This window comes from Clostridioides sp. ZZV15-6388 (assembly GCF_020657755.1).
Taxonomy (GTDB): domain Bacteria; phylum Bacillota; class Clostridia; order Peptostreptococcales; family Peptostreptococcaceae; genus Clostridioides.
Map to the genome: position 1 here is coordinate 1 of NZ_JAGWCU010000016.1, position 57,671 is coordinate 57,671.

General features: G+C 28.8%; 69 protein-coding genes (1 of these 69 running past the window's edge). 63 read left to right on the forward strand and 6 right to left on the reverse strand.

Annotated elements, in window-relative coordinates; genetic code table 11:
• Nucleotides 1-354: 354 nt before the first annotated feature.
• From flgB to KGF48_RS11315, 35 genes are all read left to right on the forward strand, one after another.
• A complete protein-coding gene (flgB, locus tag KGF48_RS11145; protein ID WP_227434666.1) occupies nt 355-672 on the forward strand; it encodes a flagellar basal body rod protein FlgB in 318 nt (105 codons plus the stop codon).
• A gap of 7 nt (nt 673-679) precedes the next feature.
• On the forward strand, nt 680-1,084 hold the full coding sequence (flgC, locus tag KGF48_RS11150) for a flagellar basal body rod protein FlgC (protein ID WP_227839298.1): 405 nt from the start codon (nt 680-682) through the stop codon (nt 1,082-1,084).
• A gap of 9 nt (nt 1,085-1,093) precedes the next feature.
• On the forward strand, nt 1,094-1,411 hold the full coding sequence (fliE, locus tag KGF48_RS11155; protein ID WP_227827776.1) for a flagellar hook-basal body complex protein FliE: 318 nt from the start codon (nt 1,094-1,096) through the stop codon (nt 1,409-1,411).
• A 24-nt stretch (nt 1,412-1,435) separates the two neighbouring features.
• Entirely contained in the window at nt 1,436-2,986 is a 1,551-nt protein-coding gene (fliF, locus tag KGF48_RS11160) for a flagellar basal-body MS-ring/collar protein FliF (protein ID WP_227839297.1), read from the forward strand.
• Nucleotides 2,987-2,998: 12 nt separating this feature from the next.
• Nucleotides 2,999-4,069 (forward strand): flagellar motor switch protein FliG, encoded by a 1,071-nt coding sequence (gene fliG / locus KGF48_RS11165; RefSeq protein WP_227839296.1) that lies wholly within the window; start codon nt 2,999-3,001, stop codon nt 4,067-4,069.
• Nucleotides 4,053-4,793, forward strand: coding sequence for a FliH/SctL family protein (locus KGF48_RS11170; RefSeq protein ID WP_227827773.1), 741 nt, complete (start codon nt 4,053-4,055; stop codon nt 4,791-4,793). The genes fliG and KGF48_RS11170 overlap by 17 nt, the downstream gene beginning before the upstream one ends.
• A 3-nt stretch (nt 4,794-4,796) precedes the next feature.
• Nucleotides 4,797-6,116 (forward strand): flagellar protein export ATPase FliI, encoded by a 1,320-nt coding sequence (gene fliI, locus KGF48_RS11175; RefSeq protein WP_227827772.1) that lies wholly within the window; start codon nt 4,797-4,799, stop codon nt 6,114-6,116.
• Nucleotides 6,117-6,147: 31 nt separating this feature from the next.
• On the forward strand, nt 6,148-6,594 hold the full coding sequence (gene fliJ, locus KGF48_RS11180) for a flagellar export protein FliJ (RefSeq protein ID WP_227839295.1): 447 nt from the start codon (nt 6,148-6,150) through the stop codon (nt 6,592-6,594).
• 28 nt (nt 6,595-6,622) lie between these two features.
• Nucleotides 6,623-7,828 (forward strand): flagellar hook-length control protein FliK, encoded by a 1,206-nt coding sequence (locus KGF48_RS11185; protein WP_227868054.1) that lies wholly within the window; start codon nt 6,623-6,625, stop codon nt 7,826-7,828.
• 17 nt (nt 7,829-7,845) lie between these two features.
• Entirely contained in the window at nt 7,846-8,454 is a 609-nt protein-coding gene (locus KGF48_RS11190; protein ID WP_227827769.1) for a flagellar hook assembly protein FlgD, read from the forward strand.
• A 26-nt stretch (nt 8,455-8,480) separates the two neighbouring features.
• Nucleotides 8,481-9,461 (forward strand): flagellar hook-basal body complex protein, encoded by a 981-nt coding sequence (locus KGF48_RS11195; RefSeq protein WP_227827768.1) that lies wholly within the window; start codon nt 8,481-8,483, stop codon nt 9,459-9,461.
• A 12-nt stretch (nt 9,462-9,473) separates the two neighbouring features.
• Complete coding sequence (locus KGF48_RS11200) at nt 9,474-9,677, forward strand: flagellar FlbD family protein (RefSeq protein ID WP_054268815.1); 204 nt, start codon at nt 9,474-9,476, stop codon at nt 9,675-9,677.
• A complete protein-coding gene (locus tag KGF48_RS11205; protein ID WP_227839293.1) occupies nt 9,677-10,495 on the forward strand; it encodes a MotA/TolQ/ExbB proton channel family protein in 819 nt (272 codons plus the stop codon). Before KGF48_RS11200 ends, KGF48_RS11205 begins: the two co-directional genes overlap by 1 nt.
• Nucleotides 10,485-11,180, forward strand: a complete 696-nt coding sequence (locus KGF48_RS11210) for an OmpA family protein (RefSeq protein WP_227839292.1) — start codon at nt 10,485-10,487, stop codon at nt 11,178-11,180. The genes KGF48_RS11205 and KGF48_RS11210 overlap by 11 nt, the downstream gene beginning before the upstream one ends.
• An 11-nt stretch (nt 11,181-11,191) precedes the next feature.
• Nucleotides 11,192-11,635: a flagellar basal body-associated FliL family protein gene (gene fliL / locus KGF48_RS11215; protein WP_227839291.1), complete on the forward strand. Its 444-nt coding sequence runs from the start codon at nt 11,192-11,194 to the stop codon at nt 11,633-11,635.
• A gap of 14 nt (nt 11,636-11,649) precedes the next feature.
• Nucleotides 11,650-12,024: a flagellar biosynthetic protein FliO gene (locus KGF48_RS11220; RefSeq protein WP_227839290.1), complete on the forward strand. Its 375-nt coding sequence runs from the start codon at nt 11,650-11,652 to the stop codon at nt 12,022-12,024.
• Nucleotides 12,025-12,690 (forward strand): flagellar type III secretion system pore protein FliP, encoded by a 666-nt coding sequence (fliP, locus tag KGF48_RS11225; RefSeq protein WP_227827763.1) that lies wholly within the window; start codon nt 12,025-12,027, stop codon nt 12,688-12,690.
• 12 nt (nt 12,691-12,702) lie between these two features.
• On the forward strand, nt 12,703-12,972 hold the full coding sequence (gene fliQ / locus KGF48_RS11230) for a flagellar biosynthesis protein FliQ (protein ID WP_227827762.1): 270 nt from the start codon (nt 12,703-12,705) through the stop codon (nt 12,970-12,972).
• An 11-nt stretch (nt 12,973-12,983) separates the two neighbouring features.
• Entirely contained in the window at nt 12,984-14,798 is a 1,815-nt protein-coding gene (locus tag KGF48_RS11235; protein WP_227839289.1) for a fused FliR family export protein/FlhB family type III secretion system protein, read from the forward strand.
• A gap of 8 nt (nt 14,799-14,806) precedes the next feature.
• Nucleotides 14,807-16,882: a flagellar biosynthesis protein FlhA gene (gene flhA / locus KGF48_RS11240; protein ID WP_227827760.1), complete on the forward strand. Its 2,076-nt coding sequence runs from the start codon at nt 14,807-14,809 to the stop codon at nt 16,880-16,882.
• On the forward strand, nt 16,860-17,873 hold the full coding sequence (gene flhF, locus KGF48_RS11245) for a flagellar biosynthesis protein FlhF (protein WP_227839288.1): 1,014 nt from the start codon (nt 16,860-16,862) through the stop codon (nt 17,871-17,873). Before flhA ends, flhF begins: the two co-directional genes overlap by 23 nt.
• Nucleotides 17,870-18,748 carry a MinD/ParA family protein gene (locus KGF48_RS11250; protein ID WP_227839287.1) on the forward strand — a complete coding sequence of 293 codons (879 nt, stop codon included), beginning with the start codon at nt 17,870-17,872 and terminating at the stop codon, nt 18,746-18,748. The genes flhF and KGF48_RS11250 overlap by 4 nt, the downstream gene beginning before the upstream one ends.
• A 13-nt stretch (nt 18,749-18,761) precedes the next feature.
• Nucleotides 18,762-19,463 carry a FliA/WhiG family RNA polymerase sigma factor gene (locus tag KGF48_RS11255; RefSeq protein WP_227868055.1) on the forward strand — a complete coding sequence of 234 codons (702 nt, stop codon included), beginning with the start codon at nt 18,762-18,764 and terminating at the stop codon, nt 19,461-19,463.
• A 15-nt stretch (nt 19,464-19,478) separates the two neighbouring features.
• Nucleotides 19,479-19,901: a DUF6115 domain-containing protein gene (locus KGF48_RS11260; protein ID WP_227839286.1), complete on the forward strand. Its 423-nt coding sequence runs from the start codon at nt 19,479-19,481 to the stop codon at nt 19,899-19,901.
• Nucleotides 19,886-20,071: a flagellar protein gene (locus KGF48_RS11265; protein ID WP_227839285.1), complete on the forward strand. Its 186-nt coding sequence runs from the start codon at nt 19,886-19,888 to the stop codon at nt 20,069-20,071. The genes KGF48_RS11260 and KGF48_RS11265 overlap by 16 nt, the downstream gene beginning before the upstream one ends.
• A gap of 40 nt (nt 20,072-20,111) precedes the next feature.
• Nucleotides 20,112-20,885, forward strand: coding sequence for a flagellar hook-basal body complex protein (locus KGF48_RS20670; RefSeq protein ID WP_227827754.1), 774 nt, complete (start codon nt 20,112-20,114; stop codon nt 20,883-20,885).
• Between the two features lie 20 nt (nt 20,886-20,905).
• Nucleotides 20,906-21,667 carry a flagellar hook-basal body complex protein gene (locus KGF48_RS11275; RefSeq protein ID WP_227827753.1) on the forward strand — a complete coding sequence of 254 codons (762 nt, stop codon included), beginning with the start codon at nt 20,906-20,908 and terminating at the stop codon, nt 21,665-21,667.
• A gap of 22 nt (nt 21,668-21,689) precedes the next feature.
• A complete protein-coding gene (locus tag KGF48_RS11280; RefSeq protein ID WP_227839283.1) occupies nt 21,690-22,571 on the forward strand; it encodes a FliM/FliN family flagellar motor switch protein in 882 nt (293 codons plus the stop codon).
• A gap of 2 nt (nt 22,572-22,573) precedes the next feature.
• Nucleotides 22,574-22,948 carry a FliM/FliN family flagellar motor switch protein gene (locus KGF48_RS11285; RefSeq protein ID WP_227827751.1) on the forward strand — a complete coding sequence of 125 codons (375 nt, stop codon included), beginning with the start codon at nt 22,574-22,576 and terminating at the stop codon, nt 22,946-22,948.
• Between the two features lie 31 nt (nt 22,949-22,979).
• Entirely contained in the window at nt 22,980-24,350 is a 1,371-nt protein-coding gene (locus KGF48_RS20675; protein WP_227868056.1) for a tetratricopeptide repeat protein, read from the forward strand.
• Between the two features lie 112 nt (nt 24,351-24,462).
• Nucleotides 24,463-26,403, forward strand: coding sequence for a molecular chaperone HtpG (gene htpG / locus KGF48_RS11295; protein WP_227840062.1), 1,941 nt, complete (start codon nt 24,463-24,465; stop codon nt 26,401-26,403).
• Nucleotides 26,404-26,710: 307 nt separating this feature from the next.
• Nucleotides 26,711-27,841: an iron-containing alcohol dehydrogenase gene (locus KGF48_RS11300; protein ID WP_227868057.1), complete on the forward strand. Its 1,131-nt coding sequence runs from the start codon at nt 26,711-26,713 to the stop codon at nt 27,839-27,841.
• Between the two features lie 211 nt (nt 27,842-28,052).
• Nucleotides 28,053-29,075, forward strand: a complete 1,023-nt coding sequence (gene splB / locus KGF48_RS11305; protein ID WP_227840033.1) for a spore photoproduct lyase — start codon at nt 28,053-28,055, stop codon at nt 29,073-29,075.
• Between the two features lie 181 nt (nt 29,076-29,256).
• Nucleotides 29,257-30,165: an AraC family transcriptional regulator gene (locus tag KGF48_RS11310; protein ID WP_227840034.1), complete on the forward strand. Its 909-nt coding sequence runs from the start codon at nt 29,257-29,259 to the stop codon at nt 30,163-30,165.
• 17 nt (nt 30,166-30,182) lie between these two features.
• Nucleotides 30,183-30,599, forward strand: coding sequence for a DUF3788 domain-containing protein (locus tag KGF48_RS11315; RefSeq protein ID WP_227827745.1), 417 nt, complete (start codon nt 30,183-30,185; stop codon nt 30,597-30,599).
• A gap of 128 nt (nt 30,600-30,727) precedes the next feature.
• Here the strand turns inward: KGF48_RS11315 and KGF48_RS11320 are convergent, their stop codons facing one another.
• Nucleotides 30,728-31,336, reverse strand: a complete 609-nt coding sequence (locus tag KGF48_RS11320) for a TetR/AcrR family transcriptional regulator (protein WP_227840035.1) — start codon at nt 31,334-31,336, stop codon at nt 30,728-30,730.
• A gap of 285 nt (nt 31,337-31,621) precedes the next feature.
• Between KGF48_RS11320 and KGF48_RS11325 the strand changes: the two genes are divergently transcribed.
• Nucleotides 31,622-32,590, forward strand: a complete 969-nt coding sequence (locus KGF48_RS11325) for an aldo/keto reductase (RefSeq protein ID WP_227840036.1) — start codon at nt 31,622-31,624, stop codon at nt 32,588-32,590.
• A gap of 96 nt (nt 32,591-32,686) precedes the next feature.
• Here KGF48_RS11325 and KGF48_RS11330 read toward each other — a convergent pair whose 3' ends face one another.
• A complete protein-coding gene (locus tag KGF48_RS11330; protein ID WP_227827742.1) occupies nt 32,687-33,079 on the reverse strand; it encodes a winged helix-turn-helix transcriptional regulator in 393 nt (130 codons plus the stop codon).
• 141 nt (nt 33,080-33,220) lie between these two features.
• Between KGF48_RS11330 and KGF48_RS11335 the strand changes: the two genes are divergently transcribed.
• Entirely contained in the window at nt 33,221-33,616 is a 396-nt protein-coding gene (locus KGF48_RS11335; RefSeq protein ID WP_227840037.1) for a pyridoxamine 5'-phosphate oxidase family protein, read from the forward strand.
• Nucleotides 33,617-34,029: 413 nt separating this feature from the next.
• Nucleotides 34,030-34,236, forward strand: coding sequence for a hypothetical protein (locus KGF48_RS11340; protein ID WP_227840038.1), 207 nt, complete (start codon nt 34,030-34,032; stop codon nt 34,234-34,236).
• 408 nt (nt 34,237-34,644) lie between these two features.
• Here the strand turns inward: KGF48_RS11340 and KGF48_RS11345 are convergent, their stop codons facing one another.
• Nucleotides 34,645-34,854, reverse strand: a complete 210-nt coding sequence (locus KGF48_RS11345; protein ID WP_227827739.1) for a helix-turn-helix transcriptional regulator — start codon at nt 34,852-34,854, stop codon at nt 34,645-34,647.
• A gap of 4 nt (nt 34,855-34,858) precedes the next feature.
• Nucleotides 34,859-35,170 carry a DUF6442 family protein gene (locus KGF48_RS11350; RefSeq protein ID WP_227840039.1) on the reverse strand — a complete coding sequence of 104 codons (312 nt, stop codon included), beginning with the start codon at nt 35,168-35,170 and terminating at the stop codon, nt 34,859-34,861.
• Between the two features lie 213 nt (nt 35,171-35,383).
• Here KGF48_RS11350 and KGF48_RS11355 point away from each other — a divergent pair, with 213 nt between their 5' ends.
• Together KGF48_RS11355 and KGF48_RS11360 are read left to right on the forward strand one after the other, a co-directional pair.
• Nucleotides 35,384-35,503 (forward strand): helix-turn-helix transcriptional regulator, encoded by a 120-nt coding sequence (locus KGF48_RS11355; RefSeq protein ID WP_227827737.1) that lies wholly within the window; start codon nt 35,384-35,386, stop codon nt 35,501-35,503.
• Nucleotides 35,504-35,524: 21 nt separating this feature from the next.
• Nucleotides 35,525-35,743, forward strand: coding sequence for a hypothetical protein (locus KGF48_RS11360; protein ID WP_227827736.1), 219 nt, complete (start codon nt 35,525-35,527; stop codon nt 35,741-35,743).
• Between the two features lie 524 nt (nt 35,744-36,267).
• On the opposite strand, the gene KGF48_RS11365 is transcribed toward KGF48_RS11360, so the two are convergent.
• Together KGF48_RS11365 and KGF48_RS11370 are read right to left on the reverse strand one after the other, a co-directional pair.
• Nucleotides 36,268-36,564, reverse strand: coding sequence for a hypothetical protein (locus tag KGF48_RS11365; protein WP_227868058.1), 297 nt, complete (start codon nt 36,562-36,564; stop codon nt 36,268-36,270).
• Nucleotides 36,565-36,639: 75 nt separating this feature from the next.
• Nucleotides 36,640-37,383, reverse strand: a complete 744-nt coding sequence (locus KGF48_RS11370; RefSeq protein WP_227840040.1) for a PHP domain-containing protein — start codon at nt 37,381-37,383, stop codon at nt 36,640-36,642.
• Between the two features lie 165 nt (nt 37,384-37,548).
• On the opposite strand from KGF48_RS11370, the gene KGF48_RS11375 reads away from it, so the two are divergent.
• The 23 genes from KGF48_RS11375 to KGF48_RS11485 form a co-directional block, all read left to right on the forward strand.
• Nucleotides 37,549-40,116 carry a sigma 54-interacting transcriptional regulator gene (locus tag KGF48_RS11375; protein ID WP_227868059.1) on the forward strand — a complete coding sequence of 856 codons (2,568 nt, stop codon included), beginning with the start codon at nt 37,549-37,551 and terminating at the stop codon, nt 40,114-40,116.
• Nucleotides 40,117-40,346: 230 nt separating this feature from the next.
• Complete coding sequence (locus KGF48_RS11380; RefSeq protein WP_227827732.1) at nt 40,347-40,751, forward strand: PTS sugar transporter subunit IIA; 405 nt, start codon at nt 40,347-40,349, stop codon at nt 40,749-40,751.
• A 23-nt stretch (nt 40,752-40,774) separates the two neighbouring features.
• Nucleotides 40,775-41,272, forward strand: coding sequence for a PTS sugar transporter subunit IIB (locus KGF48_RS11385; RefSeq protein WP_227842622.1), 498 nt, complete (start codon nt 40,775-40,777; stop codon nt 41,270-41,272).
• Between the two features lie 2 nt (nt 41,273-41,274).
• Nucleotides 41,275-41,676: a PTS sugar transporter subunit IIA gene (locus tag KGF48_RS11390; RefSeq protein ID WP_227827730.1), complete on the forward strand. Its 402-nt coding sequence runs from the start codon at nt 41,275-41,277 to the stop codon at nt 41,674-41,676.
• A gap of 17 nt (nt 41,677-41,693) precedes the next feature.
• Nucleotides 41,694-42,182, forward strand: coding sequence for a PTS system mannose/fructose/N-acetylgalactosamine-transporter subunit IIB (locus KGF48_RS11395; RefSeq protein WP_227827729.1), 489 nt, complete (start codon nt 41,694-41,696; stop codon nt 42,180-42,182).
• Nucleotides 42,183-42,208: 26 nt separating this feature from the next.
• Entirely contained in the window at nt 42,209-42,964 is a 756-nt protein-coding gene (locus KGF48_RS11400; RefSeq protein WP_227827728.1) for a PTS mannose/fructose/sorbose/N-acetylgalactosamine transporter subunit IIC, read from the forward strand.
• On the forward strand, nt 42,964-43,827 hold the full coding sequence (locus tag KGF48_RS11405) for a PTS system mannose/fructose/sorbose family transporter subunit IID (protein WP_227827727.1): 864 nt from the start codon (nt 42,964-42,966) through the stop codon (nt 43,825-43,827). Before KGF48_RS11400 ends, KGF48_RS11405 begins: the two co-directional genes overlap by 1 nt.
• Before the next feature lie 46 nt (nt 43,828-43,873).
• Entirely contained in the window at nt 43,874-44,353 is a 480-nt protein-coding gene (locus tag KGF48_RS11410; RefSeq protein ID WP_227868060.1) for an L-2-amino-thiazoline-4-carboxylic acid hydrolase, read from the forward strand.
• Between the two features lie 64 nt (nt 44,354-44,417).
• Nucleotides 44,418-45,725 carry a M20 family metallopeptidase gene (locus KGF48_RS11415; RefSeq protein ID WP_227868061.1) on the forward strand — a complete coding sequence of 436 codons (1,308 nt, stop codon included), beginning with the start codon at nt 44,418-44,420 and terminating at the stop codon, nt 45,723-45,725.
• A gap of 16 nt (nt 45,726-45,741) precedes the next feature.
• Nucleotides 45,742-46,197: an L-serine ammonia-lyase, iron-sulfur-dependent, subunit alpha gene (locus tag KGF48_RS11420; RefSeq protein WP_227840046.1), complete on the forward strand. Its 456-nt coding sequence runs from the start codon at nt 45,742-45,744 to the stop codon at nt 46,195-46,197.
• A gap of 185 nt (nt 46,198-46,382) precedes the next feature.
• Nucleotides 46,383-46,547, forward strand: a complete 165-nt coding sequence (locus KGF48_RS11425) for a DUF2185 domain-containing protein (protein ID WP_227840047.1) — start codon at nt 46,383-46,385, stop codon at nt 46,545-46,547.
• Nucleotides 46,548-46,690: 143 nt separating this feature from the next.
• Nucleotides 46,691-46,894: a hypothetical protein gene (locus KGF48_RS11430; protein ID WP_227827722.1), complete on the forward strand. Its 204-nt coding sequence runs from the start codon at nt 46,691-46,693 to the stop codon at nt 46,892-46,894.
• A gap of 240 nt (nt 46,895-47,134) precedes the next feature.
• A complete protein-coding gene (locus tag KGF48_RS11435; protein ID WP_227868062.1) occupies nt 47,135-48,229 on the forward strand; it encodes a helix-turn-helix domain-containing protein in 1,095 nt (364 codons plus the stop codon).
• Between the two features lie 4 nt (nt 48,230-48,233).
• Complete coding sequence (locus KGF48_RS11440) at nt 48,234-48,434, forward strand: PLD nuclease N-terminal domain-containing protein (RefSeq protein WP_227840049.1); 201 nt, start codon at nt 48,234-48,236, stop codon at nt 48,432-48,434.
• Nucleotides 48,431-49,351 carry an ATP-binding cassette domain-containing protein gene (locus KGF48_RS11445; protein ID WP_413894802.1) on the forward strand — a complete coding sequence of 307 codons (921 nt, stop codon included), beginning with the start codon at nt 48,431-48,433 and terminating at the stop codon, nt 49,349-49,351. The genes KGF48_RS11440 and KGF48_RS11445 overlap by 4 nt, the downstream gene beginning before the upstream one ends.
• On the forward strand, nt 49,348-50,106 hold the full coding sequence (locus KGF48_RS11450) for an ABC transporter permease (protein ID WP_227868064.1): 759 nt from the start codon (nt 49,348-49,350) through the stop codon (nt 50,104-50,106). The genes KGF48_RS11445 and KGF48_RS11450 overlap by 4 nt, the downstream gene beginning before the upstream one ends.
• A gap of 404 nt (nt 50,107-50,510) precedes the next feature.
• On the forward strand, nt 50,511-51,584 hold the full coding sequence (locus KGF48_RS11455) for a DUF362 domain-containing protein (RefSeq protein WP_227840052.1): 1,074 nt from the start codon (nt 50,511-50,513) through the stop codon (nt 51,582-51,584).
• A 68-nt stretch (nt 51,585-51,652) separates the two neighbouring features.
• A complete protein-coding gene (locus tag KGF48_RS11460; RefSeq protein ID WP_227827716.1) occupies nt 51,653-51,916 on the forward strand; it encodes a hypothetical protein in 264 nt (87 codons plus the stop codon).
• A gap of 196 nt (nt 51,917-52,112) precedes the next feature.
• Entirely contained in the window at nt 52,113-53,090 is a 978-nt protein-coding gene (gene bioB, locus KGF48_RS11465; protein WP_227868065.1) for a biotin synthase BioB, read from the forward strand.
• 220 nt (nt 53,091-53,310) lie between these two features.
• Nucleotides 53,311-54,333 carry a LacI family DNA-binding transcriptional regulator gene (locus tag KGF48_RS11470; protein WP_227840054.1) on the forward strand — a complete coding sequence of 341 codons (1,023 nt, stop codon included), beginning with the start codon at nt 53,311-53,313 and terminating at the stop codon, nt 54,331-54,333.
• 41 nt (nt 54,334-54,374) lie between these two features.
• Nucleotides 54,375-55,268: a ribokinase gene (rbsK, locus tag KGF48_RS11475; RefSeq protein ID WP_227840055.1), complete on the forward strand. Its 894-nt coding sequence runs from the start codon at nt 54,375-54,377 to the stop codon at nt 55,266-55,268.
• 47 nt (nt 55,269-55,315) lie between these two features.
• Entirely contained in the window at nt 55,316-56,272 is a 957-nt protein-coding gene (locus KGF48_RS11480; RefSeq protein ID WP_227868066.1) for a substrate-binding domain-containing protein, read from the forward strand.
• Between the two features lie 50 nt (nt 56,273-56,322).
• A protein-coding gene (locus KGF48_RS11485; RefSeq protein WP_227840056.1) for a sugar ABC transporter ATP-binding protein crosses the window boundary here: on the forward strand, nt 56,323-57,671 show its 5' portion. The gene runs 163 nt beyond the window's last position; 1,349 of the gene's 1,512 nt are visible here — the first part of the coding sequence; its start codon is at nt 56,323-56,325; the stop codon falls past the right edge of the window.

The window sequence follows — 57,671 nt, forward strand, 5'->3', positions numbered from 1 at the left end:
TTTTGGCAGTCATTTTGTTGCTAAAGTTCACTTTATTACAGTAGAAAATACAAATGATAACATATTTTACCAACTATAAGTAAAAATAAAGATAGACTATCTAGAAAAGTCGCTATTTTACAAAAAAGAGCAACTTTACGAAGAAATATTTAAATACATATTAAAATTTTTTTTTATTTTCATTGAGGTTAATTAAAAAAAGATTTGTTTTCTTACTAAAAAATAAATCGTTATATTAAATATAATAGAAATGTAATAAATTTAGATGGGTAAAGAAGTCATTTTTTGTAATATAGTAACTTCAATTTTAATCACTAAATATAGTAGATAAATATATTTTGAGGAGGAGTGAGTATGAATACATATGACATTATAAAAATGGGATTAGATGCAACTAATTTAAGAAGTCAGGCAATAGCAAATAATATAGCAAATATAAATACTGAAGGCTATAAGAAACACTATGTAACTTTTGAAGAAACATTAAATGATGCCATGCCTAAAATAGAAGAAAAAACAGACAATTCTAAAGGTTTAAGAGTGGATGGCAATAATGTGGATATAGAAGAAGAAAAAGTAAACCAAGCAATGACAACATTACAATATAATGCTTTGATAGGTTTTGCAAATGGTAAAATAGCAATGACCAAATCAATAATAAGTGGGAGGTAATTAGAAGATGAGTGTGTTCAGTGGGATGAGAATCTCTGCTAGTGGATTAACAGCAGAAAGTTTGAAAATGGATATCATATCATCAAATGTAGCTAATATAAATGCTACAAGAGGTCCAAATGGAGAAGCATATAGAAGAAAAATTGTATCATTTGAAGAAAATTATGATAATAAATTAGGTATGTTAGGAGTAAAAGTCACATCTGTTGAAGATGACAAATCACCTCTTAAAGAAGTATACGACCCATCTCACCCAGATGCAAAGCCAAATGGATATGTAGAATATCCAAACGTAAATATATTAGTTGAGATGACAGATTTAATAACTGCTTCACGAGCATATGAGTCTAATATAGATACATTAAATGCTCAGAAGTCTATGATAGCAAAAGCACTGGAAATAGGAAAGTAGGGATAAATTATGCCAATTACACAGATTAACAACCTAGTGCAAGGAGCACAGTTAGAGAACTTAATTGGAGAAACTAAACCATTAAATACTAATAATAAAGAAGAAAAAAAGAATTTTGAAGATGTAATAAAAGATACTATTGATAAAGTTAATTTTCAACAAGTGACAGCAGATGATATGAAAGAAAAATTTATAAAAGGCGAAGATGTTTCTATGCATGAAGTTATGTTAATAGGTCAAGAAGCACAACTATCTATGCAATATCTAATAGAAGTTAGAAATAAGATTCATGATGCATATCAAGAAATGAATAAAGTACAAATTTAGCCTTTTGAACAGGAGTAATAATCAATGATAGCCAGTTTTAAAAATAAGATTAAAGAGCAAGTTGCTAAATCTAGGACAAAAATAGGTTCTCTAAAAAAGGGTACTAAGATAGCATTAGGGATAGGGATTGTTGCTATATGTTTAGCACTAGTATTTACAGCAATATCTGCAAGCAAAAATAAGTATGCAGTCTTATTTTCAGAACTAGATGTTCAAGATGCTGCAGATATATCAGCAGAATTAGAGTCTAGAAAGATAGATACCAAGGTAAAAGGAAGTACAATTTATGTTCCTAGAACAGAAGTTGATAAGTTGAGATTAGAGTTAGCTCCAAGTTTGACAAGTGGTTCTAAAGGATTTGCACTTATGGATGATAGTTCATCAATAGGTCTTACCGATGAAGAGTTTCAAATTAAGAAGCAACGAATGATACAAGGAGAAATAGAAAAAACAATCAAGAGTTTTCCTCAGGTGGAAGATACTAGAGTACATATAACATTTGGTGAGTCTTCTGTATTTGAGAAGGAAGCTGTTCCAGGAAGCGCTGCAGTTTATTTGATGCTAAAGCCAGGAACTACTTTAGAGAAAAATCAAATAAAATCTGTTATGGCACTTGTATCAGGAAGTGTTACAAATATACCAGAGAAAAATGTTCAAGTTATTGATAACAAAATGAACTTATTATCTGAAGGCATCTTAGACGATGAAGAAGTTGATGAAAACAATCAACCGATAAATGGTGCTATTAGTATTGATAAAAATAAGGCATCTGAGCAAGCACTGAATAAACAATTAGAAAAATCTATTTTAGACATGTTAGAACCAATATTTGGTACAGGAAAAGTAAAAGCTACAGTAAATGCTGATTTGAGTTTTGATACAGCTGAAAAAACTGAAATAAAAATTGACCCTGACAAAGTTGCTATAAAGGAAACAAGGTCAAAAAATTCATCTAAATCTGCGACAAATAATGTCCAAGGTGTAGATGCTAATATGAATAACCAAGGGAATAAAAATGGTACTAATACAGAAGATAGTTTGGATGAGAGTTTTGAATATGAAACAGGTAAGATTGAAACTCATACTATAGTTGCGCCTGGAGAACTTAAAAGATTGACAGCTTCTGTTGCTATAGACGGGAAAATAGCTAAAGGTGTTCAAGCTGATGTGGAAGATATTGTTAATAATGCTATAGGTATGGATGGAGCGAGGGGAGATACACTTAGCGTTGTTTCAATGGTATTTGACCCTAAGGGTAAGGCAGAAGCTAAACAAGAAATGGAAGATATTAAAAAAGAAGGATTCAAGAACAATATAATAAAAGCGGTTGTTGGAGTAGTAGCAGTTGTTGCAGTAGGTGTTATTGGATACTTAATATATAAAAAGAGAAGTGAACAAGAAGATATGGATTATGAAGATGAAGTTTATAGTACTAATTCTAATTCTATTGATAAGAAAGACAATCCTCTGTTAGGGGATGACCCAGAATTGACATTAGAAGAAGCTGTTAAAATGTATGCAGAAGAAAAACCAGACCAAGTCACAGAGATAATAAAAACTTGGTTAAATGAGTAAGGGGGATAGAAAGTGTCCGCGGAAATTACAAATGTTAGTGCGTTTGATTTAAGTGATATAAGTGAAAATGATAAGAAAGAAAAGGTAGAAGGTGAAGGTTTAAAAAAAGCTGCTGTATTGTTAATGACATTAGGTCCAACTGTGGCTAGTGATATAATAAAAAGTCTACCAGATAAACAAGTTCAAAAAATAGGTCTGGAAATTGCAAATATTTCTTCAATAGCTTCAAAAGAAAGAAGAGAAATATTAAAAGAGTTTGTAGAAATAAATAAAGCGAAAGATTATGTTATAGAAGGCGGGCTTGAATATGCAAAAGAATTGTTAAGTAATGCCTTGGGAAATGCCAAAGCAAGTAAATTACTTGAGGGTATATCAATAGATACAAGTACAAAACCTTTTAAACATATTATAAAACTAGATGTAAAGAAGATATTAGAAGTACTTAGAAATGAAAGTGCACAGACTATAGCCATTTTACTTGCACATATGGAACCTGAAAATGGTGCAGAAGTTTTAGCTTATTTAGATTTTGATTTACAAAATGAGGTAGCTATGAGAATAAGTTCAATGGGTTCAATATCTCCAGAAGTTATAAGTGTAATTGAAAGCTCATTAGAGGATAAATTGCATTCAATAAGTGGTGAAGAGTTTAAAGATTATGGAGGAATAGCTACTCTAGTTCAAATATTACTTAATTCTGATAGAAAAACAGAAAAGAATATTTTGAATACTATTGAAGAAAAAGACCCAGCTTTAGCAGCTCAAATTAAATCTAATATATTTGTATTTGAAGATATTGTCAAGTTAGATGATATAAGCATACAGAAAGTACTGAAAGAAGTAACTATGAAGGATTTAGTATATGCTTTAAAAGGTGTGGATGATGAAATATCAGATGCTATATATAGAAATCAATCCTCTAGGGCAGCAGAAGCACTTAAAGAAGAGATGGAAATGGTTGGTGTCATAAAGGTTACTCAGGTTGAAGGTGCTCAACAAAAAATAGTAAGTATTGTAAGAAAACTTGAAAGAGAAGGTGCCATAACTATTGTAAGGAATTTTGGTGATGACTTTGTTGAATAATAAAATTATTAAAAGTGAGAAAGCATCATATAAAGGAGTACTGGACTTATCTATAATAGATAAAGCTAGAGTGGGAGAATCAAATATAAACGAAGATAATGATTGTAGATTTAGAGATGAAGTAATAAAAGAAGCTATAGAATCTGCTGAGATAAAAAAGAATGAGATATTGGAAGAAGCAAAAATAAATGCACAAAATATAGAAAAGCAAGCATATGAAAAAGGGTATAGTCAAGGTCAGAAAAATGGATATGAGGATGGATATAAAGAGTCATATAATGAGTATACCCAAAAAGCTAAAGATGAAGCAGATTCTATAAGAAATCAGGCAAATTTAATCTTATTACAAGCTAATGAGAAAATGACTGAGTACATAAAGGAAAAAAATAAAGAGATTATAAGACTTGCTATTAATATGGCTAGTTCTGTTCTAAAAAAGCACTTTGAAGATGAAGAATCTATGAGTGATTTGTTAAAGCAAATTATTCAAGATTATGAAGGAAGTAGTTCATTCATAGTAAGATGTAATTCTTTCTATAAAGATAATATAGAGAAAGAGTTTGAATTATTTAAAGAAGAAACATCATTAAAATCAAGTGTATTTGTTATTGCAGATGATAGCATAGATAAAGGAAATGCTATTATACAAAAGGAAAATGGAAGAATAATAGTTGGTATTGATTGTGCTATGGAAAAACTAAAAGAAGAATTGCTTGGTGAATAAAGTATGTATAAAACTGATATATCTATAGATTTTGACAAAATAAATAAGAAAATAGAAAATTTAGAACTTACTATATCAGAAGGTAGAGTTAAGAAGATAATAGGGCTTACTGTAGAAGTTGAAGGGATAAAAGCTTTTGTTGGAGAGCTATGTGTTATATACAATCAAGTCAACAAAACAGTGAATTGTGAAGTAGTAGGTTTTAAAGATAAAGAAGTAATATTAATGGCATTAGGAGAGTTAACATTAATAGCACCTGGTTGTAAAGTTATTTCTAAGGGGATACCTTTAAGTGTTATGTGTAGCGATAATTTACTAGGTAAAGTACTTGATGGTCTTGGAAATCCTATAGACAACTCAGAAGTTGTTTTAGGGGACAGATACAACTTGAATAATGAACCTCCTGACCCAATGAAGAGAAAAAAGATACGCAATATAATGGAAACAGGTGTAAGAGCAATAGATGCATTTACTACTTGTGGTGAAGGACAGAGAATAGGAATATTTGCAGGAAGTGGAGTAGGTAAGAGTACAACTCTAGGCATGATTGCTAGAAATGCAAAAGCAGATGTAAATGTAATTGCCCTTGTTGGAGAAAGAGGAAGAGAAGTATTAGATTTTATTGATAAAGACTTAGGTGAAGAGGGAATGAAAAAATCTGTTGTTGTATGTGCGACATCAGATAAAGCACCATTAGTTAGACTTAAAGGTGCCCTTACAGCCACTGCAATAGCCGAATACTTTAGAGACCAAGGGAAAAAAGTAATACTTATGATGGATTCTGTGACTAGATTTGCTATGGCACAAAGAGAAGTTGGAATAGCCATAGGAGAGCCACCAGCACAAAAAGGATATACACCATCTGTATTTGCCATTTTACCAAAACTCATGGAGAGAACAGGGACATCAGATAAAGGCTCTATCACTGCATTTTATACAGTATTAGTTGATGGAGATGACTTTAATGAGCCAATAGCAGATACTACAAGAGGGATACTGGATGGTCATATAGTTCTATCTAGAGATTTGGCAAATAAGAACCATTATCCTTCCATAGATGTCTTGAATAGTTTAAGTAGACTTATGAATGAGATTGCTTCAAAAGAAGATATAAAAATAGCATCATTTGCAAGAGATATGCTCTCTGAATATAGAGAAGCAGAAGATTTGATAAATATAGGTGCATATGCTTCAGGTACCAATAAAAAAATAGATGAAGCAATCTATTATCATGAGCATATTATCAATTTTTTAAAACAAGGGATAAATGAAAAGAGCTCTTTTAACGAAACTATAAGTAGCTTGAAAAGAATATTTGAATAAATAACTTAAAAAAATATTTGAAGAGGTTGTGATGGAATTGGATAAAAACTTTAAGTTTAGATTACAGAAAGTCTTAGACTTAAAAATGAAAGATGAAGAAAAAATAAAAATGGAGTTTGCTAAAATTCAACAAAAAAAAATAGATATAGAGAATAATTTAGAAAACTTAGAAAGTAATTATAATAAATATTCTATAAGTAAAGATAACGATAGTATTCAAAATCAAAAAATAACTATTAACTATTTGTTGGCTCTAAATAACTCTATAATGGATTTATCAGAGGAACTGGATAAGTCGACAAATGAACTTGAAAAAGCTAGAAAACAGCTTATAGACAAACAGATAGAAAGAAAATCATTAGAAAAACTAAAAGAGAAAAAGTATGGACAGTATTATAGAGAAGAAAATTTAAAGGAACAAAAAACTAATGATGAGTTTGCAAGTATGAGTTATTTGAGAAATAGACAAGTTCTATAAGAATAGTAGGAAGTGAGGATATTATTGTATGAAGATACAAGCAGATTCTTATAATGTTATTAAAGATATTGTGGATAAAAAAAGTTCATCTAAGAATAAAGATGTAAAAAAGAATAAATTTGAAGATAATTTGTATAAGGCAACAGACAATAAACCAGTTAAAGATAGAAAAGAAACAAGCAATCAAAATGTTAGCTCAGATAAACCAGAAGATAGTGATAATGAGTGTCATTTAGATGAAGATAAAAGTAATCACTTAGAAGATAAAAGTACATATGAAAAAGATTGCAGTAAGATTAATGAGATTTTACAACAATTACTAAATATTTTAAAAAATAATGATAAAAAAGATAAAGATATAAATTCTATATTAAATGATATAGAAAAGCTAAATGTATCAGATGAATTGAAACAAGAAATTAAACTTAATAAAAATATGTTGAATAAGATTGCAAACCAAAATGCAGAATTAAATAAAGCTAATGCGAATAAATCTGATGAAGCGCAAAATTTAGACATGATGAAGTTAAGAGAACTTTTAGAAAATAATGCTAAAGGAAACTTTGAAGTAATTAGTAAAACTACAGAGGATGATAATAAAAGCATAGATTTATACAACTTTGATAGTAATAGAATGGACAATCTTAACTCAAATAAGCAAAGAGATGATAGTTCTGATATTTTGGAAAAACTAGCAGGGGTTAATGGAAATAAAAACGGAAATTTGGGTCAGGTAATAAATAAAAGCATGGATATAAACAAAACTAAAAGCGATAATGTTAATTTAAAACATATAGAATCAAACGTCATGGATGATTCGATTAAGGCTATTAAACATATGAAAACAAATGATATACAAGAGTTAACAATTAAATTAAGACCAAAAGAATTGGGAGATATGAACATACAATTATTGAAAGATAATGAGAGTATGAAAGCTGTTGTAACTGTTTTTAATAAAGACGTATTTGATTCTATAAATAAAAATATAACAGATTTAAAGCAACATCTTGAACTTACGAATGTAAATATAAAAGATGTATCAGTGCAAATGCATAGTGATAATAGAAGTACATCAGATACTTTTGATAAAGCATTTGAACAACAGAACAGACAAAATAACCAAGAAAATATGAATAAGCAGGATACAAATAATAAGCGTAACAATATAGTCATAGAAGATGATATTAAAGAAAATCTTATTGATGATGAAAGAGTAGATTTATTAGCGTAATAAGGGGGTAATACTGTATGTATGGAGTGGCAACAGCTTTAGCAGGGGCTCAAGGAAACTATAGGTCAAATAACTTAAGCCAACTTGAAAGAAATATTAATGATATTGCGAATAAACAAGTTAGAAGTAAAGGAAATCAGACAGTAACAGACAACGGAACTCCAATTATAGGGCAGGGTGACGATGCTGATAAAGACTTGTTTATGAAAATACTTGTAGCACAAATGGGTAATCAAGACCCAATGAATCCACAAGACCCAACAGAGTATGTATCACAATTAGCTCAGTTTGCAACTTTAGAAAAGATGTCAGCTATGAACGACAAGCTAGATATACTCTTAGCTTTAAGTAACTCTACTCTAATAAACTCTGCTTTGAGTATGGCAACGTCATTAATTGGTAAAGAAGTAGAAGTATCTGGAGAAGAGAAGGAAGATGAAAACATTGTAGGTGTAGTAAAGTCCACATATATAAAAGATGGAGAGGTACACTTAGAACTGAAAGTAGATGGTAGTGATAAAACTGTAGATGTTAAATATGAAAAATTACTTAAAATAGGAGAAGTAGATACAACTTCAGGAGAAGAAAATAACCCTCCAGAGCAAGAATCTCCAGAACAAGAATAATATTAAATTAGAAAAGAGGTAAATTCATGATAAAAGCAATGTATTCAGGTGTAAGTGGAATGAAAGCAAATCAAACAAAACTAGATGTAATAGGTAACAATGTAGCAAATGCTGGGACTACTGCTTTTAAGAAAAGTTCAGCTAGAATAACAGATTCATTTTATCAAACTGTACTATATGCAAGTGCTCCAACAGCTGCGTTAGGGGGAACAAACTTAGGACAAGTAGGTGTAGGTAGTAAGATATCAAGTATAAATAAAGATATGACACAAGGAAATGTACAGCCAACTAATAGACCATCAGATTTGATGATAGATGGCGATGGGTATCTTCCAGTAGTGAGACAAGGTACAGTTATGTATACAAGAGATGGTTCTTTTAACTTAGATACAGGATTTAAAGCAGCAGCTGGACCTTTGCAAAATATCAAAGGTGGAAGACTTGTAAATGGTGATGGGTATATGTTACAAGGCGAGGTTTATAAGGGTACGTATGATGCTACTACTGGTGAATTTACTAAAAATGCTACTGCAGAAGGAAAAGAACCTATTGTAATACCACTTCAAAGCGTAAGTCCTAAAGATGGAACAGTCCAAAATGTACTAGAGTACAATATATCAAAGGATGGTACTGTAGAATTTTTATTAAGTGATGGTCAAAGAACACAGTTTGTATATCCTATACCTGATGGTAAAAAAGTAGGAGATGCATCTGGTTTAAATATTAATGATGGTAAGATTCAAAAAGTACAAACATATGCATTCCAAAATCCAGCAGGACTAGACGCAGAAGGAGGAAACCTATACAAGCCATCAGCAAACTCAGGAGACCCACAAGTAGCAGGAGCTACAGGAACAATAATACAAGGAGCAATAGAAGCTTCCAATGTAGATATAGCAGAAGAATTTACAGAAATGATAATAGCAAGTAGGTCTTTCCAAGCAAACAGTAAAATAATATCTACATCAGATGAGATACTTCAAGAAATAATAAGTCTTAAGAGATAGTAGGTACATAGTATGATAAGAGTAACGGATTTAAACGGAAGAAGCTACATATTAAACTCAGACCTTATAGTAAGAATTGACTCAGTGCCAGAAAGTAGAATATTACTCACAACAGGAGAAAAAAATCTTGTAAAAGAGTCTGTAGACGAGATAGTAGATAAAGTAATAAAATATAAAAGGAAAATAAATGTAGGTTATATTAGGAGCGAAAAGTAATGAAAAAAACAGATTCACTGACATTCATTGGACTAATATTATCTACAGTATTAGTTTTATTTGGAGCAGTAAAAGGAAGTAGTTCAGGATTAAAAAGTTTTTTTGATTTTGCATCTATATTAATAACAGTATTTGGGTCATTTGGAGCATTGATGATTACATTTACTATTGATGACATGAAACTTATAAAAAATGCACTACAATACTCATTTAAAACAACGAGTATATCAAGATTAGACTTATTAAATCAATTTAAAACACTTTCAAAAAAAGCGAGAAGAGAAGGTCTTTTATCAATAGAAAGTGATGTAATGAAAATACAAGACCCATTTATGAAAAAAGGATTAGAGCTATGTATTGATGGTCTGGAAGTCAATGAAATAAGGTCTATATTAGAATTAGAGATAGATTCTGTTGAAGATACAAATAACAGATACTCAAAGATATTTAAAACTTGGGGAACATTTGCACCTGCATTTGGAATGTTGGGGACTCTAATAGGTCTTATACAAATGTTATCTGACCTTACATCACCAGATTTGATTGCTTCTGGTATGGGAAAAGCATTAATCACAACATTTTATGGTTCTCTACTTGCAAATATTGCTTTAAATCCAATTGCATATAACATAGATGAAAAAACGGAAAAAGAAGTTTACATAAAAGAAATGATGCTGGAAGGTATAATAAGTATACAATCTGGCGAAAGCAGTATAGTAGTTGAAGAACGATTAGCAACATATCTTTCAAGAAGTGAAAGACTAGAGTTCTTGAAATCTAATAAAAATACAGAAAGAGTAATTAGTAATGGCGCGTAAAAAAAATAAAAAAAAAGATGAGATAAATCCAGATGCATGGTTGGCCACTTATGCAGACACAATAACTCTAATTCTTACTTTTTTCGTATTGCTATATGCAACATCAGTTGTAGACATGGAAAAATTTAAAAATATATCGAATGCATTAAAAGGTCAGTTTTCTGGAGTAAGTATGTTTAACACAGGTTCAAGTACAAGTGCGAAGTCTCCAATAGATAGTGTTTTAGTGGATAAAAATGATAAGTCAGATTTAGAACAAGATTTAAAAGATAAGGTTAATAATTCTAACTTACAAAATAGTGTAACAGTTAAGGATGATAGTAGAGGGATTTTATTAGAGTTAGATGACTCAATCTTATTTGACTCTGGGATTTCGGAGTTAAAAGTTGATAGTAAAGCTACTCTAAATAAAGTATATGACATGATAAAAATGATGAAAAATAAGATAGTTATAGAAGGTCATACTGATAATGTACCTGTAAAATCAAGTACACATGAGTCCAATTGGGATTTATCTTCTAGTAGAGCAGTAAGTGTTGTAAGATACTTTGTAGAAGAAAAGGGCATGGACCCTAAACTATTTTCAGCAACAGGATGTGGAGAGTATCAACCTTTGGTTTCAAATGATACAGCAAAGGGAAGAGCTGAAAATAGAAGAGTTAATATACTTATAACTATCGACTAGGAGGAAGAGTTTTGTTCAAAAATAAAAAAATTATTCTAATTATTTTGATACTGATTGTTTTCTCAGCAGGAGCAGGGTTTTTTATATTAGGTAAAGGTGGAAGTGGACAAATTGATAAGATTATAGGTTTGTTTATTCCAACAGGAAAAGGTAAAGATGAAATAAAAACAGAAAATCTTGATTTAGAAGAAATGGTATTGAAGCTAGCTGATGAAGGTGTAAGATATTTAAAGGTATCAATAACTGTTTCTTATGATGCTTCATATAAAGATATAGAAAAGAATACACCTCTAATTAGAGATAATATCATAAATTGCCTAATGGCAAAAAGAGCAGATGATTTTGTTGCTGAGAATTTAGATAATATAAAAGATGAAATAAAAAATACTTTAAATACAAATTTAGGTGGAAATGTAATACAAAACATATATTTCACAAATATAGTAGTACAATAAAAGGATGGTAAGACATGATACTTTATTTATTAAAGATATTAATATGTATTCCAATAATTTTAATATTGATAGTCTTATCTTTAAAAATTAGCCAGGGAACTTTATTAAAAAAATACAATGATAAATATGTAAAAATACTAGACATTGTAAGTATAAATAAAAACAATAGCATAATAATTTTAAAAATAGGTGAAGAAGGATGTATTATTGCATCTTCTTCAGCTAGTATGAATAAGATAAAAGATTTGACCAAAGAAGAAATATCAAAAATAGAAGAGGACATTAAAGAAAGAAATTTTAAAATCCAAGACTTTAAAATGGAAAAAATCAAAGCAAAATATGATTTCAGTAGATATATTGGAAAATTTACAAAAAAGGAAGATAAGTAAATGGAACTATTATCAAAATTACCTTTGGCTGACGTACCATATACAAGTTCAATGCAATTGTTTTTATTTCTAACTGCATTAATGTTTTTACCATTTGTAATGTTCATGATGACAAGCTTTGTTAGAATAGTCATAAGTTTATCATTTTTGAAATCAGCATTAGGAGCACAACAAGCAATTCCAAGTCAAGTTTTGGTAGGGCTTGCAATAGTATTGACAATATTTATAATGAGACCAGTATTAAATGAAATAAACGAAAAGGCATTACAACCATATATTAAAGAAGAAATCACTATGGAAAAAGCTATGAAGGAAGCAGAAGTACCTATTAAAGAGTTTTTATTAAAGCAAACTAGACAAACTGACTTAGATTTATTTGTAGAACAGGCAGGGTTAAAAGAAAAAAAATTAACTCGTGAAAATATACCCTTATCTGTTGTAGTTCCAGCTTTTGCGATAAGTGAGTTAAAAACTGCTTTTCAAATAGGTTTTTTAATATACATACCATTTTTGATAATAGACCTTGTTGTGGCAAGTGTTTTGATGTCTATGGGAATGTTTATGTTGCCTCCAGTCATGATATCATTACCATTTAAGTTGTTATTATTTGTAATGGTAGATGGATGGAACTTGATAGTAAAAACATTGATATTGGGATTTGGATAGGAGAAAAATAGTATGAGTGAATTTATGATAATGAGTGTTCTTAAAAATGGCATGTTTACAGGAGCTATGATTGCAGCTCCAGTACTAATTGTTTCTCTTGTAGTTGGACTTTTAATAAGTGTGTTTCAAGCTACAACTCAAATCCAGGAGCAAACATTGACTTTTGTACCAAAACTAATAGCAATTCTTTTAGTAGTAGCTATTGGTGGAAGCTGGATGTTACATACTCTTATTAATTTTACTTCTGAGATATTCAATATGATATCTCTTATAACTAAGTAGGTAGGGTGCATATGATTTTTGTATTTATTAGAATAGTAGCCTTCTTCGGAACATTGAGAATACTATTTCCAGCTGGTACACCTGCTTTATTTAAGTCACTTTTTGCAATCATTATATCAATATTGATTTCAAGTACTATGCAAATTGAATATGCAACAAATGTAGATAATATTGTAATGTTTACGTTATATGGTATAAATGAGACGATAACAGGGATTATTCTCGGATATATAACTAATCTATGTTTTTATAGTATCAGAATGGCAGGTTCTATGATGGACCAACAGATGGGATTATCAATGATTAATATGTTTGACCCAAATTCAATGGCTCAAACAACTTTAATTGATAATCTTATGAACTGGACAGCAATAATGATATTTTTTAGCATGGATGGGCATCATGTTTTAATTCGAGGTATAAGGTATAGTTTTGAGTTAATTCCAATAGGAAAATCATTTGTAGATAATAATATAGATTATATAATAAACATATTTGTGCAGTGCTTTATAACTGGATTCAAAATAGCAATACCTATTGTACTTTGTCTGCTTATGGCAGATTTTATATTAGGTCTTATATCAAGAAGTGTACCTCAACTAAACGTAATGATAGTTGGTATGCCATTAAAAATATTGGTTGGTATAGCACTATTTATCATATCAATACCTTTAATTGTCAACCAAATAAGTCACTTATTGAGTCAGATACCAAAGATGTATGAGGGAACTTTTGCACTAGCCCCCATGTTTTTTATGGGTTCAGCAGATAAAACAGAAGAAGCCACTCCAAAGAAAAAGGGAGAACAAAGAAAAAAAGGTAATATAGCAAAAAGTAGAGAATTACCCGTTGCAATGACTCTATTTGCATTCACTTTATTAGTCCCTACATTATTTTCATATGTAGTGGATACACTTAAATCTTCACTTAATCATTTTTTAAGTGTGAATTTTTATATGGACATAAATTATTCAAATCTAGAAAACTTAGTTATAGTGGGATTAATGGATTTTTTTAAGATATTTTTGCCAATAGCTATTCCATTCTTGGTTTTAGGTATAGTAGCTAACCTGTTTCAAGTGGGAATATTGTTTACTGGGGAAACTTTGAAACCAAATCTATCAAAATTAAATCCAGTTAGTGGATTCAAAAATATGTTTTCCATGAGAAGTTTATCAACTTTAATAAAGGATGTAGCGATTATATCTGTCTTAGCATACATAGGATATAAATTCTTTCAAGATAATTATTTAGATATCTTAAAGCTAGGTAATATATATCTTCCAACTTTAATGTATACAATTAAAGACTTAGTATATTCTATATTAAGTAAAATTTGCATAGCTATGATAGTTATAGCAGCTGCAGACTATTTTTATCAAAGATATAGTCATAAAAAGCAACTTAGAATGACAAAACAAGAAATTAAAGATGAATATAAAAACTCAGAAGGGGACCCAGAAATAAAAGCTAAAATAAAACAAAAACAAAGACAAATCTCATCTCAAAGGACTATGCAAGCAGTACCAAGCGCTACTGTAATAGTAACCAATCCAACTCACTTATCTATAGCAGTGAGATATGAAAAAGGAAAGGACCAAGCTCCAGTAGTAGTGGCAAAAGGTGCAGACTATTTAGCTTTTAAAATAAGGGAAATCGCAAAGGGAAATGATATCCCAATAATAGAAAATAAACCTATCGCTAGGTTGTTATATAAGCAAGTAGAAATAGACCAAGAAATTCCAGAGGACATGTATCAAGCTTTTGCAGAGATATTAGTAGCAGTATATAAAATCAAAAATAGATACAAAGTCCCAAAAAGGTAGGATAAGTAATGAATAAGTTTAATCTAAAGGAACATATGGACGTAATAGTGGCTTTTGGTGTCGTAGGAATTGTTCTTATGATGATAGTGCCATTACCTACATTTATATTAGATATTTTACTGGCAATTAACATAAGTTTATCTGTGCTAATTTTATTAATGACATTATTTACAACAAATGTACTTGATTTATCTATATTTCCAACAGTGTTACTTGTTACAACACTATTTAGATTGGGATTAAATCTTTCATCAACTAGATTGATTTTAACTCAAGGATATGCAGGTGAAGTTATAGAGGCATTTGGAAGTTTTGTTGTAGGTGGAAATTACGTAGTAGGTATAATTATATTCCTAATTATATTAATTGTTCAATTTGTCGTTATAACTAATGGTTCTGGAAGAGTATCTGAAGTAACAGCTAGATTTACGTTAGATGCCATGCCAGGGAAGCAGATGAGTATAGATGCAGATTTAAATGCAGGAGTTATAGATGACAAAACCGCTAGAAAAAGAAGAAAAGAACTCCAACAAGAAGCTGATTTTTATGGATCTATGGATGGTGCAAATAAGTTTGTAAAAGGAGATGCTATAGCAGGTCTTATAGTAACAGCAATAAACATAATAGGAGGAATTGTAATAGGAGCTGTAATGCTAAACATGACTCTTATGGGTGCAGCTCAGACTTATGTAAGACTTACTATAGGTGATGGACTTGTAAGCCAGATACCAGCTCTACTAATATCTACATCAGCTGGTATAATCGTAACAAGAGCTTCGACTGATGAAAACTTTGGTGACTTAGTAGGTAAGCAATTAACAGCAATACCAAAAGCAATAATGATGACTGGATGTGTTTTAATTGTACTTGGTATGATGCCTGGATTACCTAAACCAGCGTTTTTTTCACTGGGAATAGGTGCAATAGCAGCAGGTTACTTCTTAGGAAGAGAAAAGAAGGATACCTTAGAAGATTTAGATTTTGAAAAACCTGATATGGTAAATCCAGACAAAAACGAAGTAGAAGATGTAACAAACTTAATAAATGTAGAAGCTATAGAAGTAGAAATTGGATATGGCTTAATATCTCTAGCTGATGAATCAGCAGGAGGAGATTTACTTCAGAGAATAGCATCAATAAGAAGACAATGTGCCATAGACATGGGTATCGTTGTACAACCTATAAGAATAAGAGATAATTTACAATTAAATCCGAACCAATACAATATAAAGATAAAAGGTAATGTAGTTGGTGGATATGAGATAATGCCTAATATGGTTTTATGTATGGACCCTATGAATCAAGGTTTTAATATATTTGGAATAAAGACAATTGAGCCTACTTTTGGAATAGAGGCACTTTGGATAGAAAGTGATAAGGTAGAAGATGCAGAGTTAAAAGGTTATACAGTTGTAGATTCATCCACAATACTTATAACCCATTTACTAGATATAATAAAATCCAATGCACATGAATTGCTGGGAAGACAAGAAGTTAAGACTATTATAGATGCAGCAAGAGAAAATTATAGTGCTGTAGTTGATGAATTGATACCAGATTTAATGACACTTGGTGAGGTTCAAAAAGTACTTAAAAATCTGTTGAGAGAAAAAGTAAATATAAAGGATAGGGTTACAATACTTGAAACACTTGCAGACCAGTCTCGAAATACAAAAGACATAGAGCTTCTTACTGAATATGTGAGAATAGCTTTAGCTAGAAGTATTTGTACGAATTTGGTGGATGAAGATAAGTCAATTGTAGTGGCTACATTATCTCCAGAAACTGAGGAATTAGTATCCAATAATTTACAAAGGTCTGTAAATGGAACTTATCCAGCCGTTGACCCAGAAAATACAAACAAAATATTTGAGAGTATACAAGATGTAATAGGTAATGTATATTTCAATCATAATATACCAGTAATAGTAGTATCACCAAAGATAAGAGCACCATTTAGAAAACTAGTTGAGATTGTATATCCTAATTTGACGGTACTATCATTAAATGAAATACCTAATGATGTTAAAATCAAAGCAGAAGGTGTGGTGAGCATATATGATGACGAAAAAGTATACAGCTGATACAATTCAGGATGCTATGAATCTAGCCAAAATGGAATTGGGTGACAATATTACATTAATAGATAAAAAAGAGGTAAGAAAATCTGGAATACGAGGTATTTTTTCTAAGAGAGATATCGAATTAACTGTCGGATGGGAAAAGAGAGATAATGTAGAACAAAATGACTTGAAACGAGAGGTAGAACAATTAAAGTCAATTATAAGTAATATGGGGTTTGATAATAAGAATGACAATGATATAGATAAAATATGTAAGAACCTACTAAATCTAGAGTTAAATGAAGAAATTGTAGAGTCCATAAGAACTGACTTACAAGAAATGAAGTTCAATGGAATTGATACAAGTAAAAATTTAGTGGAAAGTCTAAAGAAAAAGATTAAAATAGAAAATCCAACGATAAATGGGAAAATCGCTCTAGTTGGACCACCAGGAGTAGGTAAGACAACTACAATAGCAAAGTTAGCTGCAAAATTAGTATTTGAGGAAAATAAAAAAGTAGGTGTAATAACTATAGATACCTATAGAATTGGCGCTGTAGAGCAGTTAAAGATATATACTGACATAATGAATATTCCTTTTAAAGGAGTAATAAGCCCTGATGAGATGGAGTTGGCACTTGATGAGATGAAAGATTGTGATGTTGTATTAATAGATACCACAGGTAGAGGATATAAAAATTCTATGCAAATACTAGAAATCAAAAATCTCATAGATAAAGCTGAAACTGATAATATACACTTAGTTTTGAATTGCACAACAAGAGAAAATGATACAAAAGCAATTATAGATTCATATAAAAATGTGAACTTTAAAAGTTTAATAATTACAAAGCTAGATGAAACAATCACATATGGTTCCATCTTTAACATAGTGAATTATGCACAAAAACCAATATCATATATTACAATAGGGCAAAATGTTCCTGATGATATTATAAAACCTAATGAAGATAAGATTATAAGATTACTATTAGGAGTTGAAAGTATATGATTGACCAAGCTCAAATCTTGAGAAAAATGGCAATAGAAAAAAAAGGACTTGATGAATTTATAGTAGATAATGGGAATGCACCTAAGATAATTACAATAGCTTCTGGGAAAGGTGGTGTTGGAAAGAGTAATCTTGCTACAAATTTGTCTATCTGCTTGACTAGGCTTAATAAAAAAGTTCTTATATTAGATGCAGATATAGGAATGTCAAATATAGATATAATAATGGGTGTAAATGTAAAAGGTACGATAATTGATGTAATTAATGGAGAAAAAAATATAGAAGATATAATTTCACAAACTAAATATGGTGTGAATATAATTTCTGGAGGTTCTGCACTTAATCATATAGAAGATTTTACAGAAGCTCAAAGAAATAAGTTTATACATAGCATAGAACAGATTCATGATGTCGATTTTATAATAATTGATACAGGAGCTGGTATGAGTAAAAGTCTATTGTCATTTATATATTGTAGTACTGAATTTTTCTTAATAACAACTCCAGAGCCAACATCATTGACTGATGCATATAGCTTACTAAAGGCTATAAGTAATTTCGGTATAAAGAGAAGTGCAAACATAATAATCAACAGAGTAATAAATTTAGAAGAGGCAAAATCTACATACAACAGAATAAAGATGGTTGTAGACAAATTTTTAAATCTTAATTTAGAGCTATATGGATATATAATAGATGATAAAAAAGTAGGAATATGTGTAAAAAAGCAGATACCATTTATTCTGGAATATCCTACAAGTAGCGCTTCAAAGTGTATTATATCTATAGCAAAGAGAATGGTAAGTCAGTCAAGAGAAGATATTGATGAGAATAAGGGTCTACTAAGAAAAATGTTTAGTATATTTAAAAGCTAAGGAGGCGTAGTTAATGAATAGAGACGAATTAATAAAAGAGAATATGCCTCTTGTAAAGAGTATAGCAAGAAAATTTTTTATACCTGGGAAAGGCTTTGAATATCAAGATTTAGTAAATAGTGGAGTTATTGGATTGATTGATGCAATAAATAAATTTGATGTTGAAAAAGGAGCAAAATTTTCTAGTTACTCTTATATAAAAATAAAATCAGCTATATTAGATGAAATTAGAAATCAAAGTCCAATCTCTAAGCACAATTTAACTAAAGTAAATAAATATAATAGAGTAGTAGAAAAATTACAGGCTGAGTTATTAAGAGAGCCAACTTCATATGAAATTGCAAATGAATTAAATATTTCAGAAAAGGAACTTTATGATATTGAAAATAATATAGATATGCTAAATATTGTGTCATTAAACCATGTAATCTTTGAAGATACAAATGAAACTGTACAAGATACAATAAGTGACAGAGAGGAAGATATTCCAGCAAATGTAATAGAGGAAGAAGAAAAACTAGAAATTTTATCTCAAGCAATTTGTAATTTAAGGGAAAAGGAAAAATTGATACTTTCACTGTACTATTATGAAGATTTAAATCTAAAGGAAATAGGGAAAGTGCTGGGTGTTTCAGAATCAAGAGTTTCACAACTCCACAGAAAATCAATAAGAAACCTAAGAAACAAAATAAAAGAACTTAAATATTCTATATAGATGGTGATTGATGTGATGATACAAATTATATTAATAGTAGTGTCTATTTTGATAATAGTAACTATAATTGCAAATTTACATAATGAATCAAAAAATAAAGATAACAGGTACTTTGATAAAATATTTGAACAGGAATATGAGGCAAATGATAGATTGATAGTTGCAGAAAAAAGAAGATTTTTTTTAGATAAAGTACTTGCTGAAATAAGAAGTAATAATCATATAAAAATTTATGAAAATTATAGCTTAATGAAAACCAATGAAGAAAAAAAAGAAGATATATTTATAGAATCAAAACAGGAAATAAAACAAGAAAATGAGCTATCTCTTAAAGTGAAACATCTTATAAATTCTGGTTATGATGATGTGGAAATATGCAAGATGCTAGATATTGGAAAGGGTGAACTGTCATTAATAAGGAGTTGTTACAAAATATAAGAATGTTATTATTTGATAAAAAAGTATTTTTAGGAATAGGGATTGGTATATTAATATCAACTTTATGTATAATGCTTTTTAGTAATAATGATATGAGTAAAGCAGAGATAGAAAAAAAGGCCAGAGCACTAGGTATGAAATATGCAAGTGAGATGAAAGTTTTAGAATAAATAGTCTTGTTGAACAATTTACAAAAAAGGAGGTCATAATGTGATAAGAGGATTATATACAGCAGTTTCTGCTATGATAACAAATCAACAAAAGCAAAATGTTGTTGTCAATAACCTAGCCAACATGGATACTAATGGCTATAAAAGTAAACAGCTTTTAACCAAAAGTTTTGATGAATTGAAATTAGAAGGTTACAATAATTATGCAAATGGAACTAAACAAAAGCAAGAGATAGGAAAAATAAGTCCAGGTGTTTCTATGGATGAAACTATTACAGATTTTAACCAAGGTCCTATAAAACAGACTGATAATAAAATGGATGTAGCTATTCAAGGTAAGGGGTTCTTTTTGGTTAGTGATGCAGCTGGGAATCAGTTTTATACTAGAAATGGGAATTTTAGGACAGATAATCAAGGAGACCTTATAACTAGTGAAGGATACTATGTTCTTGGAACAAATACTGTAACTGGTGCTGTGGGTCATATAAATGTAGGAAATAAAAAGTTTGAAGTAGCAAAGGATAATACAATATCACTGGACGGAAATGCTATGTACAAATTTAATATGGTAGATTTTAATGACTATAATAAGCTAAAAAAAGAAGGCGATAACCTGTATTCTGGAGAAGGAGCTATAAAAGCAAATAATGCATATACAATACAAAATGCTATAGAGTCATCTAATGTGGATATGGTATCTGAAATCAACAATATGATGACAATTTCAAGAGAATATGAAGCAAATCAAAAGATAATTCAAGCTATGGATTCTAAATTAGCAAAAATAGCAAGCGAGATTGGTTCAGTAAGATAAATAATAGGAGGTGAATTTTTATGTACACAATGTTTTATACTAGTAAAACAGCTTTATCAGCAAATCAAAGTAAACTAGATATAATATCTAATAACATAGCAAATAATGATTCCACAGGATATAAAAAGCTAAATATAGAATATTCTGATTTAGTAGATGAAGTATTAAATAGACCATCATATCCCACAAATGGTAAAGATATATCAACTGGAACTGGTTCTAAAGTCTCAGCTCCTATGAGAAATTATGAACAAGGAGCATTAGCTCCAACAAATAGTAAAAGCGACTTGGCAATAGATGGAGAAGGATTTTTTAGAGTAATAAGAAATGATGGTACATATGCATATACAAGAAATGGTGGATTTAATGTAGATGCTTTAGGTAAGATTGTAGATGATAATGGAAATATATTAGATGTTCAATTTGATGCAGGTTATAACTATAATAATACAAATATAAATAATACAAACTTAACAGTTTCAAGAAATGGAGATTTATCTGTAGATAATAAGAAAATAGGAAAGATAAACTTATATGAACCTATAGGAACTCAAAATTTTATATCTGAAGGAGATAGCCTATTTGTTGCAACTGATGCAGGACAAGTCAAACAAGTTGGAAAGGTGGATATAGTTCAGGGCTACAGAGAAAGGTCAAATGTTTCTTTACAAGACGAATTTGTTGACTTGATAGCTACTCAAAGAGCATTTCAAATGAATTCAAAAGGCATAAAGACAGCAGATGAAATGTGGCAAATAGCTAATAATTTAAGAGCTAAATAATTATGTAAGGTGAGGAATATTCATGTATGATATGAAAGATTATGATTTCGGCAAACCTCAGAGTTATTCAAGAGAAAATTTAACTTGTTTAAATTTTTTATTAGCTGAATTCTGTAAAAAATATAAAAACTATATAGTTTATGAACTTAAGTGTAATTCTAGTATGGTGGTTGAGAATATAGACCAAGTAAATTATCAAACTTTTTTAGATAGGGTAACATCTTCATGTTTAGTAGTACAAAATTCGATGGAACCTATTATGAAAAACTTTTCTTTTAGAATAGATAGAAGTGTAGCTGATATGTGGATTGATATAACATCTGGAGGAAATGGAGTTATAATAGATACTAAAAGAGAACTTACAGAACTTGATAAGAAAGTGCTTTTACATCTTATGGAGGATTTAGTAAGAAATATGCATTTATTTGAAGGCTTTGAAAACATACAAGTATTAGATACACACACACATATTAATTTACCACAATTGTGTTCACCAACTGCACCTGTATGTGTTGTAGATTTAAAAGTGCTAAATGATAATGAGTATATTGGTACGGTTTCACTTTGTTTCCCATACAATGGTTTAGAGGCCATGTTGGAAAATATTTCTGTAGTAGAATTTTTAGATATGGATGCAGGAGATAATTCAGAAGAATTCACTAAGAAAATCTATGATAGTGTATCTAATATAGAATTATCAGTTATTGCAGAGATAGGTAAAGTATCAATTAATGTTGAGGATTTACTTAAACTAGAAGTTGGAGATGTAATAGTAACAAATAAAAAGATAAATGATTATATAGATGTATATGTAGAAAATTCAAAATCATACACAGCAACACCAGGATTTATATCAAGTAAAAAGGGTGTTAAAATAAATGATGCTGTCAAAAAAGAGGTGTAGTCATGGATAATAGTAATCTTATTTCAGATGAAGAAGCAAAAATGTTATTGAATGATAAAAGTGAAAAAGAAATTGGTGGAGATGATGAATTAGCTTTAGAAATTTCTGAAACTAATAGAAATAATATAGAGAGAATACTTGACCTTAAGTTAGAGTTATCTGTAGTTATAGGAAGAACTAAGATGAGTTTGAGAGATATTTTAAATTTAAATAAAGGTTCTCTTATTGAACTTGATACTTTAGCAGACCAAGATGTAGAAATACTAATAGACAATAAAGTACTGGCTTATGGAAAAGTGGTAGTGGTAGACTTAAACTTTGGTGTAAAAGTAACAAGTATAGTAAGTGAAGAGGACATGGTAAAATCTCTTGTTTAGAAACAAAATCAATTAATACTTATGGCATGAGGTGGTATTTATTTTAAACTTAAATGATGTAAAGAAAGATATATTAAAACTCAATAAAAAAGACTCATGTGCTCTATATAATGAATCTATTGATAATATAAATAATAATTGTATATCAAGTGGATTAAAATTTTTAAAAGAAGCAAGAGATTTAAGCCCAAATGATGTAGATATTTTAAATCTTATAGGTCTTATAAACCTACTAAAATGTAATTTTGATGAGGCTGTAGAAAGTTTCTATAAGAGTTCCATTTGTGAAAAAACTGCTCTGTGTGAAAAGTATATAAATATGCTTACATCTGAGGAGTTTTTAATTTTCTTTGAAAAATATAATCAGCTTATAAGATTCATAAACAAAGGAATGTACAAAGAAGCTATACAAGGTTTTAAATTTATAACTGAACAATACAGCGATTTAATAGAGCCTTATGAGTTGCTTGCTTTGATTTATGATAAAGAAGAAGAGTACATAAAATTTGATGAATGTTTAGAAGTGTTAAAAAGGATTGATAAAGAAAATCATTTATTAAACCAAGAGAATAATATATTAGATACATATAATAAACAAATCAAAAGTAATGCAGATGTAGATATTGATGAGAGTGAATTTTTACATAGAAATATTAAACACTCTAAATTTGATGAAACTAAAGATGTAGTTAAGAAAGATAATAGAACTGAAAAACAGAAAAATTTAACTTCTAATAAGAAAAAAAGTATTAAAAAAAATAAATATCTACATTTAGCAATAATATTAGGTATATTATTAATAGGACAAAATATATATAGTTCTTATAAGATGAATAATTTAAAAAAGCAGATGTCTGAAAATACTAGTGTTAAAAATGAAGAAAAACTAAATTCTAGCTTAAATGATAAAGAAAATAAGGAAAAGACTTCTAATTCAAATAATAATGATAGAAGTGATGATAAAGAAGATATAAACTCTGAAAAAAATACTGTAGATAATGAAAATGATAAAAATACTGATTTATTTACAGAAGATGAATTGATGTCTAAAGCGAATAATTTAAAGAAGGAAAAGAAAACAAAGTCTTCTATACAGTTATATAAAAAGGTAGTAGATACTGGTGGAAATAAAGGGAATACATCAGAAGCAACTTATCAAGTAGCTACTCTTAGTGAAAAATTAAAAGACTATAGTACTGCTGAAGAATATTATAAAATGTATGTAGAAAATTACTCAGAAGAAGATGCCTATTTTGATGAATCATATTATAATTTAGGTATGATGTATTATAATAAAGGTGATTTAAAAAATTCTAAATTGACATTAAAAAAACTAGTTAATAAAGTTCCTAATAGTATGTATAATAACTCAAAGGTAAAGGAAATTTTAAAAGAAGAATAAAAAATAAATAAGAAAAATAAACTATTTCATTTTAAAATAATTTATTTATAATATATTGACATACTATTTTAAAAAATTTAAAATAATAATTATAAAATGAGGAGGGATAAAAATGGAGTTTGAAAAAGGAAGTATTTCAATTCATACAGAAAATATTTTTCCTATAATTAAAAAATGGTTATATTCTGATAAGGACATATTTATAAGAGAGCTTATCAGTAATGCATGTGATGCAGTAAGTAAATACAAAAGACTTGTATCATTAGGAGAAATATCAGAAAATAATCCATCAGATTATAAAATTACTGTATCTGTAAACAAGGGTGAGGGTACACTTAAATTTATTGATAATGGAATAGGTATGACTGAGGAAGAAATAAAAAAATACATAAACCAAGTTGCCTTTTCAGGTGCAGAAGATTTCTTTAATAAATATAAGGATAAAATGGAAGAGTCAAATGACATAATAGGTCATTTTGGGTTAGGGTTTTATTCTGCATTTATGGTGTCTAAAAAAGTACAAATAGATACACTTTCATATGTGGAAGGAGCAACTCCTGTAAGATGGATATCTGAAGGTGGTACAGAATATGAAATATCTGAATCAGATAGTAGACATGACAGAGGAACTACTATAACACTATTTATTGATGATGATAGTAAGGAATTTTTAGATGAATTTACTGTAAGAGGAGTAATAAATAAATACTGTTCTTTCCTACCAGTAGAGATATATTTAGAAGATGTTGAAAGATTAGAAAGAGAAGCTAAGGAAGCTGAAGAAAAAGCTAAAAAGCAAAAAGAAGATGGAAAAGAAGAAGAAGTTATAGATGCAAAGGTAATTGAACCCTTAAATGATACTAATCCTTTATGGCTTAAATCTCCAAAGGATTGTACTGATGATGAGTATAAAGAGTTTTATAGAAAAGTATTCAATGTATTTGATGAACCTTTATTTTGGATACATCTAAATGTTGATTATCCTTTCAATTTAAAGGGTATACTTTATTTCCCTAAATTAAAAAATGAATTTGAATTGACAGAAGGAAAAGTAAAATTATATAACAATCAGGTCTTTGTAGCTGACAACATAAAAGAAGTTATACCAGAGTTTTTACTTTTATTAAAAGGTGTAATAGACTGCCCAGATTTACCACTAAATGTATCAAGAAGCTTTTTACAAAATGATAGAGATGTAAGTAAAATTTCTAAACATATAATTAAAAAAGTAGCAGATAAGTTAAAATCTCTTTGTAAAAATCAAAGGGAAGAATATAACAAGTTCTGGGATGATATACAAATATTTATTAAATATGGTTGTTTAAAAGATGATAGCTTCTATGAAAAGGTGAAAGAATGTATATTATTTAAAACTATTGATGACGAGTATATAACACTTCAAGATTACTTAGAAAAATGTAAAGAAAAACATGAAAATAAAGTATTCTATGTAAGTGATAAAGAGCAACAATCACAATATATTAAACTATTTAAGGACTATGACCTAAATGCTGTGGTATTAAATTCATCAATAGACACTCATTTTATTTCATTTATGGAATACAAAGAAAATGGTGTTAAATTTAACAGGATAGATGCAGACCTTTCTGATGTATTAAAAGACAAAAATGAAAATAAAGATAGTGAAGAAAATAAAGAAGAGATAGCCAAGATAGAAGGATTATTTAAAGAAGCTGTTGGAGAAAGAGTAAAAAATTATTCTGTAGAAGGATTAAAAAACGAAGAAACTCCAGCTATGATTTTAGTATCTGAACAATCTATTAGAATGGCAGAAATGCAGTCAAGATTTGCTGGAATGGATTTAGGAATGAGTTTTGAGGAAGAAAAGACTCTTGTAATAAATGAAAACAGCCCGATTATCAAAAAATTAGTTTCTCTTAAAAATGATGAAGAAAAGAAAGATAAAGTAGCACTTATATGTAATCAAATAGCTGATTTAGCTTTACTTTCTAATAAAGAATTAAAGCCAGGAGAATTAGATTCATTTGTACAAAGAAGTAATAAACTTATGAATATGTTAATAGAACTATAGACTTAAAATATAGAAAAATAAAGTTTTAAAAATTTGTAAAATAGAACAATGAGAAGAGTTATCTTAAGATGATTGAAATTATCTTTAGGTAACTCTTTTTTGTTTTTATAATTTTTAGTTAAGTTTTAAACAGTTAACTGTACTTTAACAAGAAATATATTTGATTAAATAGAGTTAACTTGATATGAAAGAAGATAATACATATAATTAAGTAAAAGATTATTTTATAAATTATGTTTCAATACATAATTACACTTTTATTAAAAAATAAAGTCGTTACTAAAGTAGAAAAATAGGAGGTTTTAGCATGAATTTTAATTATAGTTTGCCAGTAAATATTTTATTTGGAAGAGGGAGAATTAATGATGTAGGTATAGAAGTATCCAAATATGGTAAAAAAGTATTAATTGTAACTGGTAAAAACAGTACAAAGAAAACAGGGTTACTTGATAAGACAATAGATTTGCTAAAAGGTGCTAAAGTAGAATATGAAGTTTTTGATAGAGTAGAGCAAAATCCTCTTATAACTACTATATATGCAGGAGTAGAAGCTATAAAAGAAACTGGTTGTGATTGTGTTTTAGGCCTTGGTGGAGGAAGTATAATGGATGCAGCTAAAAGTATAGCTTTTTCTTATAAAAATCCAGGAGATTTGAATGATTACATATTTGGAATTAAACAAGGTGAAGAAGCCCTACCTATAGTTTTAGTCCCAACAACATCAGGCACAGGTAGTGAAGGGAATTGTTTTGCAGTGCTTACAAATTCAGATACTAAAGATAAAAAATCTATAAAAAAGAATAGCATGTATGCAAAAGCCTCAATAATTGACCCAGAGCTTATGGTAACAATGCCAAAACATATAATTGCATCAGTTGGATTTGATGCACTTGCTCACAACATAGAAGCATATCTTTCGAATGGAAGAAATCCTCTTGCAGATGTACAGGCTATCTATGGGATTGAACTTATATCAGAAAGCTTAGTAAATGTATACAATAATTCTGATAATTTAGAAGCTTGGGAGAGAATAACACTTGCAAGTACTATTGGTGGGATGACAATTGGTACAGCTGGAACAACTCTTCAACATGGTATGGAGCACCCTGTAAGTGGTCTTAGAGATGTAATGCATGGAAAAGGACTTGCAGCTTTAACTCCAACTATTATAGAAAGTTCATGGGATAGTGATATTGAAAGGTTTGGAAATATATCAAAAATATTGGGCGGAACTTGTGCAGAAGACTGTTCAGATGCAATCAAAAATTTCCTTAAAAAGATAGATTTAGATATAAAACTAAGTGACCTAGGTATTGTAAAATCAGATATTGATTGGTTAACTGATAATTGTATGAAAATATCTGCTGCAAATATTAAGAGACATCCAAAGACTTTTAATAAGGAACAAATAAGAGAAATATACTATAAATCTTTGTAAATTAGATTTATAGATTAAATTTTAGATAAAAATTGGTTGTGTTGGTTGTTATAAGTAAATAAACTTATAATTAGTTAATGCAAAAAAATAAATTTATCTCAAATGTTTATTTTACTTTCTGATAAATAAAGGAACTTAAAAAAGGGAAGATTAACTAAGTAATATTTTATAAAAATCTTCATTTTAAAAACTTTAAGTAGAGGTGAGATAAATGTTTAATCCTAAAAGAATAATATTTGAAAAAGGCACCCTAGATACAAATATTGGGAAAAACATATACGATAAATTTAAGGATAAAAAAGATGTAGAAATAATTAATATATCATCAAATAGGATTAAGGAACATATCCCAGGAGAAAATCTATATGAACAGTATAGAAATGGAAAACAAACCATGGTAGTTGGGATTAGAAAAAGTCTAAAGTTTCAAACATGTAAACCTTCTGCTAACTATCAATTGCCACTTGTCAGTGGGTGTATGGGAAGATGTGAATATTGTTATCTAAATACACAGTTAGGTGATAAGCCATTTATAAGAGTGTTTGTAAATGTAGATGAAATACTTGAACAAACAAAGAAATATATTGAAGATAGAAAACCACAGGTAACTATATTTGAAGGAGCAGCTACATCAGACCCTGTTCCAGTAGAACCATATACTAATTCACTGAAAAAGACAATAGAGTTTTTTGGAAAAGAAGAAAAGGGAAGATTTAGATTTGTTACTAAATACAGTGATATAGATAGCTTGTTGGATGCTGAGCATAATAATCATACAGAGATAAGATTTAGCATAAATACACCTAGAATTATAGATGGGCATGAACATTATACAGCTTCTGCAAATAAAAGAATAGAATCAGCCGTAAAACTTGCAAAAGCTGGATATCAGATTGGATTTATAATAGCTCCTGTGTTTTTATATGAAGGTTGGAAAGAGGAATATAGAAGTCTGATTAGAAGCATAAAAGAAGCTCTTCCAAAAGATTTTGATAGAAAAATTATATTTGAAGTTATATCACATAGATATACAACTAAAGCAAAGAATAGAATATTAGAAATTTATCCAGACACATTATTGCCAATGGAAAATGATAATAGAAAGTTTAAATATGGTCAATTTGGATATGGAAAATATGTATATACTAAAGAGCAATTAGATGATATGAAAGAGTTCTTTCATAAGGAAATCAATGAAGTATTTAAAAATAGCTTAATAAAATATATAATATAGCAAATCTTATCTAAAGATTTGCTATATTTTATTTTTATATATTCTATGTTTATAATAAAGTGATAGGATTTAGTACTGTCATATGAGAAAATAAAAAAGGCACTGTCTATCAAGACCATTTTTTTAAGTTTTGATAATATAAAAATATAGGATTAATAAAAATATCAGGAGGAGTTATGATATGCATGCATGGGAATCTATTCAAATTACATTAGATTTAATAGAGGCAAACTTATCAGAAGAAATATCAATCAATGAATTAGCAAATAAAGCAAATTTATCACCATTTTACTATCAAAGACTATTTAAAAGATTAGTAAATAAGACTGTAATGGAGTATATAAAACTTCGTCGTCTTGCAAAAGCTTCTGAATACTTAGTAGAACATAAGAATCGTATACTTGATGTAGCTTTAAATTTTGGATTTGATAGCCATGAAACATTTACACGTTCCTTTAAAAAAGCATATGGATTAACTCCAGAAAAGTATAGAGCAAATCCAGTAAAACTCAATCAATTTGTTAAGCCAGAGTTAATTTTAAATTATGTCATGGTGGATGAAGGTGTACCATTGATTACAGATGGTATAGTAATTGAAGTAAATCGTAAAAAATTAAGTAAACCAAGAACTTTTGTTGGCCTTGAAGGAGAAATACCTATTTGCCAACTAATGGGTGGCGAAACAACAGGCATTGCAATAGCAAAGGAATTATGGATGAAATTTGGTAGCCAAAAAAATAATATACCAAATCAAATTCCAGGTGGAAATGATTTTGGTGCTCTTTATATGGGTAATGCAAAAGAAGGAAATTGTATTTATATGGCAGGAGTAGAAGTAGAGCCAGGTACATCAGTAGAAGGATATAGTTCTTTTGAGTTACCTGCTAGAGAGTATTTAGTATGTGGGTTTGAAGCAGAAAATTTTGATGAGTTAGTTGACTCAGCTGTTTTTAAAGCTGACAAATTTATGGAAAGATGGATGAAGAAACATAATCTAACAACAACTGATTTTGCAATTGAAATGTATTATCCATCTACATCTGAAGTAGCATATCTGGAACATTGGATTGTTCCAGTTCCTATTAAATAGGGGAAAGGATGGTAAATATGGATTGGCAAGATACATTTTTCCAAGATAATAAACCAACACTTGAACAAATTAAAGAATTTATTAATAGTCCATTATGGGACAAGCTAAATAGTGTGTTAAGTTCAACCTATAATGTGGAACCAAAACTTGAGTATAGTAAATGTTCAATGCAAAGAGGTTGGAATGTAAAATACAAAAAAAGAGGAAAGTCATTATGTACTTTATATCCTCAAGAAGGTTCTTTCAAAGCTTTAGTCATTGTAAATGAAAGTAATAGAGTAGAAGTTGACTTATTTATTAATACTTGTTGTGATTATATAAAACAATTGTACAATGAGATAAAATTTTTTAATGGAAGTAAGTGGTTAATGATTCAAATAGATAGTATGTCGACATTAAATGACACACTTGAGCTTATTAAATTTAGAGTTTAATATATAAAACAGGGCGACTTATATACTCATCCTGTTTTTATATATTAACTTTTAATAGCTTGTATGAATTTGAGAAGCTTTTGTATTTCAATTTTTCATGATATTATATAACTTATGTTTATCAATTATTATTGAAATTGATTTGAGATAGAGTTTAAATATATACTTTTTCCTTTATCAGTAAGAAACATAAAAATAATGCTCCATAAACAGTTTAGAGTGTTTTTTATACTATCATGTTCATCAAGTTCTTTAGTGCCAACGGGTTTATATATAAGTATTGTTAAAATACATTCAATAATATTTTCTATCTGATTAGGAATTGTACATTCTTGAATTAAATTAGAATTTTGTAAATTAAGAAAACTTTCTTTCAAGAATTCTTTAAGTTCTTTTATGAAGTCAAGTTGAAATTTATATATTTTAGGGCTTATTTGAGATAGTTGGTCATAGTGCTTAAAATAATATGCATTTTCATTTTGAATACTCAATGAATTTAAAAATAGCTCATTTAAATCTTTTAAGGACTCAGGGATATCTATTTTCTTATAATTTTTATGTTTGTATGCAACTACTTCCTCAATTAAATCTTCCTTTTTTTTAAAATAATATGTTAAGTTCCCAACACTCATTCCTAAAGCATCAGCAACATTTCTCATAGATACATTATTGTAGCCATATTCATTAAATAAATCACGAGCTTTAATTAAAATATCCACTTTTGTTTGTTTTGCCATATTGAATCCTCCAATAAAAATTTATAATAACTTTTATTTGACATTTTAGTACATTAGTACTACAATGTCAAATATAGTACAAATGTACTAAAAATATTTAAGTCATTCTGGGATAGATAAATTAAAGATTTTGGTTTTATATTATAAATCTAAAATCTATAAAGACTAAGATATTATTTACATAAAAGTTGATGAAGAGGAAGAAGTATTTTATATTATCCTATGCTTTGATTAATCTTGTATTACTTTAAAAGTACATTAAATTTAATATTGGGAGGTTATAAAATGAAATATAAAAATAATAATTTTGAACTTTATAAACTTGGACTAGGTTGTGGAGGAATGATAAAGCTTGATAATAAATCTGAAAATATAGCTACAATTCATGAAGCTTTAGATAGTGGTATAAATATGTTAAATACAGCTGACTTTTATGGTGCAGGGCAAAGTGAAATGATAATAGGTGAAGCTCTTAAAGGCAGAAAAAGAGATGATGCTTTTGTATCTGTAAAAACTGGAGCTCTTGTTGCACCTAATGGTCAAATGTATGGTCTTGATGTTAATCCTTTTAACATAAAAAGTCATGTAGCTCAAACTCTTAAGAGATTAAATTTAGATTACATAGACCTTTATCAAACAGCTAGAATAGATTTAGCTATACCTGTAGAGGAAACTATTGGAGCTATTTCTGACCTAGTAAAAGAAGGGTATATAAAGTATATAGGCATCACTCAAGTTGATGATGAAACTTTAAGAAGAGCTAATAAAGTTCATCCGATAAGCCTTATAGAATCTGAATATTCTCTTTTCAATAGAGAAATAGAAAAAAATATATTACCAACTGCTAGAGAATTAGAGATAGGGGTTGTTGCTTTTGGTGCTCTTGCTCATGGACTTTTAAGTGGAGTTTGGTCAAAAGCTAATGGTCAAAGATATAACTCTATGATACCTTTGTTTTTTGATGAAAATATAGACAAAAACCTTGGACTAGTAGAAAATATAAGAGAAATAGCAAATGAAAAAGAAACTACTATTCCACAAATAGCTCTTGCATGGGTATTATCAAAAGGAGATGATATCATAACTTTAGTTGGGGCATCAAGAAGAGTGACACTAAGGGATTCCTTAAAAGCCAAAGATATTAAACTAAGTGATGAAGACATTAGAAGAATAGAAAATGCTATAAATGAGAATGAAATTTTAGGTGCAAGTTTTCCTAACATGAAATTTAAGAATGGTAAAGTAGTTAAATAAGTTCTCATAAGCCACCCTTTAAAAGAGTGGCTTTTTACATTCCATTAAATAATCCAATAAACAAACTATAGTATAAGTTATTCAGCAAATATCAATTTAAGTTATTTTTCTGCATTCCCTACAGTTAAGTCCACATGTGTTTTTTTCCTGCATATTGATAGCACCCCAATTAGCAAATTGTCGCAAAATAGGTACAATACTTTTACCCTTATCCGTTAATGTATATTCAACTTTTGGAGGAATTTCATTGTATTGTTTGCGATGAACAATACCATCAGACTCTAAATCTTTTAATGATTGAGCTAGCATAGTATTTGTAATTCCATCTAGTTTTCTTTTTATACTACTATACCTAATTGGATTATCAACTGCTAACATACATATAATAGGTAATTTCCATTTTCCACCAACAATATCTAATGCATAACGTATTGGACAAGTTAATTCTTCATCATTTTCAGTTATATTATTTTTATTATCTAAACTCATTTTAATTCACTCCTCAATTTCAATAGTATCTTTTTTATACTTTATCAGAAAAAACTGCATACTTGTTTTTTTCTTATTTTATATTAAAATTATATCAAAGGATAATCCTTAATACAACTATTTAAAAGGGGTGTAATAATTATGAAAGCATTAGATTTTTTAAACAAAGCAGGAGTTTATTATTTAGCAACAATTGATGAAAGTAATCAAGCACATGTACGTCCTCTTGGATTCGTTATGGAGTACGATGGAAAACTGACATTTTGTACATCTAACCAAAAAAATATGTTTAAGCAACTTATTTTTAATCCAAAGGTTGAAATTTGCTGTATCGACCAAAAATTTAATACCTTACGTATTTTAGGTGAAGCAGTATTTGTTACATCAAAAGAAACACAAGCTAAAGCACTTGAAATAATGCCAAGCCTAAGTAAAATGTACTCTGTAGGAGATGGCAAATTTGAAATATTCTCTATTGATAATGCAAAAATTAGTTGCTGTTCAATGAGTGGTAAAAAAGTTGATATAGAACTTTAATTATAGCTGAATCAACATTCATGATGAAAGTTAAGAAAATGTTACTACTAATATATTAGAAATTTAAACCTAAAGACAATAAAAAGATTTTTAAGCAGTAAATGTGTAAAAATTTTTAGTTATTAGATTTATATTCCAACAATTACATATTGTTTTGAATAATTTCATAACAAAAATAAGAATAATTAAAGTTTATTTTATGATGGAGTGTAATTCCTTTTAAAAATATTTTAACTGTAAATGATTGCAAGTAATTTTTATTTAATATGAAGAAAATATGATGATTATAAAAAATTATTACTTATTATTTATATATTTTTGTATATAAATAATAAGTAGCATGACTTTATAAATTAATAGTGATAGAATATAAATTAATAGATAAGATATAATTTTAAAAAGAGTGATATAAAGTGAGTAAATATAGTTCTTTGTGGGAATATGTTGAGAAAAATGGTACTTCATCATTTAAATTAACTTTTGAAGAAATAAAAAATATTGCTGGAATAGAGATAGATCATTCTTTTTTGAAATATAAAAAAGAATTAAATGAATATGGATATCAAGTTGGAAAAATTTCTTTAAAAGAGAAGACGATTATTTTTAATAAAATTGATTAAGGTGTTAATAATTACATAGAATAAGATAGTTTGTATTGACTATCATATATAACTAAAAATAAAGTAAGTCTTATAATAAGACTTACTTTATTTTTAGTTGATGATTTTTTAGTTTTATACCATAAGGTATAAAATTGTACCTATTAAAAAAGTTATAATTTCTATTACTGTCATTCTAAGTATGTTATATATTTTAATTTGGCTATTTATTTTGATTTTATATAATGCAAAAATCTTCTAAGGTTTTCACTTTTAACATTTAAATAATAAATATATAAACACTGGATGCAATATTAAGTGTAATTAAAGAATAGTTTGTTTTATTTATTGAAATCTTTTTATTTTAAATTATATAAATAAAATATAGAGTTCTATACATTCTCTAATATTTTATGATTACATGAAGATTTACTCAAAGTAAAATAAATCTTCAAATTTTTTATCTAGAGCAATACATAAAATAAGTGCTAACTTTGCTGTTGGATTAAACTGACCTGTTTCTATTGAACTAATTGTATTTCTTGATACTCCAACCATTTCTGCCAGTTGGCTTTGGGATAATTTTTTCTCTGTTCTTGCTATTTTTAAGCGATTTTTTAATATCAATTCTTCATTCATATGCTTACCTCAATGATGATAAAATAAAATTTGTCAATGAGAAGATTGTCAGAATTAAGAAACCAAAAGCAAAAACTAAATTCTTTTTCTCATGTGTAAATTGGTATTTTGCTATATTTTCAGCAAATCCAAATGTCCAAAATAAAGCAGATACTGCATCACTTTTTTGCCCAATAAAGGTGTTAAATATTACAATAAAGCAGAATACACATGTGAAAATTGAATACCCTACTTTTCTACCCTTATTTTCAATATACTCTAATCCTTCATCTTTATTAGATTGACGACTTTTACTTAAAATTTCTTCTTTATTCATATAAGACACCTCCTATTTAGATGCCAAGTTTACTTGGTATTTTCATTATATCATGCCAAGTCTACTTGTCAATATATTTGACAATAAAACTTGGCATAAATTCACCAGATTTATCTCTTTAAAATATATTTCAAACTCTGCTTTGTAGAACAGCTGAGTTTAATACTTTATAATTGAAATATAATTACTTTTAACTTGAAAGGAGTTTAATATATGAATTTAGGAGACAAGATTATAAAACTAAGAAAGAAATATAATTATTATCAAGAATTGTTGGCTGAAAGACTAAATGTATCTAGGCAAACTATTAGTAAGTGGGAATTAGGAGTATAACCTAGTTAAAGATAAAAAACAATGTATGCATACCTGCTTGCTAAACCAATAATGAAATTAAACAAACAAGTAGAAGAACTTTATAAGAAGTACATATGGTTAAGAAATCAATATGATGAATTTCAGTATGAGCACCAACAGCAAAGTAATGTACTTGAATCTAAATTTAAAAATGTAAGATTCTCTAAAAAACTATCAAAGAATATTAATTATGAATTGCGCATTCTAATGTATCAATAGTGAGGTAAAATAGTAGTGGGACTAATAAATTATGATTTAATCTTATCTAATGAAGATATTGAAATATCAGATAGAGATATGGAAAAAGTTATTAAACAAATGAGCATATGAAATATAATATTAATCTTTTATTTGAAGGAAATGAATCATTTGATGCTATAAAAGATAATCCAAGATTTAAAGAACTTATAAAGAGAATAAAAGAATTCAAATTAATTTAGAGTAAAGTCTATACAATAGATTTGTAATAGTAAATAATTACTTGTGATATAGATGAAGAATTTTAATTTACACTATAAATATTCACTTAAGGTACTATACTAAAACATTAATAGTATAGTACCTTTTTTGTAAATACATAAAAAGTAGACAAATATGTAAATTATAGTCTATTTGTAGTTAATATGAGATTGGCATTTTCAATAGGATAATATTCCAAGGTATATTTTTCTTCAGCGGGGAAGTACCTATTTTCCTATTTACATTTTATATCTTCTAAATTACCTATATATCTATCATTTTCTTTATAATATTTTATCTCCATTTTTTACAGGAACTAAAATTTCATTTAGTAAATAATCATATCTCCATTGGATATTGTAATAATAATACCACTCTTCTTTAGAATTATTATACCTAATAAACTTAGGATGTATAAAATAATAAATGTGTAAGATGTAAGAAGGATAATTCAAATTTTGCAATAATTTTAGTGAATTAGCAAGTGTACTTTTACCTGACCCTCCTAAACCGTCAATACCAATAATATATATTTTATTAGAAATATCCTCATTTATTAGTTTATTAAATAGCCTATTCATTATAATATCCTCATTTCATATAATATAAATAGTATTAAGATTTTTATAAGAGTTAAAGCAAGCATGTATTATTACTCAAATATTTGTATAATCAACATCTAGTAATTTACCTTTTTGGTGAAAATGATTAATAAGTTTTTTAGGATAATTCATTATTAATTCATCTGGAAAATTAATTTCTTTTAAGATATTCTCAGAATACTCATAGTTACCTATATCAAAACAAATGTGAGCATCTGAAGTTAGTATGATTTTAGCACCATATTTTTTGCAAAGTGTAGCAATATACTTACAATTATCCGAGCTACCATTTCTTGACACGCCTTTGATAGAACAATTATTTATTTCTATTAAGATATTCTTTTCCATGGCTAATTTAATGATTAATTCATAGTCGATTGGGTAGTTTGGGTTTCCAAGGTGGCCTAATATTTCAATATTATCATGCTTATTTATTGCATTTATTAAGGCTTTAGTATTATTCTCTAATGTATTTGGTGAAAAAACGGCTTCGTGAAATGACAAGATAAGATAATCCAATCGAGGAATGACAAAGGACTCTAGATCTATGTTTCCTTCAGTGTCTAGTATATTTGCTTCACATCCTCTTAAGATTATAATGTTATTTATGATTCTTGGGATATTTTGAATGTTGTGAAAGTACCATTTGTGGGGAGAACCAGGCATCTTAGGACCATGTTCAGATGTACCTAGTATCTTAATTCCATTTTCTTTACAATAATTAATATTTTCTAACAAAGTACTATAGCCATGACCACTGACTATAGAGTGGGTGTGTAAATCTGATAAAAAATTCATATAAATTCCTCCTCTATAAAAGATGAGGGTAACGTAATTTATATTATAAAACGAATAGGAAATAAAATCAATAGTTACACAATTAGACAAAAATATTAAAATATTGTAGAATTAAGCTTAATAATAAATATTTAACAGTATTACTGCTTATATGGGAGGTTAACTATGATACAAAAGAAGCTATCAAGGAAAGAAAAAGTTTTAATTTGCTTGAAAAGGTTAACAGAAGAACACTTGAATCTTAATAATGGCATTAGATTTGGATTTGATGCAGAGTATATTGCTACTGAAGTAGGTATAAATAGAAGTAATGCTAGTAAGGAATTAAATCAATTAATAAAGGAAAGTATTATTATAAAGATAAAGGGAAAACCTGTTCAGTACTTATATAAAGAAAGTATTGAGAGTATTTTAGGAAAGAAACTAAATAAAGGGATATTTGATAATATTAACTCTATAAACGAATATAGTGAAAATGATGCTATCAAAGATGAGTATATTGTAGAGGGTATAAAAAAAGAGAACAATATTTTTAATTTAGTAGGATGTGATGGAAGTTTAAAGTCTCAAATAGAGCAAGCTAAAGCAGCAGTAATATATCCACCTAAGGGGTTGAGTACATTAATAATAGGACCTACAGGAGTTGGTAAATCTATATTTGCAGAATATATGTATAAGTATAGTTTAACTATAAAAGAAGATAGTGATAATGCACCATTTATCATATTTAACTGTGCTGATTATTCTGATAATCAGCAATTATTATTAGCACAGCTTTTTGGATATGTAAAAGGAGCATTTACTGGAGCTGATAAAGATAAGTATGGTATTGTACATGAAGCTAATAATGGAATATTGTTTTTAGATGAAGTTCATAGGTTATCTGCAGAGGGACAAGAAATGCTATTTCTACTTATGGATAAAGGTATATATAGAAGGTTAGGAGAGGCTAATAAGGTACATGAGTGTAGGATTATGATAATTGCAGCTACTACAGAAGATCCAGAGGTAGCAATGTTGGAAACGTTTTTAAGAAGAATACCTGTAACTATAAAGATTCCGTCTTTAGAGGAAAGAGGCTTTCAAGAGAGAATGAAGCTTATATGTTATTTTTTTAAAGAAGAAAGTATTAGGATTGGTGTTAAGTTAAAGGTTTCAAAAGAAGTTATTAAGGCATTTATTTTATATAAGTGTAAGGGAAATATAGGACAATTAAAAAGCGACATACAATTAATTTGTGCAAGAGCTTTTTTAGATTATATGACCTATAAAAGGGAATGTGTATATGTAAGACTCTCTCTTCTACCAAACAATATTAGAGAATCATTATATGGAAATAATAGAAAAGAGGAGTTTGTACAAAACTTCAGTTTTATTGGGAAAGATGATATTATTTTTTTACCAGAAGGAAAGAATTTTGAAAGTGAAAATTTATTAATAGAAAATAAAAAATATGATTTAGATTTCTATGGAATGATAAAAGAAACTTGGAATAAACTTCAACAAGAAGGTATTAAAGAGTCACAAATTAGAAGCGTTATAGATGAAGATATACAGAAGTATTCCTATAATTTAATGAATACTTTTATATATAATAGTAGTAATCAAACAGCTTATAACAATATTGTTAATGATTCAATTGCAACTACTGTGAAGCATATTTTACAAAATCATGATAAATGGAGCAAAAGAGAAGGATTAGATAAATTAATAAAAGCTATAGCCTTACATATTCAGAATTTAATTGAAAGAATAAAGATTGGGAACATAGTAAAGCATCCTAATAAAGATGAAATTATGAAGGAAAGAGCATATGAATATAACATAGCAAAAGAAATATTATCTAACATGTCATTAATGTATGGAGTTGAGTTTCCAGAAGATGAAGCAATTTTTTTAGCAACGTTTCTTTATTTATCTTATGTGGGATTAAATGAGGAGAGTATAGCAATATTAGTTATAATGCATGGTGAATCTACGGCATCTAGCATGGTGAATGTAGCTAATACTTTACTGGATTGTAACCATGCAGTGGCAATCAATATGGGATTAGAGGATAGAGTTCAGGATATTTTAGTCCAAGCTGTAGAAATAGCCAATGAAATTGACAAAGGAAAGGGAATTTTAATTCTAACTGATATGGGATCTATTTTAACATTTGCTAAAGTTATTCATGATGCTACTGGAAAAGAAGTAAAAGCAATAGATATGGTAAGTACACCTATTGTAATAGAAGCAACTAGAAAGGCCCTAACTCCGGAAATGACATTAGAGAAATTATATTTTAATATTATAGAATCTATAAAGAAACATTATGGAGATATGGAAATTACATATGCTGAAAAAGATAATGGTGGTAGATATTTTGATAGATTACTAATTGATAATATTAGTAAAACTTTGACTTTTTTAAATGGGGAAAAGGCTTATTTTATATTAAAAGAAGTAATTAATAGAATTAGCGAACATTATTCTTTAGTAATTCAAGATGAGCTTTTAGTAAAGTTTATATTTCATTGTTCATGTATGATTGAAAGAGTAATAATAAAAGAGTCTTTAGTTTATAAATCATATGAAGAAAGAATTAGTAGAAGTAAAGCATTATATTTAGTTATAAAAGAAAGTTTTAAGCTTGTAGAAGAGACATTCGATATAATCATTTCAGATATGGAATATGCAAATATATTAGATATATTTGAATCACAGTATGATACAGATAAATTCAAAAGTTGATACAAAACTTAAATATAGCCAAAAGGCTATCTTTTTTTTACTTCTTTTTGATACAGATTTGATACAGGTTTGAAAAAGATTTTGATACATATTGAAAGAGTAAGTTTTTTTTATAAATTAAGTAAAAAGATTTGATTAAATCCTGTAAAATAGCCATTTGTTATTGATACACATAAGTTGGCATGGCAATTGCTTATATAAAAAGTGACAAGAAAAGTGAGGTGAGATTGGTGATTGGGATAATAGTTATGACTCATGGGAGTTTTAGTGAAGAAATTATAAAAAGCTGTGAACTTATTGCAGGACCAGCAGAAAGAACAGCAGCAATTAAACTAAATAGGAATGATAATATTGAAGACTTAAATAGAAATTTTGTAGAAAAGTTAAATGAATTAGATGAAGGTGACGGAGTTTTAGTATTAGCTGACCTATTAGGAGGTTCACCAAGTAATGTAGCAAGTTTAAACCTTAAAAAAGGTGGAAAGTTTCATGCACTTACTGGAGTAAATCTTCCAATGCTACTTGAAGCTTTAATTAATAGAGAGGGAAAAAGTTTAGAAGAGTTAGCAGAGACATGCATTGAAGCGGGGAAAACTGGTATAAACCATATTAATAAAGTTCTTAGCTCAATGTAATAGAAAAAGGAGTTCGATTAAAAATGTCTTTAGTAAAATATTGCAGATGTGATGATAGATTAATACATGGTCAAGTGATATATAAATGGGTTAAGCATCTAGGTGTTAAAAAAATAGTAGTAGTAGATGATGAAACAACCAATGATGTTATTGCCAAAGGTTTGATAAAAATGGCAGCACCAAAGAATATTGATTTATCAATATTAACTGTAAGTGAATCAAGGAGGTATTTTTATAATAACCAAGCTGATGATAACGTTTTTGTATTAATTAAAAACTTAGATACTGCAAATAGAATGAGAGAAGAAGGAATTGATATTAAAAAACTTATTATTGGAAGAATACCTACAGGGATAGGAAAAAAGAAAATATCTCAAAATGTATACATTAATAAAAAAGAGTTTCTTTTAATAGATGAATTTATTAAAAAAAATATTAATGTATCAATTCAAATGGTACCTGATGAGGAAGAAGTAGAATTAAATCAAAGTATTAATCGCTATAAAGGAGAGTTTGTTTAGCAATGAATAAATATAAGGTAATCATACTCTGCCATGGAACGTGGGGAAAGGTATTAGTAGAAGAAGCAAATAAAAATTTTGGATTGTCAAATCAATACGAAGTTTTATCACTAAGCTCTGAAAAAGATATTTCTGTATTCATGAAAGAGGTTGAAGAAGTAGTAGATAAAGAGGATGTGAAAATTATAATATCAGATCTGTATGGGGGATCTACGTCAAGTGTTGCAATAGCTGTTGCTATAAGAAGAGGGATAGATGCAATAAATGGACTTAGCTTACAGACAATTTTAATCGTAGATGAAGAATTAAGCAAAGAAGATAAAGTACATACATTACCAGAAAGAATCGTCAAAAAAAATAATAACCTTTGTGTGGATTTAATTAAAGAATTTAAAAAAATATAAATTATGAGGTGGATATAATGGCAAAAATAACATTAGTAAGAGTAGATCACAGATTAATTCATGGACAAGTTATAACAAAATGGGTGAAAATCGCTCAAGCTCAAAAAATAGTAATAGTTGATGACTTCTTAGGTCAAGATGAATTTATGGCTGATGTATATAGAATGGCAGCGCCATCAGGAGTAGAAGTAGCTATTTTAACAGCAGAAGATGCAGGACAAGCATTCCAAAACAATATTTTAGGAGATAAAAATATATTTATTCTATTTAAGAACGTTGATATGGCAAATAAGGCGTATAAGGCTGGACTTAAATATGAAAAGATTCAATTAGGAGGTATTCCAAATGAAGCAGGAAAGAAGATGGTATTTACAGCTGTTTCATTAGGAAATGAAGATGTAGAACAACTAAATGAACTTAATGAAGATGGGGTTGAAATAGTTCTACAAGTTATACCAGAGGAATCATCTATGACATATGAAAATGCCTTAAAGAAGTTTAAATAAAAATTATAAATTAGGAGGAATTATAAATGGAATCTGTTTTGATGTTGGCAATTGTAACAGGATTATGGTATTGGTTTGCAGCAGGTCTTGCAGGGTATACCCTTTTCTCAACACTAAAGTCCCCTTTATTTATAGGTTTTAGCCTTGGATTACTTTGGGGCGATGTAACAACTGGTATGATTGTTGGTGCAAGTATAGAAATGGTTTATCTAGGAATGGTAGCAGCAGGAGGAAATATTCCATCAGATAAATGTTTAGCTGCTCTTATTGCAATACCAGTAGCACTTCAAACTGGTGTTAATGCAGAAGTTGCAGTATCTATTGCGGTACCTTTAGGTGTCATAGGAGTATTAGTTAATAACTTAAGAAGAACTGGTAATGCTGTATTAGTTCATAAGGCAGATAAGTATGCCGAAGAAGGTAATACAAAAGGTATCTGGAGATGTGCAACACTTTATTCTTTAATATTTGGGTTTGTTTTAAGATTTCCAATAGTTTTTGTATGTAACTTTTTTGGAGCAGATTTAGTTCAATCATTATTAGATGTTATACCACAATGGTTAATGAATGGATTAACAGTAATGGGTGGTATATTACCTGCATTAGGTTTTGCAACAACAATATTTACTATAGGTAAAAATAAATTTTTACCAATGTTTATTATAGGATTTTTTATGGTTCAATATTTTGAAATATCAATTACTGCAGCTGCAATATTTGGTGTTTGTATAGCTCTTTTAGTTACATTTATGAAAGAAGATAAAAGGGTGGGTGAAGTATAATGCAAGAAATAAAAAATAAAGAAGCTAAAGATGAGCAAGGTACAACTGAAGTTAATAAGATAAGAGTACTTACGAAGAAAGATGTAACAAAAACATATCTAAGATGGTGGTGGACAGCAGAATTATCTAACTCTTTTGAAAGAATGCAAGCATTAGCAGTTTGTGCAAGTTTCACTCCGGCTTTAGAAAAGTTATATAAGAAAAAAGAAGATTTAATAGATGCGTTAAAGAGGCACTTACAATTTTTTAATACTCAAGCTATATGGGGAGGGTTAATTCATGGTACAGTTTTAGCTATGGAAGAAGAGAAAGCTACTGAAGGAAAAATCCCAGGAGAAGTTATTTCAGGTGTTAAGAATGGGCTTATGGGACCTTTGGCTGGAATTGGAGATACTTTAGATTTTGGTACATTTCAAACAATATTCTTAGCTTTAGGTGCTTCGTTTGGAGCAGAAGGAAGTGTTATAGGTGCATTTTTCCCAATAATGTTTAGTATATTACTATTTTGCGAAGGTTATTACTTATTCCATTTAGGATATTCTTTAGGTAGAGATTCAATTAAGAAAATTCTATCAGGTGGTATTGTCAATAAGATAATTGATGGTGCTTCAATTCTAGGAATGTTTATGATGGGAGCATTATCTGCAACTACAGTTAAGCTTTCAACTCCATTATCATTTGATATTGGTGGTAAAGCAATTGTTGTTCAAGATACATTAAACATGATTGCTCCAGGTTTATTACCACTTGGTGTTGTATTCTTCGTGTATTGGGGAATGAAATACAAGAAGTGGACAATAACTAAGTTATTAGTAATTTTAGTTGTAGTAGCATTAGTAGGATCATTCATTGGAATATTCTAATTTACAATGGTTAAAATATAGAATTTAATTTTAGGAGGAGAAAGAAATGTCAGAAAAAATGTATACAGAAAAGGAATATTTAGAAGGAATTAGAGGAGCAACAGGAGAAAGAGCAGTATGGTTCTATCTTCTTATGAAAGAAGCTGAAAAATTAGGAGTTAATCAAGATGATATATGTAAAGAAGCAATATATGGATTTGGTAAAATGAGAGGTCAAAAATATAGCGTAGCAGATACTCCAGGAAAAATGGCAGAAATGTTATATAACAGTAAAGGACAAAAAGTTTTTGAAATGGAATTAGTAGAAAATACAGATGAGAATGGAATTTTAAAATTCCATCACTGTCCATTAGATGCTGCTTGGAAAGAATATGGATTAACTAAAGAAGAAAGAAAAGAAATTTGTAGATTAGCTTGCTACGGTGATTATGGAAGAGTTGATTGTGCACAAGGTGTTAGATTAGAGTTTGCTCAAAAATGTGCTCATGATGATGAAGTTTGCGAATTAGTATTCACAAGAAAATAGTTTTTAATGCTAAAAGCCTGTTCTTTAAGGACAGGCTTTAAAAAGACAGAAAGTAGGTTGATTTATGGATATAAGCAGAAGTGTAGATAATAGTTTAAATAGAACAGTGGAATTCCTAAAAGAATTAATAAAAATTGATACACAACAAGGTGAACCTATTTCACAATGTCCTTTTGGTATAGGACCTAAAAAATCTTTAGAGAAAACTTTAGATTACTGTGCTAGTTTGGGTTTTAGCGTTAAAAATATTGATAATTATATTGGATATGCAGAAATTGGGGAAGGAGAAGAATTAATAGGAATTCCAATGCATTTAGATGTAGTTCCACCAGGAGATGGGTGGAGTGTAGAACCATTTTCGGGAGCAGTAATTGACAATATTATTTATGGAAGAGGTGCCATAGATAATAAGGGGGCTGTATCTATGCTTATACATGTATTGAAAAACATAGAGGATACGTACCCTACAATTAATAAAAGAATAAGATTAATTTTTGGGACAAATGAGGAAACAGGTATGGAGTGTATCAAATATTATTTAGATAAAGATGAAGAAATTCCAAGTATGGGATTTACTCCAGATGCGATGTATCCAGTGGTTAATGGAGAAAAAGGAAGAGTTCATATAAGGATAGAAAAAGAGATTAAAATTGATAAAAGCAAACCTTACATAATAGTAAGGGGAGGAACTAAAGAAAATGTTGTTCCGTCTCATTGTACTGCAAAAATTATTAATGGAATTATTTCAGAGTTAACTACTAAAGGAGTAGCTGCGCATGCAAGTAATCCTGAAAAGGGAGAAAATGCTATATCTAAAATGATAATAAAGATAGTTGAAGATAATATGGATTTTCAGTATAGAGAAGATATAGAATTAGTTTCAAAATACCTTTGTAGTGACTATTATGGAGATGCATTGGGAATTAATCAATATGATGAGGTATTCAAAAGCACTACTTTAAATTTAGGAATATTAAAAATGAATGAGGAAAAAATCATATGTGAACTAGATATAAGGCATGGTAAAAATATAGTTTTAAACAATATAATAGATAGATTCAAAAAGTTTTTTTGTAATGGTTGGAAAGTAAAAGTTATTGCTCATAAAGACTTACATTATGTGGATGAGAGTAATTTAGTACTTAAAAAGTTATTAGAAGCCTATGAAGAAGTAACAGATGAAAATGGATATACAATTGCTATGGGTGGTGGCACATATGCAAGTTGGTTTAAAGATATGGTGGCGTTTGGACCTAAGTTCTTAGCGTATAAAACTGGCGGTCATGGAGCAGATGAAAGAGTACCAATAGAGCATATACGAAAGAATATGGAGATATATACCTTGGCTTTAATAAAACTATTAGAATTGTAAAAGGAGAAGAGATCTTATGTGCAAATATATAGATATCTTAAAAAGAGAGATAAAACAAATTCAACTTTATTTAAGTGCAAACATAATTAAGAATGCATTAGGGATAGGTATACCTGGAACTGGGAAAATAGGAATAGAAATAGCAGCTACACTTGGTGGAGCAGGTATTGCAGAGGCTACAGGAGCTTGTTGTGGAATGACATATTTACAAGGGGGGACGTTGGAAAATATAAAGAGAGCAATTAATAACATGTTAGCTGATTTATCAGGATTAATTTGTGATAGAGCAAAAACAAGCTGTGTATTAAAGATAGCTACTGCAACTATACAATGTTCAACATCATCAAATACTATTCCATCATCTAAAGATGGAATAGTATTTGATGATGTTGAAGAGACAATAAAGAGTATAGCAAAGTTAGTAAAAGAAGGACTTGCAAATACTGATAACAAGGAGGCAAAAGATACATAGAAAATTGTTAATAAAGTACGAAATCTCTTGTATTTATACAGGGTACAGCGATTTTTATAGGTGTGACATGAAATTATGACATTTCACATAAATTAGAAGTTATAGAGGAAATAAGTATGAAATTATTAAAAAAGATGATTTTATAAAAGTTAAGGTCGAAAAGTTAATTGAGTGGAATGAGCCAAATGGAGAAGGTTGTATATGTGTTCGCAATCAATATAATTTTTAACTATGATAAAGATATTATTCCATACTTACATGCAGATGTTGGAAGTGCATATATAAGAATAGATAGCAATAACTTTGAAATTGATGATGGTTTAAAAGAAATCTTTATCCATGAACAATAATAAAAATTATAGTTTATACAATTTAATATGATGTATGTACAAGCAGTTAGTCTAAATGATTGACTGCTTTTCTTTTATAGATTTTTATATAACAGGCAATTATCAATACATGATAGTTGCCTGTTATGATTGGAGGAATAAATATGAATAATAACTTTATAAAAGAATTAAATGAAAAAATTGAAAAGTATTGTGTTTCACAGACAAGGCTTGCTGTTGCTGTTGGCATAAAAGATATTTTACACATCAATCCTAAATATATGTTGCAATGTGAATATGGAAAATATGGATATGAAAACAAATATATTATTGGTTATATTAAAAGATATTTTATACAAGACGTTTAAAAAACATGATAAATAAAAACTATATTTGGATATATTCATCTGTGGTTTTGTATAATGATGCGGATAAAATTGGAATAATAAATAAATTATGTAAATTATGTTTAAAAATATATTTAAGCAGGTATCTAAGATACCTGCTTATTTGTTTCTCTATGGTTGATTTTTTCATCAAAAGTCAACTTCAAATCGCTTGTTAGGTTTATGGATTTAAGGATATAATTATACAAAGGAGGCGTTGATATGAATGAATTAAACATTGCAAAAACACTGATTTTAAAGCGTAAAGAAAAAGGAATTACACAAGATGAACTTGCAAATTATATAGGTATCTCTAAAGCTTCTGTGTCTAAATGGGAAACTGGGCAAAGCTATCCTGATATCACTTTTTTGCCACAACTCGCGACATATTTCAACATTACAGTTGATGAATTAATTTGCTACGAACCACAAATGATTAAGGAAGATATTAATAAACTATATCAGCGATTGTGTAAAGATTTTACTGTTAAACCATTTGACGAAGTTATGGATGAAATAAGAGAAACCATAAAAAAATATTATTCATGCTTTCCTTTGATTTATCAGATGGGGATTTTGATAATTAATCATTATGACCTTGTAGATGAAGAAAAACGTGAACTATTAATTAGTGAAGCATTAGAAATTTTTATTCGAATACGAGAAACAAGTGATGATATAGAAATTTGTCGTCAGTCAAAAGGTATGGAGGCAACTTGTTATATCTTGTTAAATCAACCTAGAGAAGTTATTGATTTATTTCAAGATAGCAATTTTCCCATGGTAAATGAAAGCATACTTCTTGCACAGGGACAAATGATGAATGGTCAAACTAATGAAGCTAATGAAACGTTACAGATTGGAGCATATCAGAATCTTACGTTATTAGTTCAAGATTTAGTGGGACTTCTGCAAAACTCAGATAAATCACAAATTAAAGAAATAGAAAGACGTATTTTAATAATTTCAGATACTTTTGACCTTAATGCATTATCTCCCGGTGTTATGTTTTCTGTATATTTGACCCAGATACAAATGAATTTAATACATGGAAATACTAAAGGAGCTATTAAGTCGTTACAAAGATATGTAGATTTGGCAATAAGTGATATATATCCAATTATGCTACATAGTGATGACTTTTTTAATCATATCGATGGCTGGATTTCTGAGATTGGAACAGGTATTACACGTGATGATACAATTGTAAAGGCAGGTATTGTTGCGGCTATTAAGAATAATTCTATGTTCTCTGTATTAAATGAGAACAAAGAATACAGATTTCTTATAGAAAAATTATCTTTATTGGAGGAATAAGATTATGGAAAATTTAATGGAATATCTACCACTTTTGCTTCCTGTTATTATTTTAAATTTAATACTTGTAATTACTGCACTTATTCATATAATAAAACATCCAAATTATAAAATTGGTAATAAAACAATATGGATTCTTTTAGTGCTATTTATAAGTATAATAGGTCCAATTTTATATTTTACTATAGGAAGAGGTGATGAATGATGAATATTGTTTCGATAAATGGGTTATCAAAAAGTTTTGGTAATCGAAAGATAATAGATAATCTAAATCTTACTGTACCAGAAGGGTCAGTCTTTGGATTTGTAGGTAAGAATGGTGCAGGCAAGACTACAACAATGAAAATGGTGCTTGGGTTACTTGAAGCAGATAGTGGAACTATAAATGTTTGTGGTGAGAAAGTGACCTATGGAAGAACAAGTTCTAATCGCCATGTAGGTTATCTACCTGATGTTCCAGAGTTTTATAACTATATGAGACCACTTGAATATCTTTCTCTTTGTGGAGAAATCACAGGGCTTTCAAAACAAGAAATAAAGTTAAGAAGTGAAGAGTTGTTGTCACTTGTAGGACTTGGAAATGAAAAGAAACGAATAGGTGGATTTTCTCGTGGAATGAAGCAACGTCTTGGGATAGCTCAAGCATTACTTTCACGCCCTAAATTACTTATTTGTGATGAACCAACAAGCGCACTTGACCCTGTTGGTAGAAAAGAAATATTAGATATTATGCTTAAAATCAAAGACTCAACAACCGTAATATTTTCAACACATATACTGTCTGATGTTGAAAGAATTTGTGACCATGTTGCCATATTAAATAAAGGAAGCATTGCTCTTAGTGGTACACTTTCAGAAATAAAAAGTATGCACGGAAAAGATAGACTTTTATTGGAGTTTTCAAGTAATGATGAAATCCAAGCATTTAAGTCTAGTAGTAGTATTAAATCCTTACTTAAAGATTCAGAAGAGACTAATATGGAAATTATTTTCCATGGTAAAGATATAAAATCAATACAACAAACAGTTATATCTACACTTGCAGAAATGAATCTTTGTCCAATAAAGATGGAATTAATAGAATTGTCACTTGAAAATTTATTTTTGGAGGTAGTAAAGTGAGAGAATACATAGCATTTACAAAAAAAGAATTTGTAGAGAACATAAGAAATTATAAATTATTTAGTCTGATTACTTTATTTTTAATATTAGGTATAAGTAGCCCTCTTTCTGCAAAATTTATGCCAGACTTGATTGCCCATTTTGCGCCAACTTTAAAAGTTACTGCTGCACCAACTGCTTTAGATTCTTGGACACAATTTTCTAGCAATATCTCTGGTCTTGGCATGAGTTTAACTCTAATTATTTTTTGTAATATTTTATCGAACGAATATTCCAAAGGAACTCTTGTTATTATGCTGACTAAAGGATTGTCACGTTCGTCTGTAGTATTGTCTAAATTTTCTATTGCAGTAATTATTATGACCATTGGTTTCTGGCTGAGCTTTTTATGTACTTATGGTTATACAATGTATTTTTGGCCAACTGCAAATCTTAATCATGTTGTATTTTCAGCATTTAACTTATGGATAATTGGTATTATGTATATTACTATATTAATTCTTGGATGTGTACTATTTAGACCAGCATTTGCAAGTGTATTACTTGTATTAGTAGCAACTATTGTTTTGAGTTTAATTTCTATTCCTAAACAGGTTGCACCTTATACGCCTAATTTTATATTATCAAAAAATATAGATTTGATTTTAGGTAAAGTGACAGCTCCAGAATTTATTATTCCAATCATTGTAACAATCATTATTTCAATAGTGTGTCTGTTATCAGCTGTTATTTTATTTAATAAAAAACCAGTTTAATGATATCTTTATTATAAATATAAATAGCACTGTATTGTGTGAAAATATACTTAGTAATGTATAAGAATATATCTAAGTAAAAAAGATTTGAACTTAAGTTTCAAGTCTTTTTTTGTTTTAGTCGTACTCATTATGTTTTATAATAATTAAATTATTACCTTAAGGAACTGTTTAAAAATAAAAAAGGAGATAGATTATAATCTAGTGATTATCAGTTATTTAAGATATGCTATAAGTATATAGAGCCTAAACTAGTAAAGAGTTAAAACAATGTAGTAAGGAGTTAAAATAATATTGTTTTTATTAAATAAAGATAAGAATCTTTAATTGTGGTAAAATATACTAAAAAATTACTTTAAAAGTGATAAAATTAATTCAAGTAAATATTTTAAAGGGGTGTAGATATGGAAAAGTCAAAAGTATATTTTTGTGATTTATATTCAAATTCGCAAAATAAGAATGTACCAAATAATGTGAGAAGATTGTTTGATAAAGCTGGATTTAAAGATTTAATATCAAAAAATGACCAAGTCGCAATAAAACTTCACTTTGGAGAAAAGGGAAATACTACATATATGAGTCCTGTTGCAGTTAGACAGGTAGTTGATAAGGTTAAGGATTGTGAAGGCAAGCCATTTTTAACAGATACAAATACATTATATACAGGGAGTAGAACAAATTCTGTAGACCATCTTACAACAGCTATAGAAAATGGTTTTGCATATGCAGTGGTAAATGCGCCAGTAATAATTGCAGATGGATTGTACAGTAGAAATTATGAAAATGTACAAATAGATAAAAAACATTTTGAAAGTGTAAAAATAGGTGGGGAAATTTATAATTCTTCTGCCATGATAGTAATGAGTCATTTTAAAGGTCATGAAGCTGCTGGATTTGGAGGAGCATTAAAAAATTTAGCTATGGGATGTGCAAGTGCAGCAGGAAAACAAATGCAACATTCTGATGTTACTCCTGGAGTAAATGAAAAGAAGTGTATAGGATGTGGAAAATGTGTTAATTCTTGCCCAACTAAAGCTATAAGTATAGTAGATAAGAAGGCAGTAATAGACTCTGATGTATGCTATGGTTGTGGGGAATGTCCGACTGTCTGTCCAACTAGGGCAGTAACTATACAATGGGAAAGTGACTCAGATGTATTTGTTGAAAAAATGGCAGAATACGCTTATGGAGCAGTATCAAATAAAAAAGATAAGGTTGGGTATATAACTTTTGTTATGAATGTGACTCCCCTTTGTGATTGTGTACCTTGGTCAGGTAGACCAATTGCACATGATATAGGAATTCTAGCATCAACTGACCCTGTAGCCATTGAGCAAGCATGTTATGATTTGGTTTGTAAGGAAATGGGTCATGATGTGTTCAAACATGAGCATCCTCATGTAAATGGAACTAGAATAATAGACTATGCATGTGAAATGGGAATGGGAAGTAAAGAATATGAATTAATAAAATTATAAGAATAGATAGACTTAAATGCATATAATGATGTAAGAGGAATTTAAAAGTATCAAAGGAGTATGCATTTATGAAAATTTACTATGAAAAAGAAAATAGCAAGAAAGCAAATGTAAACAATATTCCAAGTGTCTTTGCATTTAATTTTCTAAGAAATTTTTTAACAAGTAAAGAATATGAAGAAACTAGAAAAGAATATTTTATAAATAATCTAACAAAGAGTCAAGTTAATCAAGCTATGAAAGATTTAAAGTGGCTTTTTAGAGAGTATGAAGGCTTAGAGATTATTACAATGGAAAGCTTGGATGGAGTAAAAACAAGGATAGTTTTGTAAATTATTAAGAATACTGCTTTAATAATGATATGTATAATATAATTTGTTATACTAATGTCATTTTAAAGCAGTATTTTTTATTTTTAAATAGTAAACCTATATCTAAAATAAAGTTGACCATTAAATAGGAAATATGTAATACTATATATAATAAGTAAACTATGGAAATTAAAAAGGTTGACTAATAGGAGGACATATGAAAGAATACATAATCAAATTAAAAAATAAAGTTTTAAATGGAAAAGAAATAAGTTATAAAGAAGCTTTTAGTTTAATAAATATTGATACAAATAATAAACATGATTTTGATATTTTATTAGAATCAGCAAATGAAATAAGAGAATTTTTTATGGGTAACAAGGCAGATTTATGTACAATAGTAAATGCAAAATCTGGAAAATGCAGTGAAGATTGTAAGTTTTGTGCTCAGTCATCTCATTATAAAACTGGTATTGATGAATATTCATTACTCAATTATGACGTGATTCTAAATAGGGCTAAAGAAATGGAAAGCAAAGGAGTCCATAGATTTTCTTTAGTTACAAGTGGGAAAGGAATGACAGGGGATGAGTTTAATAATATTTTACATATTTATGAAGGTTTAAGAGAGAATACCAGTCTAAAATTGTGTGCATCTTTGGGGATTATAGATTATAATCAAGCTGAAAAATTAAAAGAAGTAGGAGTATCTACATATCATCATAATGTTGAGACATCTAAGGATAATTTTAAAAGCATATGTACAACACATACATATGAAGAAAGAATAAAAACCATCAAAGAAGCTAAAAGAGCAGGTCTAGATGTATGTGTTGGTGGAATAATTGGAATGAATGAGAGCAAAGAACAAAGACTGAAGATGGCATTTGAAATAAAAGAGTTAAATGTGAAGTCATTTCCAATAAATATTTTAAATCCAATTGAGAATACTCCAATGGAAAATTATGATGTATTAGAACCAATGGAAATATTGAAAACAACAGCAGTATTTAGATTTATAATTCCTAATATATATATAAGATATGCTGGTGGAAGATTGTCCTTAAAAGGATATGATAAGGTAGGATTTAATGGGGGCGTAAATTCTGCAATTGTCGGTGATTATTTAACAACTGTAGGAAATGGTATTGAAAATGATAAAAAAATGATTGAAGAACAAGGCTTTAAAATTTAATAGAAATTGCTTAAATTAATTAATATACTTTTTAAGAATTAAAAAAGTATATTAATTTTTTTTTGGAAATCGGCTAATATGCTAAATTTAAATTAATAGTTGAAAATATTTTGAAAAATAAGAAAAATATCAAAATTTGTATAAAGTAGTTGCAAAGCGAAAAAAGATGTGATAGTATCTAGGTAACCGGTTAAGTAAAACGGTTTCCTAAATTGTGGGGGTGAACTTCTTGAGTATAACTATAAAAGAGATTGGCGAATTGGCTGGTGTTTCCAAAACAACTGTGTCAAAAGTCATTAACAATAAAGATGAAAATATAAGTCAAGCAACAAGAGAAAAGATTTTAAAAATAATGAAGGAAAAAAATTATGTTCCAAATAAATTGGCACAAAGTTTAGTGACTAAAAGAACAAATACAATAGGACTTCTTATACCAGATATACGAAATCCATTTTTCACAGACGTATCAAGAGGTGTTGAAGATAAAGCTAATGAGGAAGGCTATAATATAATTTTATGTAATACAGATGAAGATGCCAAAAAGGAATATGAAGGGATAAGAACATTATCAGAAAGAATGATAGATGGAATTATCTTTGCAGCATCGTCAAATACAAACTGGAAAGAGGCAAATTACAAAGATATAAAAATACCAACAGTATTAATTGATAAGAAAATAAGTATGAATAAAGAAACCTTAAAAGGGATAGTCAAAATAAATAACTTTGAGGGTGCATATATAGCTACAAAACATTTATTGGATATTGGACATAAGAAAATAATATATTTAAGTGGTCCACTTCAAAATGAAATAGCAATAGATAGATTAGAAGGATATAAAAAAGCTTTAACTGAGTATAATTTAGATTACAATTCTAATTATGTATTTGAAGGAAAATATAAGATTGAATGGGGGCAAGAATTTATAAAAACTTTAGAAGAGATAGATTTTAATGCGATATTTTGTGCAAATGATTTGATTGCAATAGGTGTTATCAGAGGTCTTCAAGAAAGAGGATTAAATATACCAAACGATGTAAGTGTTGTGGGATTTGATGATATTCAAACTTCTAGTTTAATAAGTCCTCCACTTACAACAGTACGACAACCATCTTATGATATAGGATATAAAGCCAGTGAAATATTAATAAATTGTCTAAGAGGAGATAAGAAAGAATCCTTTGATGAATTAATTTTCAAACCAGAACTAGTGGTAAGAGCTTCAACGAAAGAAAGTAATTAACAGCAAGAAAGGCATAAATAGATATGTAAAGGAGTAATGTAATGGGAAACATAGTTGTCATAGGAAGTGTAAATATGGACATGGTATGTTCTGTAGATAAAAGACCTGAAAAAGGAGAAACAATACTAGGTAATAGTTTTTTTACATCACCTGGGGGAAAAGGTGCTAACCAAGCAGTTTCAGCATCTAAGTTAGGTGCAAATGTAAAAATGATATCTTGTATAGGGGAAGATAGCTTAGGCGAAGAATTGATACGAAATTTTAAAGAGAATAAAATTGATTATAATTTGATAGCTAGAAATAATCAAAAAAGTTCTGGTGTTGCTGTCATAACACTATGTGAAAATGATAATAGTATTGTTGTTGTGCCAGGAACAAATGAGCTAGTAGATATAAATTTAATTAAAAAGAATGAAGAAGAGATAAAGAATGCAGATATAGTATTACTACAGTTAGAGATTCCAATAGAAACAATAAATTATGTAGTAAATTTCTGTTTTGAAAATAAGATAAAGGTTTTATTAAATCCAGCACCAGCAATAAGATTAGATGAAGATATAATAGAAAAAGTAACTTATTTAACACCAAATGAACATGAATATAAGATAGTTTTTGACACAGAGGAAAGTATAGAAGAAGTATTAAAAAAACATCCAAATAAACTTGTAATAACAGAAGGAAAAAATGGAGCTAGATTTTATGATGGCAAAGAAGTAAAACATGTGTCTTGTATAAATGTTGATGTTCAAGATACTACAGGGGCAGGAGATACTTTTAATGGAGCATTGTCAGTAGCTATAACAGAAGGCAAAGACTTATATACAGCGGTAGGGTATGCTGTAGTAGTGTCAGGACTCTCTGTAACAAAATTAGGTGCTCAATCTGGAATGCCTTATAGGGAAGATGTTGAAAAATATTTAGATATTAATAAATAAAAATTAAAATTGTTCAAATCTAAAACTATTAAAAATGGAGGGTAATTATGAGAAAAATTTTATCTTTAGGAATTGTTGCAACACTAGCAGTAGGAATGTTAACAGGATGTTCAATGGATGGACCAAGTAAATCAGAAAAGAAGGATAGTTCAGCTAAGAAAGATTTAACTATAGGAGTATCTACAATAACTCTTCAACATCAATTTTTTATAGACATTGACGAAGGGATAAAAGAAAAAGCTAAAGAACTAGGTGTAAAAGTCATAGTAAATGACCCAGACCAAGATGTAGCTAAGCAAACATCAGCTATAGAAGATTTTATACAACAAGATGTAGATGGAATGATAGTACTTGGAACAGACAACTCAGCTATAGTACCAGCTGTAGAAGGAGCATTTGAAAAAATGCCTGTAGTTACAGTAGATGCTGTATTAAATACTGAAAATATTACAAGTTATGTTGGAACAGTTAGTTATGATGCTGGTAAAAAATTAGGCGAATACACTAAAAAGTACATAGATGAAAACTTAGGTGGGAAATCAGAAATTGCAATAGTAACAGATTTAAAATCTCAAATACAAATGCAAAGAATAGATGGATTTAAAGAAGCATTAAAAGGTTCAGCTAATGTTAAAATATTAAACTCACAACCAGGATATGATAGAGAAGAATCTCTTAATACTGTAGAAAACTTAGTTCAATCTAATCCAAATGTAGACATAATATATGCAACAGCTGAAAATAGTGTATTAGGAGCTAAAGCTGCACTTGAATCTGCAAAAAATAAGGATGTTAAGATTGTAGGATTTGATTTAACTGATGAAGCAGCAACTGGAATAACAGATGGAACTGTTCTTGATATGATTCAGCAACAACCTAAAGAAATGGGACGTTTGGCAGTAGAAGCAGTAGTAAAGGCTATAAAAGGTGAAAAGGTAGAGAAAAATATACCAGTACCAGCTTTACTTTATGATAAAGAAAATATAAAAGACTTTAAGAATTAATAAAAAATAAGATTATTTAAAAGAAATCCTATCTAAAAAGGAGTGTCATTATGAGTAATATAATTCTAAAGTTAAGTAATATTGCTAAGGAATTTCCTGGAGTTAGGGCGTTAGATAATGTTAATTTTGAGTTATTTCATGGCGAAATTCATGCACTACTGGGTGAAAATGGTGCTGGTAAATCAACAATGATAAAGATTTTAACTGGTGCACATGCAAAGACTTCTGGTAAATTTATTTTTGAGGGAAAAGAAATAGAAAATATATCACCGGATATTTCTAAAAAAATAGGTATAAATGCCATATATCAAGAATTAACAGTATTTGATGAATTGACAGTAGCACAAAATATTTTTATGGGAAAAGAAATAAGTGGCAAGGTCTTAACTAATGATAAAAAAATGAATGAAGAATCTAAAAAGATTTTTGACAATATGGGAATAGATATAAATCCAAGTAGCTTAGTCAAAGAACTTAGTATAGCTCAAAAGCAAATGGTTGAAATCGCAAGAGTTTTATCATCAGAAACTAAGGTCTTAATAATGGATGAGCCGACATCTTCAATAAGTAAAAAAGAAACTGAGATACTTTTTAGACTTATAAATGATTTAAAGAGTAGTGGAGTTAGTATAATATATATTTCTCATAGAATGGAAGAGCTTTTTGAGATTTGTGACAGAATAACTATAATGCGAGATGGGAAAACGATTTCGACTTTGAATACCAAAGAAGTATCATCTGAGGAAGAATTAGTTAATTTAATGATAGATAGAAAATTAGACCAATTTTTCCCTAAAAGAAAAGTAGAAATCAAAGAAGAAATTATGAGGGTAGAAAATCTAACTAAAAACAATGTTTTTAATAATGTCAGTTTTAACATAAGAAAAGGCGAAATTTTAGGAATAGGTGGACTAGTTGGAAGCAAGAGAAGTGAAATCGTAGAAGCTATATTTGGACTTAGAACATATAACTCTGGGAAAATATATTTAAATAATAAAGAAATTAAATTCAAAACACCATCAGATGCAATTGAAAATGGTTTAGGGTTGATAACAGAAGATAGAAAAGGTACTGGATTATTTTTACAGATGAGTGTCAAAGAAAATACAACTATGGCGGGATTAAAGAAAGTATCTAAATTTAAATCAGTTATAGACAGAAAAAAAGAAAAAGAAGTTTTAGAAAAATACATAGAAGCTTTAAAAATAAAGACTCCACATATGAATCAGGTTATACAGAGTTTAAGTGGTGGTAACCAACAAAAAGCTATAATAGCCAGATGGCTTTTATTACAACCAGACATATTAATTATGGATGAACCAACTAGAGGTATAGATGTAAATGCTAAAGCAGAGATATACAATCTAATGGGTGACTTGGTAGAGGATGGTGTAAGTAT

Excerpts from the sequence above, each read along its gene's own strand:
- flgB (WP_227434666.1), top strand. The coding sequence starts at position 355 with ATGAATACATATGACATTATAAAAATGGGATTAGATGCAACTAATTTA.
- flgC (WP_227839298.1), top strand. The coding sequence starts at position 680 with ATGAGTGTGTTCAGTGGGATGAGAATCTCTGCTAGTGGATTAACAGCA.
- fliE (WP_227827776.1), top strand. The coding sequence starts at position 1,094 with ATGCCAATTACACAGATTAACAACCTAGTGCAAGGAGCACAGTTAGAG.
- fliF (WP_227839297.1), top strand. The coding sequence starts at position 1,436 with ATGATAGCCAGTTTTAAAAATAAGATTAAAGAGCAAGTTGCTAAATCT.
- KGF48_RS11170 (WP_227827773.1), top strand. The coding sequence starts at position 4,053 with ATGACTTTGTTGAATAATAAAATTATTAAAAGTGAGAAAGCATCATAT.
- fliI (WP_227827772.1), top strand. The coding sequence starts at position 4,797 with ATGTATAAAACTGATATATCTATAGATTTTGACAAAATAAATAAGAAA.
- fliJ (WP_227839295.1), top strand. The coding sequence starts at position 6,148 with ATGGAATTGGATAAAAACTTTAAGTTTAGATTACAGAAAGTCTTAGAC.
- KGF48_RS11185 (WP_227868054.1), top strand. The coding sequence starts at position 6,623 with ATGAAGATACAAGCAGATTCTTATAATGTTATTAAAGATATTGTGGAT.
- KGF48_RS11190 (WP_227827769.1), top strand. The coding sequence starts at position 7,846 with ATGTATGGAGTGGCAACAGCTTTAGCAGGGGCTCAAGGAAACTATAGG.
- KGF48_RS11195 (WP_227827768.1), top strand. The coding sequence starts at position 8,481 with ATGATAAAAGCAATGTATTCAGGTGTAAGTGGAATGAAAGCAAATCAA.
- KGF48_RS11200 (WP_054268815.1), top strand. The coding sequence starts at position 9,474 with ATGATAAGAGTAACGGATTTAAACGGAAGAAGCTACATATTAAACTCA.
- KGF48_RS11205 (WP_227839293.1), top strand. The coding sequence starts at position 9,677 with ATGAAAAAAACAGATTCACTGACATTCATTGGACTAATATTATCTACA.
- KGF48_RS11210 (WP_227839292.1), top strand. The coding sequence starts at position 10,485 with ATGGCGCGTAAAAAAAATAAAAAAAAAGATGAGATAAATCCAGATGCA.
- KGF48_RS11220 (WP_227839290.1), top strand. The coding sequence starts at position 11,650 with ATGATACTTTATTTATTAAAGATATTAATATGTATTCCAATAATTTTA.
- fliP (WP_227827763.1), top strand. The coding sequence starts at position 12,025 with ATGGAACTATTATCAAAATTACCTTTGGCTGACGTACCATATACAAGT.
- fliQ (WP_227827762.1), top strand. The coding sequence starts at position 12,703 with ATGAGTGAATTTATGATAATGAGTGTTCTTAAAAATGGCATGTTTACA.
- KGF48_RS11235 (WP_227839289.1), top strand. The coding sequence starts at position 12,984 with ATGATTTTTGTATTTATTAGAATAGTAGCCTTCTTCGGAACATTGAGA.
- flhA (WP_227827760.1), top strand. The coding sequence starts at position 14,807 with ATGAATAAGTTTAATCTAAAGGAACATATGGACGTAATAGTGGCTTTT.
- flhF (WP_227839288.1), top strand. The coding sequence starts at position 16,860 with ATGACGAAAAAGTATACAGCTGATACAATTCAGGATGCTATGAATCTA.
- KGF48_RS11250 (WP_227839287.1), top strand. The coding sequence starts at position 17,870 with ATGATTGACCAAGCTCAAATCTTGAGAAAAATGGCAATAGAAAAAAAA.
- KGF48_RS11255 (WP_227868055.1), top strand. The coding sequence starts at position 18,762 with ATGAATAGAGACGAATTAATAAAAGAGAATATGCCTCTTGTAAAGAGT.
- KGF48_RS11260 (WP_227839286.1), top strand. The coding sequence starts at position 19,479 with ATGATACAAATTATATTAATAGTAGTGTCTATTTTGATAATAGTAACT.
- KGF48_RS11275 (WP_227827753.1), top strand. The coding sequence starts at position 20,906 with ATGTACACAATGTTTTATACTAGTAAAACAGCTTTATCAGCAAATCAA.
- KGF48_RS11280 (WP_227839283.1), top strand. The coding sequence starts at position 21,690 with ATGTATGATATGAAAGATTATGATTTCGGCAAACCTCAGAGTTATTCA.
- KGF48_RS11285 (WP_227827751.1), top strand. The coding sequence starts at position 22,574 with ATGGATAATAGTAATCTTATTTCAGATGAAGAAGCAAAAATGTTATTG.
- htpG (WP_227840062.1), top strand. The coding sequence starts at position 24,463 with ATGGAGTTTGAAAAAGGAAGTATTTCAATTCATACAGAAAATATTTTT.
- KGF48_RS11300 (WP_227868057.1), top strand. The coding sequence starts at position 26,711 with ATGAATTTTAATTATAGTTTGCCAGTAAATATTTTATTTGGAAGAGGG.
- splB (WP_227840033.1), top strand. The coding sequence starts at position 28,053 with ATGTTTAATCCTAAAAGAATAATATTTGAAAAAGGCACCCTAGATACA.
- KGF48_RS11310 (WP_227840034.1), top strand. The coding sequence starts at position 29,257 with ATGCATGCATGGGAATCTATTCAAATTACATTAGATTTAATAGAGGCA.
- KGF48_RS11315 (WP_227827745.1), top strand. The coding sequence starts at position 30,183 with ATGGATTGGCAAGATACATTTTTCCAAGATAATAAACCAACACTTGAA.
- KGF48_RS11320 (WP_227840035.1), bottom strand. The coding sequence starts at position 31,336 with ATGGCAAAACAAACAAAAGTGGATATTTTAATTAAAGCTCGTGATTTA.
- KGF48_RS11325 (WP_227840036.1), top strand. The coding sequence starts at position 31,622 with ATGAAATATAAAAATAATAATTTTGAACTTTATAAACTTGGACTAGGT.
- KGF48_RS11330 (WP_227827742.1), bottom strand. The coding sequence starts at position 33,079 with ATGAGTTTAGATAATAAAAATAATATAACTGAAAATGATGAAGAATTA.
- KGF48_RS11335 (WP_227840037.1), top strand. The coding sequence starts at position 33,221 with ATGAAAGCATTAGATTTTTTAAACAAAGCAGGAGTTTATTATTTAGCA.
- KGF48_RS11345 (WP_227827739.1), bottom strand. The coding sequence starts at position 34,854 with ATGAATGAAGAATTGATATTAAAAAATCGCTTAAAAATAGCAAGAACA.
- KGF48_RS11350 (WP_227840039.1), bottom strand. The coding sequence starts at position 35,170 with ATGAATAAAGAAGAAATTTTAAGTAAAAGTCGTCAATCTAATAAAGAT.
- KGF48_RS11355 (WP_227827737.1), top strand. The coding sequence starts at position 35,384 with ATGAATTTAGGAGACAAGATTATAAAACTAAGAAAGAAATATAATTAT.
- KGF48_RS11360 (WP_227827736.1), top strand. The coding sequence starts at position 35,525 with ATGTATGCATACCTGCTTGCTAAACCAATAATGAAATTAAACAAACAA.
- KGF48_RS11365 (WP_227868058.1), bottom strand. The coding sequence starts at position 36,564 with ATGAATAGGCTATTTAATAAACTAATAAATGAGGATATTTCTAATAAA.
- KGF48_RS11370 (WP_227840040.1), bottom strand. The coding sequence starts at position 37,383 with ATGAATTTTTTATCAGATTTACACACCCACTCTATAGTCAGTGGTCAT.
- KGF48_RS11375 (WP_227868059.1), top strand. The coding sequence starts at position 37,549 with ATGATACAAAAGAAGCTATCAAGGAAAGAAAAAGTTTTAATTTGCTTG.
- KGF48_RS11385 (WP_227842622.1), top strand. The coding sequence starts at position 40,775 with ATGTCTTTAGTAAAATATTGCAGATGTGATGATAGATTAATACATGGT.
- KGF48_RS11390 (WP_227827730.1), top strand. The coding sequence starts at position 41,275 with ATGAATAAATATAAGGTAATCATACTCTGCCATGGAACGTGGGGAAAG.
- KGF48_RS11395 (WP_227827729.1), top strand. The coding sequence starts at position 41,694 with ATGGCAAAAATAACATTAGTAAGAGTAGATCACAGATTAATTCATGGA.
- KGF48_RS11400 (WP_227827728.1), top strand. The coding sequence starts at position 42,209 with ATGGAATCTGTTTTGATGTTGGCAATTGTAACAGGATTATGGTATTGG.
- KGF48_RS11405 (WP_227827727.1), top strand. The coding sequence starts at position 42,964 with ATGCAAGAAATAAAAAATAAAGAAGCTAAAGATGAGCAAGGTACAACT.
- KGF48_RS11410 (WP_227868060.1), top strand. The coding sequence starts at position 43,874 with ATGTCAGAAAAAATGTATACAGAAAAGGAATATTTAGAAGGAATTAGA.
- KGF48_RS11415 (WP_227868061.1), top strand. The coding sequence starts at position 44,418 with ATGGATATAAGCAGAAGTGTAGATAATAGTTTAAATAGAACAGTGGAA.
- KGF48_RS11420 (WP_227840046.1), top strand. The coding sequence starts at position 45,742 with ATGTGCAAATATATAGATATCTTAAAAAGAGAGATAAAACAAATTCAA.
- KGF48_RS11425 (WP_227840047.1), top strand. The coding sequence starts at position 46,383 with ATGGAGAAGGTTGTATATGTGTTCGCAATCAATATAATTTTTAACTAT.
- KGF48_RS11430 (WP_227827722.1), top strand. The coding sequence starts at position 46,691 with ATGAATAATAACTTTATAAAAGAATTAAATGAAAAAATTGAAAAGTAT.
- KGF48_RS11435 (WP_227868062.1), top strand. The coding sequence starts at position 47,135 with ATGAATGAATTAAACATTGCAAAAACACTGATTTTAAAGCGTAAAGAA.
- KGF48_RS11440 (WP_227840049.1), top strand. The coding sequence starts at position 48,234 with ATGGAAAATTTAATGGAATATCTACCACTTTTGCTTCCTGTTATTATT.
- KGF48_RS11445 (WP_413894802.1), top strand. The coding sequence starts at position 48,431 with ATGATGAATATTGTTTCGATAAATGGGTTATCAAAAAGTTTTGGTAAT.
- KGF48_RS11455 (WP_227840052.1), top strand. The coding sequence starts at position 50,511 with ATGGAAAAGTCAAAAGTATATTTTTGTGATTTATATTCAAATTCGCAA.
- KGF48_RS11460 (WP_227827716.1), top strand. The coding sequence starts at position 51,653 with ATGAAAATTTACTATGAAAAAGAAAATAGCAAGAAAGCAAATGTAAAC.
- bioB (WP_227868065.1), top strand. The coding sequence starts at position 52,113 with ATGAAAGAATACATAATCAAATTAAAAAATAAAGTTTTAAATGGAAAA.
- rbsK (WP_227840055.1), top strand. The coding sequence starts at position 54,375 with ATGGGAAACATAGTTGTCATAGGAAGTGTAAATATGGACATGGTATGT.
- KGF48_RS11480 (WP_227868066.1), top strand. The coding sequence starts at position 55,316 with ATGAGAAAAATTTTATCTTTAGGAATTGTTGCAACACTAGCAGTAGGA.